Annotated in this window: 51 protein-coding genes and 1 tRNA gene; 21 read left to right on the top strand and 31 right to left on the bottom strand. The window is 72.1% G+C overall.

Annotated elements, in window-relative coordinates; genetic code table 11:
- Positions 1–332 precede the first annotated feature (332 nt).
- From QJS33_RS20215 to acs, 7 genes are all read right to left on the bottom strand, one after another.
- Positions 333–770: a VOC family protein gene (locus QJS33_RS20215; protein ID WP_306369592.1), complete on the bottom strand. Its 438-nt coding sequence runs from the start codon at positions 768–770 to the stop codon at positions 333–335.
- 59 nt (positions 771–829) lie between these two features.
- The gene (locus QJS33_RS20210) at positions 830–1,306 is read right to left on the bottom strand and encodes a histidine phosphatase family protein (RefSeq protein WP_306369591.1); all 477 of its coding nucleotides are present in this window, start codon (positions 1,304–1,306) and stop codon (positions 830–832) included.
- A gap of 167 nt (positions 1,307–1,473) precedes the next feature.
- Positions 1,474–3,900 (bottom strand): sodium-translocating pyrophosphatase, encoded by a 2,427-nt coding sequence (locus QJS33_RS20205; RefSeq protein ID WP_306369590.1) that lies wholly within the window; start codon positions 3,898–3,900, stop codon positions 1,474–1,476.
- 398 nt (positions 3,901–4,298) lie between these two features.
- A complete protein-coding gene (locus tag QJS33_RS20200) occupies positions 4,299–4,793 on the bottom strand; it encodes a DUF309 domain-containing protein (RefSeq protein WP_306369589.1) in 495 nt (164 codons plus the stop codon).
- Positions 4,794–4,801: 8 nt separating this feature from the next.
- Positions 4,802–5,707, bottom strand: coding sequence for an alpha/beta fold hydrolase (locus tag QJS33_RS20195; RefSeq protein ID WP_306369588.1), 906 nt, complete (start codon positions 5,705–5,707; stop codon positions 4,802–4,804).
- Between the two features lie 10 nt (positions 5,708–5,717).
- Positions 5,718–6,203, bottom strand: a complete 486-nt coding sequence (locus tag QJS33_RS20190) for a phage holin family protein (RefSeq protein WP_306369587.1) — start codon at positions 6,201–6,203, stop codon at positions 5,718–5,720.
- Positions 6,204–6,407: 204 nt separating this feature from the next.
- Positions 6,408–8,378: an acetate--CoA ligase gene (gene acs, locus QJS33_RS20185; RefSeq protein WP_306369586.1), complete on the bottom strand. Its 1,971-nt coding sequence runs from the start codon at positions 8,376–8,378 to the stop codon at positions 6,408–6,410.
- A gap of 213 nt (positions 8,379–8,591) precedes the next feature.
- On the opposite strand from acs, the gene QJS33_RS20180 reads away from it, so the two are divergent.
- The 5 genes from QJS33_RS20180 (at position 8,592) to QJS33_RS20160 (ending at position 14,693) form a co-directional block, all read left to right on the top strand.
- Entirely contained in the window at positions 8,592–9,416 is an 825-nt protein-coding gene (locus QJS33_RS20180) for an oxidoreductase (protein WP_306369585.1), read from the top strand.
- 964 nt (positions 9,417–10,380) lie between these two features.
- Entirely contained in the window at positions 10,381–11,448 is a 1,068-nt protein-coding gene (gene ssd / locus QJS33_RS20175) for a septum site-determining protein Ssd (RefSeq protein WP_306369584.1), read from the top strand.
- Between the two features lie 107 nt (positions 11,449–11,555).
- Complete coding sequence (locus QJS33_RS20170; RefSeq protein ID WP_306369595.1) at positions 11,556–12,692, top strand: TadA family conjugal transfer-associated ATPase; 1,137 nt, start codon at positions 11,556–11,558, stop codon at positions 12,690–12,692.
- A gap of 227 nt (positions 12,693–12,919) precedes the next feature.
- Positions 12,920–13,603, top strand: coding sequence for a type II secretion system F family protein (locus QJS33_RS20165; protein ID WP_306369583.1), 684 nt, complete (start codon positions 12,920–12,922; stop codon positions 13,601–13,603).
- A 382-nt stretch (positions 13,604–13,985) separates the two neighbouring features.
- The gene (locus QJS33_RS20160; RefSeq protein WP_372339688.1) at positions 13,986–14,693 is read left to right on the top strand and encodes a type II secretion system F family protein; all 708 of its coding nucleotides are present in this window, start codon (positions 13,986–13,988) and stop codon (positions 14,691–14,693) included.
- Positions 14,694–14,805: 112 nt separating this feature from the next.
- Here the strand turns inward: QJS33_RS20160 and QJS33_RS20155 are convergent, their stop codons facing one another.
- From QJS33_RS20155 to QJS33_RS20135, 5 genes are all read right to left on the bottom strand, one after another.
- Entirely contained in the window at positions 14,806–15,243 is a 438-nt protein-coding gene (locus tag QJS33_RS20155; protein WP_306369581.1) for a hypothetical protein, read from the bottom strand.
- A 233-nt stretch (positions 15,244–15,476) separates the two neighbouring features.
- The gene (locus QJS33_RS20150) at positions 15,477–15,788 is read right to left on the bottom strand and encodes a hypothetical protein (protein WP_306369580.1); all 312 of its coding nucleotides are present in this window, start codon (positions 15,786–15,788) and stop codon (positions 15,477–15,479) included.
- A gap of 383 nt (positions 15,789–16,171) precedes the next feature.
- A complete protein-coding gene (locus QJS33_RS20145) occupies positions 16,172–16,759 on the bottom strand; it encodes an Rv3654c family TadE-like protein (protein ID WP_306369579.1) in 588 nt (195 codons plus the stop codon).
- Positions 16,756–17,118 carry a TadE family type IV pilus minor pilin gene (locus QJS33_RS20140; protein WP_306369578.1) on the bottom strand — a complete coding sequence of 121 codons (363 nt, stop codon included), beginning with the start codon at positions 17,116–17,118 and terminating at the stop codon, positions 16,756–16,758. Before QJS33_RS20140 ends, QJS33_RS20145 begins: the two co-directional genes overlap by 4 nt.
- Complete coding sequence (locus QJS33_RS20135; protein WP_306369577.1) at positions 17,096–17,320, bottom strand: DUF4244 domain-containing protein; 225 nt, start codon at positions 17,318–17,320, stop codon at positions 17,096–17,098. Before QJS33_RS20135 ends, QJS33_RS20140 begins: the two co-directional genes overlap by 23 nt.
- A gap of 295 nt (positions 17,321–17,615) precedes the next feature.
- Here QJS33_RS20135 and QJS33_RS20130 point away from each other — a divergent pair, with 295 nt between their 5' ends.
- Positions 17,616–18,137 carry a hypothetical protein gene (locus tag QJS33_RS20130; protein WP_306369576.1) on the top strand — a complete coding sequence of 174 codons (522 nt, stop codon included), beginning with the start codon at positions 17,616–17,618 and terminating at the stop codon, positions 18,135–18,137.
- Between the two features lie 88 nt (positions 18,138–18,225).
- Here the strand turns inward: QJS33_RS20130 and QJS33_RS20125 are convergent, their stop codons facing one another.
- Positions 18,226–20,493 (bottom strand): DEAD/DEAH box helicase, encoded by a 2,268-nt coding sequence (locus QJS33_RS20125; protein WP_306369575.1) that lies wholly within the window; start codon positions 20,491–20,493, stop codon positions 18,226–18,228.
- 170 nt (positions 20,494–20,663) lie between these two features.
- Between QJS33_RS20125 and QJS33_RS20120 the strand changes: the two genes are divergently transcribed.
- Together QJS33_RS20120 and QJS33_RS20115 are read left to right on the top strand one after the other, a co-directional pair.
- Complete coding sequence (locus QJS33_RS20120; protein WP_073381848.1) at positions 20,664–21,011, top strand: STAS domain-containing protein; 348 nt, start codon at positions 20,664–20,666, stop codon at positions 21,009–21,011.
- Positions 21,012–21,024: 13 nt separating this feature from the next.
- The gene (locus QJS33_RS20115; RefSeq protein ID WP_306369574.1) at positions 21,025–21,567 is read left to right on the top strand and encodes an ATP-binding protein; all 543 of its coding nucleotides are present in this window, start codon (positions 21,025–21,027) and stop codon (positions 21,565–21,567) included.
- A gap of 79 nt (positions 21,568–21,646) precedes the next feature.
- Here the strand turns inward: QJS33_RS20115 and QJS33_RS20110 are convergent, their stop codons facing one another.
- The 3 genes from QJS33_RS20110 to nth form a co-directional block, all read right to left on the bottom strand.
- The gene (locus QJS33_RS20110; RefSeq protein ID WP_306369573.1) at positions 21,647–22,825 is read right to left on the bottom strand and encodes a MarP family serine protease; all 1,179 of its coding nucleotides are present in this window, start codon (positions 22,823–22,825) and stop codon (positions 21,647–21,649) included.
- Positions 22,826–22,879: 54 nt separating this feature from the next.
- A complete protein-coding gene (locus QJS33_RS20105; protein WP_306369572.1) occupies positions 22,880–23,533 on the bottom strand; it encodes a CoA pyrophosphatase in 654 nt (217 codons plus the stop codon).
- 233 nt (positions 23,534–23,766) lie between these two features.
- Positions 23,767–24,510, bottom strand: a complete 744-nt coding sequence (gene nth / locus QJS33_RS20100; RefSeq protein ID WP_306369571.1) for an endonuclease III — start codon at positions 24,508–24,510, stop codon at positions 23,767–23,769.
- A gap of 291 nt (positions 24,511–24,801) precedes the next feature.
- Here nth and QJS33_RS20095 point away from each other — a divergent pair, with 291 nt between their 5' ends.
- From QJS33_RS20095 to QJS33_RS20080, 4 genes are all read left to right on the top strand, one after another.
- A complete protein-coding gene (locus QJS33_RS20095; protein ID WP_218619586.1) occupies positions 24,802–25,476 on the top strand; it encodes a Crp/Fnr family transcriptional regulator in 675 nt (224 codons plus the stop codon).
- Positions 25,477–25,641: 165 nt separating this feature from the next.
- Positions 25,642–26,061, top strand: coding sequence for a hypothetical protein (locus QJS33_RS20090; RefSeq protein WP_306369570.1), 420 nt, complete (start codon positions 25,642–25,644; stop codon positions 26,059–26,061).
- Positions 26,062–26,063: 2 nt separating this feature from the next.
- On the top strand, positions 26,064–26,324 hold the full coding sequence (locus QJS33_RS20085) for a helix-turn-helix transcriptional regulator (protein ID WP_306369569.1): 261 nt from the start codon (positions 26,064–26,066) through the stop codon (positions 26,322–26,324).
- Positions 26,321–27,292 carry an NAD(P)-dependent alcohol dehydrogenase gene (locus tag QJS33_RS20080; RefSeq protein WP_306369568.1) on the top strand — a complete coding sequence of 324 codons (972 nt, stop codon included), beginning with the start codon at positions 26,321–26,323 and terminating at the stop codon, positions 27,290–27,292. The genes QJS33_RS20085 and QJS33_RS20080 overlap by 4 nt, the downstream gene beginning before the upstream one ends.
- Positions 27,293–27,320: 28 nt before the next feature.
- Here QJS33_RS20080 and QJS33_RS20075 read toward each other — a convergent pair whose 3' ends face one another.
- Genes QJS33_RS20075 through QJS33_RS20060 form a run of 4 tightly spaced genes read right to left on the bottom strand, consistent with a single transcriptional unit; the run spans position 27,321 to position 29,589 of the window.
- Positions 27,321–28,127, bottom strand: coding sequence for an MBL fold metallo-hydrolase (locus QJS33_RS20075; RefSeq protein WP_306369567.1), 807 nt, complete (start codon positions 28,125–28,127; stop codon positions 27,321–27,323).
- 6 nt (positions 28,128–28,133) lie between these two features.
- On the bottom strand, positions 28,134–28,937 hold the full coding sequence (locus QJS33_RS20070; RefSeq protein ID WP_306369566.1) for an NUDIX domain-containing protein: 804 nt from the start codon (positions 28,935–28,937) through the stop codon (positions 28,134–28,136).
- Between the two features lie 14 nt (positions 28,938–28,951).
- On the bottom strand, positions 28,952–29,413 hold the full coding sequence (locus QJS33_RS20065; protein ID WP_306369565.1) for a RidA family protein: 462 nt from the start codon (positions 29,411–29,413) through the stop codon (positions 28,952–28,954).
- Between the two features lie 2 nt (positions 29,414–29,415).
- Positions 29,416–29,589, bottom strand: a complete 174-nt coding sequence (locus tag QJS33_RS20060) for a DUF4177 domain-containing protein (RefSeq protein ID WP_013156298.1) — start codon at positions 29,587–29,589, stop codon at positions 29,416–29,418.
- Positions 29,590–29,703: 114 nt separating this feature from the next.
- Between QJS33_RS20060 and QJS33_RS20055 the strand changes: the two genes are divergently transcribed.
- Together QJS33_RS20055 and QJS33_RS20050 are read left to right on the top strand one after the other, a co-directional pair.
- Entirely contained in the window at positions 29,704–30,741 is a 1,038-nt protein-coding gene (locus tag QJS33_RS20055; RefSeq protein ID WP_306369564.1) for an ArsA-related P-loop ATPase, read from the top strand.
- A complete protein-coding gene (locus QJS33_RS20050) occupies positions 30,738–31,868 on the top strand; it encodes an ArsA family ATPase (protein WP_306369563.1) in 1,131 nt (376 codons plus the stop codon). The genes QJS33_RS20055 and QJS33_RS20050 overlap by 4 nt, the downstream gene beginning before the upstream one ends.
- A gap of 29 nt (positions 31,869–31,897) precedes the next feature.
- Here QJS33_RS20050 and QJS33_RS20045 read toward each other — a convergent pair whose 3' ends face one another.
- The gene (locus QJS33_RS20045) at positions 31,898–32,245 is read right to left on the bottom strand and encodes a WhiB family transcriptional regulator (protein ID WP_306369562.1); all 348 of its coding nucleotides are present in this window, start codon (positions 32,243–32,245) and stop codon (positions 31,898–31,900) included.
- Between the two features lie 429 nt (positions 32,246–32,674).
- Here QJS33_RS20045 and QJS33_RS20040 point away from each other — a divergent pair, with 429 nt between their 5' ends.
- Positions 32,675–35,053 (top strand): penicillin-binding protein, encoded by a 2,379-nt coding sequence (locus QJS33_RS20040; RefSeq protein WP_306369561.1) that lies wholly within the window; start codon positions 32,675–32,677, stop codon positions 35,051–35,053.
- Positions 35,054–35,136: 83 nt separating this feature from the next.
- On the opposite strand, the gene QJS33_RS20035 is transcribed toward QJS33_RS20040, so the two are convergent.
- Positions 35,137–35,592, bottom strand: coding sequence for a GatB/YqeY domain-containing protein (locus tag QJS33_RS20035; protein WP_306369560.1), 456 nt, complete (start codon positions 35,590–35,592; stop codon positions 35,137–35,139).
- A 161-nt stretch (positions 35,593–35,753) separates the two neighbouring features.
- Here QJS33_RS20035 and QJS33_RS20030 point away from each other — a divergent pair, with 161 nt between their 5' ends.
- Both QJS33_RS20030 and QJS33_RS20025 read left to right on the top strand, forming a co-directional pair.
- Positions 35,754–36,683, top strand: a complete 930-nt coding sequence (locus QJS33_RS20030; RefSeq protein ID WP_306369559.1) for a metallophosphoesterase — start codon at positions 35,754–35,756, stop codon at positions 36,681–36,683.
- 74 nt (positions 36,684–36,757) lie between these two features.
- Positions 36,758–36,831: transfer RNA gene (locus QJS33_RS20025), tRNA-Pro, on the top strand.
- Between the two features lie 184 nt (positions 36,832–37,015).
- Here QJS33_RS20025 and QJS33_RS20020 read toward each other — a convergent pair.
- Positions 37,016–37,222: a hypothetical protein gene (locus QJS33_RS20020; protein WP_306369558.1), complete on the bottom strand. Its 207-nt coding sequence runs from the start codon at positions 37,220–37,222 to the stop codon at positions 37,016–37,018.
- Positions 37,223–37,316: 94 nt separating this feature from the next.
- Entirely contained in the window at positions 37,317–38,531 is a 1,215-nt protein-coding gene (locus QJS33_RS20015) for an amidohydrolase (protein ID WP_306369557.1), read from the bottom strand.
- A gap of 223 nt (positions 38,532–38,754) precedes the next feature.
- On the opposite strand from QJS33_RS20015, the gene QJS33_RS20010 reads away from it, so the two are divergent.
- Positions 38,755–39,234, top strand: a complete 480-nt coding sequence (locus QJS33_RS20010; RefSeq protein ID WP_306369556.1) for a hypothetical protein — start codon at positions 38,755–38,757, stop codon at positions 39,232–39,234.
- Between the two features lie 7 nt (positions 39,235–39,241).
- On the opposite strand, the gene QJS33_RS20005 is transcribed toward QJS33_RS20010, so the two are convergent.
- The 5 genes from QJS33_RS20005 to QJS33_RS19985 form a co-directional block, all read right to left on the bottom strand.
- Positions 39,242–39,589, bottom strand: a complete 348-nt coding sequence (locus tag QJS33_RS20005) for a ribosomal protein L7/L12 (RefSeq protein ID WP_306369555.1) — start codon at positions 39,587–39,589, stop codon at positions 39,242–39,244.
- 55 nt (positions 39,590–39,644) lie between these two features.
- On the bottom strand, positions 39,645–40,376 hold the full coding sequence (locus tag QJS33_RS20000) for an ABC transporter permease (protein WP_306369554.1): 732 nt from the start codon (positions 40,374–40,376) through the stop codon (positions 39,645–39,647).
- Positions 40,376–41,146, bottom strand: coding sequence for an ABC transporter ATP-binding protein (locus QJS33_RS19995; protein ID WP_306369553.1), 771 nt, complete (start codon positions 41,144–41,146; stop codon positions 40,376–40,378). The genes QJS33_RS20000 and QJS33_RS19995 overlap by 1 nt, the downstream gene beginning before the upstream one ends.
- Positions 41,147–41,267: 121 nt before the next feature.
- Positions 41,268–41,813 (bottom strand): lytic polysaccharide monooxygenase auxiliary activity family 9 protein, encoded by a 546-nt coding sequence (locus tag QJS33_RS19990; RefSeq protein ID WP_306369594.1) that lies wholly within the window; start codon positions 41,811–41,813, stop codon positions 41,268–41,270.
- Between the two features lie 450 nt (positions 41,814–42,263).
- Entirely contained in the window at positions 42,264–42,779 is a 516-nt protein-coding gene (locus QJS33_RS19985; RefSeq protein WP_306369552.1) for a hypothetical protein, read from the bottom strand.
- Positions 42,780–42,842: 63 nt separating this feature from the next.
- Between QJS33_RS19985 and QJS33_RS19980 the strand changes: the two genes are divergently transcribed.
- Positions 42,843–43,691, top strand: a complete 849-nt coding sequence (locus QJS33_RS19980) for an oxygenase MpaB family protein (RefSeq protein WP_306369551.1) — start codon at positions 42,843–42,845, stop codon at positions 43,689–43,691.
- Here the strand turns inward: QJS33_RS19980 and QJS33_RS19975 are convergent.
- Together QJS33_RS19975 and QJS33_RS19970 are read right to left on the bottom strand one after the other, a co-directional pair.
- Positions 43,624–46,560, bottom strand: coding sequence for a BTAD domain-containing putative transcriptional regulator (locus QJS33_RS19975; RefSeq protein ID WP_306369593.1), 2,937 nt, complete (start codon positions 46,558–46,560; stop codon positions 43,624–43,626). The genes QJS33_RS19980 and QJS33_RS19975 overlap by 68 nt on opposite strands.
- A 175-nt stretch (positions 46,561–46,735) precedes the next feature.
- Entirely contained in the window at positions 46,736–46,903 is a 168-nt protein-coding gene (locus QJS33_RS19970; protein ID WP_306369550.1) for a hypothetical protein, read from the bottom strand.
- Between the two features lie 556 nt (positions 46,904–47,459).
- Between QJS33_RS19970 and QJS33_RS19965 the strand changes: the two genes are divergently transcribed.
- Both QJS33_RS19965 and QJS33_RS19960 read left to right on the top strand, forming a co-directional pair.
- Positions 47,460–48,074 carry a hypothetical protein gene (locus tag QJS33_RS19965; RefSeq protein ID WP_306369549.1) on the top strand — a complete coding sequence of 205 codons (615 nt, stop codon included), beginning with the start codon at positions 47,460–47,462 and terminating at the stop codon, positions 48,072–48,074.
- 2 nt (positions 48,075–48,076) lie between these two features.
- Entirely contained in the window at positions 48,077–48,715 is a 639-nt protein-coding gene (locus QJS33_RS19960) for a hypothetical protein (RefSeq protein ID WP_306369548.1), read from the top strand.
- Positions 48,716–49,072 lie beyond the last annotated feature (357 nt).

Raw genomic sequence — 49,072 nt, 5'->3', positions numbered from 1 at the left:
CTCAGCAAAGGCTCGCTTCCGCTGTTTCCTTTGGAAGCACTCTCCGAGTTTACATGTCCGCAGCACTGCTCCGAACCGCTGAATTTCAGAGAGAAGAAGATCGGCCGGCCCGCCCGCTTTCGCGTTCGGTTCGCTCGGCTCCGCCTCCTCCCGGACCTTGGGCCCGTCGGAGGCGACTCGGAGAACATTACCCCCCGACTCGGAGCGACGCAAACGTTCGCTCGCGTGTCCTGGGTCACAGTTGCCGGTCGTGCCCCTACGGACCGGGAGTCGCCGGTGGCGACGCAGCGGCTCCCCCGGTGCGGACCCGGGGGAGCCCCGCCCGGCCGGGATCAGGTGAGGCAGAATTCGTTGCCCTCGACGTCCTGCATCACGATGCACGCGTCATTGCCGTCGTACAGCGTCTCCACGTGTGCCGCGCCGAGCTGGACCAGGCGTGCGCACTCGGCCTCAAGCGCGGCGAGGCGCTCTTCGCCCGCGAGCTCGTAGGCGACCCGCACGTCGATGTGCACCCGGTTCTTGGCGGTCTTCCCCTCGGGAACGCGCTGGAAGTACAGACGCGGGCCCTCCCCCGTGGGGTCGACGCAGGCGCACCATGCGTCCTGCTCTTCGGGGGGCAGCGAGTTCTTGTAGTCCTCCCAGGTGGCGAACTCGTCCGACTCGCCCGGCAGCGGCGGTAGGACGTACCCCAGCACGTCGCACCAGAAGCGTGCGACGCGCTCGGGTTCCGCGCAGTCGAAGGTGACCTGGATCTTCTTGATCGATGGCATGGTCGCACACTCTAAACCGGCCGACCGGGCTCCACCCGCGGACCCGTTTGCGGGAGGGCTCAGCCGAGGATCCGCCCGGACCCCGTGCCCGGGGCCGTGTAGAGCCATTCGACCTCCACGTTCACCGCGGAGACCGTGGCCGGTGAGTACGACACCAGGGCCTCGTTGCCCACGAACGTCGCCGCCAGTTGGGCGATGGTCGGGTTGTGGCCCACCACCAGAAGGGTGCGCACCCCGGGGTCGACATAGGTGATCAGCTCGACCAGGGAGTCGACGCCGGCGGTGTAGGCCGACTCCGAGTAGTCGATCTCCGGCGCGGTGCCGAGGACCTCCAGGACGCCTTCGAGGGTCTGGCGGGTGCGCTTGGCGGCGGAGCAGATGACGTGGTCCGGGGTGTGGCCCGCCTCGGCGAGGAGGCGGCCGACCCTGCGGGCCTGGTCGTGGCCGCGGTCGGTGAGGGCGCGGTCGTAGTCGATGACCCCGTAGCCGGTCTCGGCCTTGGCGTGGCGGAGCAGGAGCAGCGTGCGGTCGGTCATGACGCGATCACCGTCGCGACGATGGAGAGCAGGACCATGAACCCCACCATCACCCCCACGATGACGAACAGACCTTTCATTCCCGACATGAGCCCCCCTGAGTACGTTCTTCGCTCCAGACTAGGAGGGGCCGCCGGGTGCTCCCGGCGGCCCCTGTCGTCGTGCGCCTAGTTGGTGCGGGCCTCTTCCTTGTTGTCGTGTCCGGGGGCCTCGTCGGTGATGTCGGTCCCGCCCTCGACTCCCGGGGAGTCGGCGGAGGGGACCTCATCGTCGTCGTCGCTCTCGGGGGCGCTGCGTCCGAGCTCGGCCGGCTCGGCCTCGGTGCCGGCGCCGCGCTGCTTGGACCACAGGACCGCGCCGACGAGGATGGCGACGGCCACGGCGGTGACACCGATCCGCAGAGCGGTGTTGTCCTGGAAGATGACGACGCTGGGCGCGACGATCAGCGCGACCAGGTTCATCACCTTCAGGAGCGGGTTGATGGCCGGACCCGCGGTGTCCTTGAACGGGTCGCCGACGGTGTCGCCGATGACGGTGGCCGCGTGGGCCTCCGAGCCCTTGCCGCCGTGGTGGCCGTCCTCGACGAGCTTCTTCGCGTTGTCCCAGGCGCCGCCGGAGTTGGCGAGGAACACGGCCATGAGGACGCCCGCGGCGATGGCGCCGCCCAGGAACGCGCCCAGCGGGGCGTAACCGAAGGCGAAGCCGACCGCGATCGGGGCCAGGACGGCGAGCAGGCCCGGGGTGATGAGTTCGCGCAGCGAGTCCCGGGTGCAGATGTCGACGACGCGGGCGTACTCGGGCTTCTCGGTGCCGTCCATGATCCCCGGCCGGGTGCGGAACTGCTCGCGCACCTCCAGGACGACGCGGCCGGCGGCGCGGCCGACCGCCATGATGGCCAGGCCGGAGAAGAAGAACACCACGCTGGCGCCGATGATGACGCCGACGAGGACGTCCGGGCTGTCCAGGGACAGCGAGAAGACCTCTTCGCCGCCGAGCTGTTCCTGGACGGAGGTGCGGAACGCGCCGAACAGGGCGGTGGCGGCCAGGACCGCGGTGGCGATCGCGATGCCCTTGGTGATGGCCTTGGTGGTGTTGCCGACGGCGTCCAGGCTCGTGAGGATCTCGGCGCCCTTGCCCTCGACGTCGCCGGACATCTCGGCGATGCCCTGGGCGTTGTCGGAGACGGGGCCGAAGGTGTCCATCGCGACGATGATGCCGACGGTGGTGAGCAGGCCGGTCCCGGCGAGGGCGACGGCGAACAGGCTGAGGGTGATGGACCCGCCGCCCAGGAGGAACGCCGCGTACACCGCGCCGGCGATGAGCAGGGCGGAGTAGACCGCCGACTCCAGGCCGACGGAGATGCCGGACAGGATGACGGTGGCCGCGCCCGTCTCGGAGCTCTCGCCGATCTCTCGGACGGGCCGTCGGTCGGTCTCGGTGAAGTAGCCGGTGAGGAGCTGGATGGCGGCCGCCAGGACGAGGCCGATGAGGACCGCCGCGATGGCGATGAAGCGCGGGTTGGGGTCGGTACCCGCCGCGGCGATCTCGTCGAGGACGCTCTGGCCGGCACCGGGCAGCCCGGCGAAGCTGTCGGGCAGGTACCAGAAGGAGGCGGCGACGACGAGCAGGGCGGAGATCCCGGCGGAGATGAAGAAGCCGCGGTTGATCGCCGACATCGCCGACTTGTCGCCGCCCCTGGGGGCGACGATGAAGATGCCGATGATGGCGGTGAGGACACCGATCATCGGGACCAGCAGGGGGAAGACGAGGCCTTCGACACCGAACGCGACGCGGCCCAGGATGAGGGAGGCGACGAGCACGACGGCGTAGGACTCGAACAGGTCGGCGGCCATGCCCGCGCAGTCGCCCACGTTGTCGCCGACGTTGTCGGCGATGGTGGCGGCGTTGCGGGGGTCGTCCTCGGGGATGCCCTGCTCGACCTTGCCGACGAGGTCGGCGCCGACGTCGGCGGCCTTGGTGAAGATGCCGCCGCCGACACGCATGAACATGGCGAGGAGAGCGGCGCCGAAGCCGAAGCCCTCCAGGACGATCGGGGCGTCGCCCCGGTACACCAGGACGACGACGGCCGCGCCGAGCAGGCCCAGGCCGACGGTGATCATGCCGGCGACGCCACCGGTGCGGAAGGCGATCCGCATGGCGGTGTGGCTGTCGGCGGTGGTGCCTCCGCGGGCGGCCGCCGCGACGCGAACGTTGCCCCGGACCGCGAGCCACATGCCGATGAAGCCGGTGGCGGCGGAGAGGAGGGCGCCGAGGGCGAAGAAGGCGGACCGGCCGATGGAGATGGCCCACGAGTCGGCGGGGAGCAGGAGCAGCAGCAGGGGGATGACGACGACGAAGACCGCGAGGGTGCGGAATTGTCGCCGGAGATACGCGCCCGCTCCTTCCTGGACCGCGACCGCGATGTTGCGCATTCGCTCGGTGCCCTGCCCGGCGGCGAGGACTTCACGTACCAGCATCCCCGCGACGGCGAGCGCGAGGAGCGCGACCGCCATGACGACGATGACGAGTGTGAAGTCGATGCCTTGCAGTTCTAGGGCCGTGCCGCTTTGTGCGGCGAGGTTGAGCCCAGACAATCCGTCCTCCTTGAGACGGGCACGACCTTTTCTCCCCCGCGCACGCGAAGCGCGGGGAATCCCGCGCAGGGCCGTGCCCGTACCGCCGTCCGGAAGGAGCCTTGAACTGGCCCGACGGCACGTGGTCCGGGGTCGAAGCGGTGCCACCTTCGGTTTGGTGCCCACTGCCCGTGCCACGCGCTCACGGGCGGTGATCCGGAAATCCTACGCAGCCCGAAGAAGAAAGAAGAGAGCGGATTAGGGATTTTTTCGAGAATGATCAAAGATGTGATCCACCGGTGATCTCGAAAAACGGATAAATGCCTTTATCGGCGATACTCTTCTTGCATAATGACTTAATTCGGTGTTAACGTTAAAGTTCTCAAAAGGGCCGGAACCAGGAATCCGCCCCAGGAGCCTCAGCGCAACCGCATCCGGGACGGGTCCACCCCGTCGCCCGGCCCGGCGCGGCCCGCGTCCAGGTCGTCGGCCAGGGAGCGGGCGAAGGCCGCCACCGCGGCGGTGTCCACACCGTGCGGCGCGTCCGGGCCGTAGGGCTCCACCCGGTCGGCGCCGCGGCGCAGCAGGCGGGCCGCGCCCGTGAGATTGCCGCGCTGGGCGTGGGTGACGCCCACGGCCGCCTGCGCCAGCCCGCGCCACAGTTCGCGCTCGGACTCGGGGGAGGACTTCCACACGGCCTCAAGGACTTCGTGGGCGGTGAAAGCGTACCCCTGGTCGAGCAGGGTCTGGGCCGTTTCCAGCCCTTCCTCCGGCGAGAATTCGGCGTCGTCGGGCACCCGCTCCACCTCACCGACGCTGCCGTGCGGCATCGGCCGGCCGTAGCGGTCGCGGGGGCGCTGGTTCTGCGCGCGCCCGTCCGGGGCGCGGTCGCGGTCCGCGTTCACCGTGTCCACCTTCTTCCTCAATCGTCGCCGGGGAGGTCGTCGAGCCACCGGACGAGCTCACCCGAGACGGTGTCCGGGCGCTCCTCCTGTGGGAAGTGACCGACACCGGGGATCCCCCTCCAACGGTAGGCCCCCGTCACCGAACGCTCCGAGGCGCGGGCCGCCTCCGGCGGACAGACCGGGTCGAGGTAGCCGTGGACCTGGAGCACCGGGACGCGCACCGGCGTGCGCATACGCGCGTGGTAGCGCAGGCCGTCCGGGCGCAGCCGGGAGCGGGCGATCCACCGGTGGTACTCCAGGGAGCAGTGGGACACCTTGGGGATGGAGAAGGCGATCCGGTACATCTCCTCGGCCTCGGTGTCGGGCCAGTCCGGACCGGACCACTCCCGCAGCAGGTCGCCGACCCGGGCGCAGCCGTCGGCGAGGAGGTGGTGCTCGGGCAGGACCGGCAGTTGGGCGTGGAGCATGTGGCGGGCGCCCGGCCCCATGGAGAGCAGCAGGCGGGCCGCCCGGCCCGGGTGCGGGGACGCGACCGCGGCCAGGGCGCGGACGATGCCCGGGTGGTAGGCGGTCATGGTCCAGCCGACCATGCCGCCGACACCGTGGCCGACCACGGCCGCCCGGCGCGCGCCCAGGGCCCGGACCAGGCCGGCGGCGTCCTGGGCGAGGGTCACCAGGTCGTATCCGCGCGGTGTCTTGTCGCTGCCGCCGTACCCGCGCAGGTCCACGGCGACCGCCCGGTAGCCCGCGTCCGCGACCGCGGTGAGCTGGTGCCGCCACGCCCACCAGAACTGGGGGAACCCGTGCAGGAACAGCACCAGCGGCCCCTCCCCCAGCTCGGCGGCGTGGAAGCGGGCGCCCGCGGCCCCGACGTTGCGGTGGACCCAGGGGCCCTCGACGTAGGCGGCCGAATCGTCCAGCACGGTGGGACGGCTAGTCGCCGGCGGTGGCCGGGGTCCCGGCCCCGTTCGCGGCCGCGACCTCCGACCCCGGCGGAACGATCTCGCGGCGCAGGATGGCGCCCAGGCGGGAGCCGGTCAGCCGGGTGCGCTCCAGGCCCCGCATCCGGCGGAAGCTGATCAGGCCGAAGAGGGCGAACACGATCGCGACGAGCAGGTAGAAGCCGGTCACGATGGCGAAGGAGGCCCACCCCGGCAGACCCGCCACCTCGTACAGGACGAAGGCGATGGTCACCGAGAGGAGGATGACGAAGATGTGCATGAGGACGGCGAACACCGCGAACCCGGCGATGCCCTTGCCGACCTTCGCCGCTTCGAGCTTGGCCTCGGCCTTGGCGAGCTCCAGTTCAAGGCGCACCAGACGGGAGAAGTTCCCGGTGACGTCCGAGACGAGTGCACCGACGGAGCGGTCGGTGTCTCCGGCGGCACCCGGCCCGCCGGTTCCCGGCTTGTCCACCATCGCGGGGTTTCCCTTCTGTCGGTCCGAACACGCGGATGATCCTCCGCATCCTCGCACATGGGCCGCCACCGGTGTCCCTCACGGCACGCACAACGCCGGGCTCTGCTTTCGTCACACGGGTGAGCATCCGCGTTCGGGTGCGGAAACGACGGGGCGCCCGGGGCCGGTGACCGGCCCCGGGCGCCCCGGGCGTGGGTGCGTGTGTCAGTCGTCCTGCTTGGCGGAGGGCAACTGCTTGGCGATGACGTCCATGATCGAGGAGTCGGTGAGCGTGGAGGTGTCACCGACCTCGCGGTTCTCCGCGATGTCGCGCAACAGACGGCGCATGATCTTGCCCGAGCGGGTCTTGGGCAGTTCCGGCACCGCCAGCAGGCGGGCGGGTTTGGCGATCGGGCCGAGGGAGGCGCCGACGTGGTCGCGCAGTGCCTTGACCGTCTCCTCGGAGACCTCCTCCGCGCCGCTGCGCAGGATCACGAAGCCGACGATGGCCTGGCCGGTGACCTTGTCGGTGGCGCCGACCACGGCGGCCTCGGCCACGCTCGGGTGCGAGACCAGGGCGGACTCGACCTCGGTGGTGGAGATGTTGTGGCCGGAGACGAGCATGACGTCGTCGACGCGGCCGAGCAGCCACAGGTCGCCGTCCTCGTCCTTCTTGGCGCCGTCGCCGGGGAAGTACAGGCCCTCGAAGCGCGACCAGTAGGTGTCCCGGTAGCGCTCCGGGTCGCCCCAGATGCCGCGGAGCATGGACGGCCAGGGCTCGCGGATCACGATGAAGCCGCCCTCGCCGTCGGGGACGGAGTCGCCGTTCTCGTCCACGACGTCGGCGACGATGCCCGGCAGGGCGCGCATGGCCGCGCCCGGCTTGCCGGAGGTGACGCCCGGCAGCGGGCTCACCATGATGGCGCCGGTCTCGGTCTGCCACCAGGTGTCCACGACCGGGGTCCTGTCACCGCCGATGTGCTTGCGGTACCAGACGTAGGCCTCGGGGTTGATGGGCTCGCCCACCGAGCCGATCACGCGCAGGCTCGACAGGTCGAACCCGGCGGGGATGTCGTCGCCCCACTTCATGAAGGTGCGGATCGCCGTCGGGGCCATGTAGGCGATGGTGACCTTGTACTTCTCGATGATCTCCCAGAACCGGCCGCGGTGCGGGGTGTCCGGGGTGCCCTCGTAGAGGACGGTCGTCGCGGCGTTGGAGAGCGGGCCGTAGACGATGTAGGAGTGGCCGGTGACCCAGCCGATGTCGGCGGCGCACCAGTAGACGTCGGTCTCGGGCTTGAGGTCGAAGACCGCCCAGTGGGTGTACGACGCCTGGGTGAGGTAGCCGCCGGTGGTGTGCAGGATGCCCTTGGGCTTGGCCGTGGTGCCGCTGGTGTACATGATGTACAGCGGGTTCTCGGCGTCGTGGGACTCGGGGGTGTGCTCGGTGCTCTGGGAGTCGACGAGGTCGTGCCACCACACGTCGCGGTCGGTCCACTCGACGTCCTGGCCGGTGCGGCGGACGACGAGGACCTTCTCGACGGCCGGGCGGTCGGCCACCGCGGCGTCCACGGCGGGCTTGAGCGCGCTGGCCTTGCCGCGCCGGTAGCCGCCGTCCGCGGTGATGACGAGCTTGGCCTGGCTGTCGTCCAGGCGCTGGCCCAGGGCGTCGACGGAGAAGCCGCCGAAGACCACCATGTGGACGGCGCCGACGCGGGCGCAGGCCAGCATCGCGACGATCGTCTCGGGGATCATCGGCATGTAGATGGCGACCCGGTCGCCCCGGGTGACACCGAGTTCGGTGAGGGCGTTGGCGGCCTGGGAGACCAGGTCCTTCAGCTCGGCGTAGGTGATGGTGCGGGTGTCGCCCGGCTCGCCCTCCCAGTAGTAGGCGACGCGATCGCCCAGGCCGTTGGCCACGTGGCGGTCCACGCAGTTGACGGAGGCGTTGAGCCTGCCGTTGACGAACCACTTGGCGAAGGGCGGCTGCCAGTCCAGGACGGTGTCCCAGGGCTGGTCCCACTGGAGCCGGTGGGCCTGTTCCTCCCAGAAACCGAGTCGGTCCCCGGCGGCCTTGTCATAGGCGTCGGCCTTGACGTTGGCGTTCGCGGCCAGGTCGGCCGGCGGGGGGAAGCTGCGCGTCTCATGGAGAAGGTTGGACAGTGTCTCCTGGCTCGGGGGAGTGCTGTCGGCCACTGTGATTCTCCTTACGTAGGCTGGTTCACACCAAATTAATCATGTGGTCTGGACCTGTGGAACAGGCAGGGTCGGTTCCAGCGCCGGGGGCGACGCGGCGCGCGGCGAACGGCCGGTGAGCGGTCGCCGCCGGGCGACGAACGGTCGTCCGCGCGGGTGCGGAGGGACCGACGGCCGACGGAGGGTACGCGGTGGCCGGTGTTACCGGCGCGTATGTTGGGTCCCGTGAGCGAAACGACTTCTGCCGCCCAGACCGACCCGCTGGCCAGGATCGCCGCGCTGCCCGGCGTGGCCGAGGCCGTGGAGGAGACCCGGACCCTGGTGGACCGGCTGCTGGGACACCGGATCCTGCGCCGGCGCAGCAGCGACGTGTCCATGGAGTCCTCGCTGCGCGGGGCGTGCGCGTCCGCCGCGCTGGAGGGCGCCGAGGTCTCGATGGACGAGATCCGCGCCGGGCACGTGTACGACACCCGGATCAAGGGTGCGCTGCGGGTGGGCGGCGAGCTGGGGCCCCTGGTGGAGACCTGGCCCAGGGCACCGCGGCAGGTGCTGGCCCGGTTGCACACGCTCGCCGCCGCGGACGCGGTGTCCGCCGACGCCCTGGGGCGGCCGCGCATGGCCGGTGAGCGGGTCGAGGACCCGCTGGAACTGGGCGAGGCGCCGGCCCCCGAGGCCGCGCTCGCCCGGTTGGAGGGCCTGTACGCGCTGCTGGGGGCGCGCACCTCGGTGCCCGCGCTGGTGACGTCGGCGCTGGTGCACGGTGAGCTGATGGCGATCCGTCCGTTCGGGTGGGGAGACGGGATCGTGGCGCGGGCCGCCGAACGGCTGACCTTGATCGAGCGGGGCCTGGACCCCAAGTCGCTGGTGCCGTCCGAGCTGGGCCACCGGACGCTGTCGGAGGAGTACGCACCCGCGCTGCGCGGGTACATGTCCGGGAGCGCCGAGGGTGTGGCCGAGTGGGTCGTGTACTGCTGCCGGGCGGTGCGGGCCGGGGCGCAGGACTCGCTGGCGACCTGCGAGGCGCTCAAGCGCGGCTGAGTACCGGGGGGCCGTGGGCCGGGGCGCCGGGACCGTGCGTGCGGGGGCCGGAGGGCCCGAAGTCACCCGGAGCAGGTCGGAGCGGGCCGTGAACGGAAACCGCGCTCGTACTCGTCCATTTACCGACGGGCAGAGGCACGAACGATATCGGTTCGGTCACGCTTGTCCGTTACCGAATGTTTCGGGATTGCTTCGCCCACTTGCCGAACACGACGAACGGTGCCCCGCGGAGAATCCGCGGGGCACCGTCTCCGACCGGCTCCATCGGGTTAACAGGCATCCATTCGTCTGTCCTGACCAGGCGCTTCACGAAGCGTCTCGGTCGAGGCGGGCCCTACGAGGCCTGCTGGTGCGTGGGTTCCCGGTTCACCTGTCGGGGTGGGTCTCAGCCACCGATCACTTTCTTTCTACGCCGGTCCCCGGGCTGCGAAAAGGAGGTTGGTCCAACTTTTCATCCTGGATTCCCGAACCGATACGCAGCGTCACGTGGTAGCGTCGGTTCCGTCGTTCCGACGGGAACCGGTTCACACCGCTTCGGCAAAAGCCGTCGTACCCGCGCATTTCGTGTGCGGCCCGGTGGGACCGGATCCGGGCGGAACACATGTCCCGACGCGCTTTTCGGTGGTCCGGGGGATCCCCTCCCCTCGTCGACCCTTCCGAAGGGCGGGCCCGGCCCTCCCCCCAGGGCCGAGAGGGCGATCCACCCGCGTGCCCCCCTAGCGCGGGACGTCGCACGAGGCCCGTTCGCCGAGCCTGCCGGGTGGGATGTGCATTCGCCCCCGTGTGCACATCCCGCCCGCAGGTCTTCGGAGCCGGCGCCCCGACCTCGGTCGGCGCCCCGCCGGGCGGTGCGGCCCCACGGCCCCGCTCCGGACGGGTTATCCACAGGTTGACGATCCGGCTTTCGCCGGCCGACCGCATCGGCGATGGTCAAAGGGTGCCCCTCCCCCTGTCCGGAGGCCCCATGGACGCCGTGCCCCTCATCGCCACCGCCGACACCGCGCTGCTCGACGACCTGCTGCGGTTGTCGGCCGCCGCCTCGGTCCGGGTGAACACCGCCGACACCGTCGACCGCGCGCTGCTGTCCTGGCCGCGTTCGCCGCTGGTGGTGCTGGGCGCCGACCTGTACCCGGCGCTGCGTTCCGGGGAACGGCCACCGCACGCCCGGTTCGTCGTGGTGGCCCGCGGCCCCCACGGTCCCGGTCCCGGGCGCGACGGGCCCGAGAGGGCGGGCGGCCCCATACTGCTGCCCCGGGACGAGATCCTGCTGACCGGACTGATCTCCGCGAGCGGGCAGCCCGGCAGGCGGGCGCCGACCGTGGCCGTGATGGGCGGGCGCGGCGGGGCCGGAGCGAGCCTGCTCGCCGTCGCCCTGGCACTGGCCGGGGCGCGGGGCGGGCACGGTACCGCACTGCTGGACGCCGACCCGCTGGGCTGTGGTCCCGACATCCTGCTCGGATGCGAGCGCGACCCGGTGGACGGCAGGCTCGGCTGGGACGACCTGACGGACCGGCGCGGCCGGTTGCGCTGGTCGGACGTGGCGGCGCGGCTGCCCGGGCCCGCCGGGATCTCGGTGCTCACCTGGATGCACGGGCCGGACGCGCGTCGTGGCCCGTTGCCCGCGGCCGCCGCCCGGTCGATGCTGGAGTCGGCACGGCAGGGGTGCGATCTGGTCGTCATCGACCTTCCGCGGTCGTTCGGCGCGGCGGTCACGGCGTTCCTCAACCGCTCGGACCTGGTGCTGCTGGTCGTGCCCGCGCAGGTGGCCGCCGTGGTGGCGGCGTCGGCGATGGTGCCGCGGCTGCGCGCGGAGTCCCGGGAGGTGCGCGCCGTGGTGCGCGGGGCTTCGGGCGGGCTGACCGCCGACGTGGTGGCCCGGGGACTGGGGCTGGCGTTGGGGGCGGACCTCCCGTCGGAGCCGGGGCTGGAGCGGGCGCTGACCGCCGGGCGGCGGCCCGCGGACCACCCGCGTTCGCCACTGGCCGGGTTCGCCGACCGGCTCGTCGCCGAACTCACGGGGGTGCCGCGGTGAGCGCGCTGACGGAGCGGGCGCTGCGGCGGCCGTCGGTGACCGGCTCCACTCTTCTCCGGGACGGGCCGCCGCCGCGGCGCGCCGGCGGCTCCGTCGGGCCCGACCTCGTGGAGGCGGTGCGCAACCGGCTGGTGGCCTCGGGGGTGGTGGTCAGCCCCGGCAACGTGGCGGCGGCGCTGCGGGCGGAGGGCGGCGTGCTGGGCGATGCCGAGGTGCTGTCGCTGACCCGGCGGTTGGCCGCGGACCTGGCGGGCGCCGGGCCGCTGGAAGAGCTGATGACCTCCCAAGTCACGGACATCTTGGTCAACGGGCCGGACGAGGTGTGGGTGGACGACGGCGGCGGGTTGCGCCGGGTGGAGGTGCGGTTCGAGTCGGCGGAGGCGGTACGGCGACTGGCCCAGCGGCTCGCCGCGCAGGCCGGGCGGCGGCTGGACGCCGCGGTGCCCTACGTGGACGCACGCCTTCCCGGTGGGGCCCGACTGCACGCGGTACTGCCGCCGGTCTGCCCCACCGGGGCGTGCCTGTCGCTGCGGATGCCGCCCCGCCGGGTGTTCACCCTGGACCGGCTGGTGGCCTGCGGGACGCTCACCCGGCGCGGGGCGGCGCTGCTGCGGGCGGTGGTGGACTCGCGGGCGGCCTTCCTGGTGAGCGGTGGCACGGGGACGGGGAAGACGACCCTGTTGTCGACGCTGCTGTCCCTGGTGGACCCGGGTGAGCGGATCGTACTGGCCGAGGACTCCCCCGAGCTGCGCCCCGACCATCCGCACGTGGTGCGCCTACAGACCCGCCCGGCCAACATCGAGGGCAGCGGCGAGGTCGCCCTGGAGGTACTGGTCCGCCAGGCCCTCCGGATGCGCCCGGACCGGGTGGTGGTGGGCGAGGCGCGGGGGCCGGAGATCGTGTCGCTGCTGGCCGCGCTCAACACCGGCCACGAGGGCGGTGCGGGGACGCTCCACGCCAACGGCGCGGGGGACGTCCCGGCCCGGGTGGAGGCGCTGGGCTGCGCGGCCGGGATCGGCCGGGAGGCGGTGCACAGTCAGTTGGCGGCCACCGGGGTGCTGGTGGTGCATCTGGTGCGGGAGGCCGGGGTCCGGCGGCTGGCGGAGGTCCGGGTGCTGGACCACGACCGCCAGGGGCTGGTGCACACGGTGCCCGCGGTGTCGTTCACCGCGGGCGGTGCCCAGCGCGAGCACCCGGGGATCGACGCGCTCACCGCCCGGATCGGCGACGGCTGGCGCCGATGAACACGGGGACGGGAGGTACCGGGACGGGGCCACAACAGCGATGCCCGAAGCCGAGGCGCACCGCCGGCGGACCAACCCGCGGCGGCCACCCCACACCACGCCGACACCCGAGAACGGTACGGCGACCAGCGGGGTGCGGGTCTGCGGAGGTCGGCGGGAGCGCGGGCGTGCGGGCGTGCGGGACCGGGACGAGCGGGACAGGGACGAGCGGGGTTCGGGGGTGTGACGTGGTCGGGGTGTGGGTGTGCGCGGTGGGGCTGGTGCTGTTGGGGGCACTGGTCGACGCCGGGACGGGGCGGATCGGGTGGCGGGTGCCGCGCGGGCCGCAACCGCTGAAGGCGCTGGAACGTGTGCGGGCGATGCGGCGGAAGGCCGCTCTGGGGCGGGAGAAACGGCGCGGGGTGATCACCTTGTGCCGGGTGTTGGCCACCGAGCTGCGGGCCGGGAGACCGCCCGAGGACGCGCTGGGGTCGGCGCTCGTCGAGGCCGGGCCCGAGGTGGCCCGGGCAGTGGGCGGCGGGTTCGGCACCCGGGCGCCGGTCCGGGCGGCCGAGGCGGATCCGGACCTGCGTGCCCTCGCCTACCTGGCCGTGTGCTGGGAGGTGGCCTCGGACACCGGTGCCGGGCTGGCCGAAGTCGTGGACGCGCTCGCCGCCGAGCTCACCGCGCAGGAGGAGGTCCGGGCCGAGATCGCGGCGCGCACCGGCGGTCCGAAGACCACGGCGATCGTGCTGGGTGTGCTCCCGGTGGTGGGGCTGCTGCTGTCGGCGGGGCTGGGGGGCTCTCCACTGGTGTTCCTGCTCACGACCCCGCTGGGGCTGCTCTGCCTGGTGCTCGGGGTGCTGTTGAACCTCGCCGGGCTGTGGTGGATCTCGCGGTTGGTGCGCGCCGCCGTGGACCGGGGTGACTAGAACGTGCTCGGCGGGTCGTTCCGGGCCCGCCCGTCCGGTGACGGAAGGCCCTCGGGCAACGCCTTCGGAGCGGTTCCTCCACCGGGCCGCGAGGCGGGCCCCGCCGCGCGCCACCGCCGGGCCCGCGGGGCACCGCACAGGAGGGGCCCTTTCACCGCACCGGCTGTGCTCGGGCGGCCGGCCGGGCGCCCCCCGCCGTGCGCGACGGCCGGGCCCGCGAGGCCGTGCCCGCGGCAGGGGCTGCTTGCCGGTCGTCCTGCGAGAGATCGCCTCGCGGGCGCTCCCGACCACCGGCGCGAGTGCCGGGCCGACCGAGGGCATCCACCGGGCCCGCCCTCGGGAGCCGTGGTTCACGGGCGCCGGGGAAACGCAGAGGAGAGGGATCGTGTTCGCCGTCATCGCCGTGGTGTGCGGGGTCAGCGGGGTGTGGATCGCGATGGGGGGCGGCCCGGGGGCACGACTGCGGCCACCCCCGGCGGCGAAGCCGCGTTTCCCCGGTCGATTGCCGGTACTGCCGATGGCCACGGCGGGTGCGGCGGCGGTGGCCGGGGTCCTGTTCGGACCGCTCGGCGCGGTCGTCGCCGCGGTCTGCGGGGTCGGGTGGTGGATGCGTGCCCGGGGGGGCACTGGGGGCGATCGGATCGGGCTCACCGGCGACATCCCCGTGGTGATCGGTCTCATCGCCGCCGGGATGCGGGCCGGGGCGCCGTTGGTGTCCTGCCTCACGGCCGTGGCACGGGCCGCCCCCGGCAGGCTCGGAGCCGAGTCGGCGGCGGTGGCCGACCGGCTGCGCCTGGGCGCCGATCCGGCCTCCGCCTGGTCGGAGTCGGCCGGTGTGCTGCCGGAGCCACTGGTGGCGGCCGGACGCGATCTGGCCCGCGCCGCCGACACCGGAGCGCCCGTGGCCGACCTGCTCGACCGGCATGTGGCGGACCTGCACCGGGAGCTGCGGTCACAGGCGGCGGAGCGGGTCGAACGCCTGGGTGTGCTCGTGGTGATGCCGCTGGCGCTGTGCTTTCTGCCGTCGTTCCTTCTGGTGGGGGTGGTCCCGATGGTGGTGGACCTGCTGTCACGCGCGCTGGGCGGGTGACCCCGGCAGAGCCACCGGTGAAGGGGGCCGTGTCCGCCGCAGGTACCAGGGACCGGGGACCGGGGCGTGGGACGGCGCAAGGGGCGGGACCGGGCTCCCGGGAGAAGGAGGGTCAGGCCTCGTCTTCGCTCAGGCCGTCGATGATGTCGTCCAGGACCAGGGAGCGGTCCCGTAGGGACATCAGCCGCAGCTCGTTGAGGGCGGACAGGGTGTTCACCCGCGTGCCGCGCGGCCCCTCGACCGTGCACAGGTGCATGCAGTGCTGGGTGGGCGCGCGCCAGAAGTCGCGCTCGTCCACCGGGGCCAGGCGGTACACCGTGGCCGGGTAGCGGGGCGTTCGGCCCGGCGCCCGCCACTGCTGAACCCGGGCGAGCACGAACCCGCTGATCAGGGAATCGAACACGCCCTCCTGGTCGAGGTCTGCCAGGGCCTCCCGATCGCCCTCGGCCCGGCATTGGGCGCACCCCGCCAACTCCGCCCGCAACAGCCACCGCGCCCGGGCATGACCCACCTCGGTGTTCTTGAGTTTGCTCGGGTGTCGGTGTCCCATATATCGGAGGGTACGGCCGTAGCGGCCTTGGCGTGGCCTACCTGCGGCTACCGGGACACGGGCGGGCGGCCGGAGACCGGACGGGAGAGTGCGCCCGGCCGGGTGCCGGAGACCGGCGGCCGGGCACACGGCCCCGGACCTCGGACGGCGCCCGCGCACCCGCCGGAAGGCATGCCGGGACGGATGCTGCGCCCCGGGCACGGGCCCTCCGGTGTGAGCGGCTGCGGAGCGCATCACCAGTGGGCGTCGCGGTCCCCTCCCACTCGACGGCGTCCCAGGTAGGGCTCCGGGAAGCGGGGCCAGCCCACGGTGAGGCGCAGGGCGAGCACCGCCACCCCGAGCAGCACCAGGAGCACGGTAGAGGTGTTGCCGACGACCCGGGCGACGGTCTCGGCCGGGGCCGGGGTGGTGGAGACGTGGTGCACCACCTGGACGGCACTGGGTTCGGCGGCCGGCCGACCGCTCCACTGTGCCTCACTCGGCTCGACGGCCGGGGTCGGGTCCCGGCGCGGTTCCGGGTCGCCGCTCGGGATCACCGTCGGCACGGAGGTCGGCTCCGCCGCCGGGACCTCCCCGCCGGAGGCCGCCCGAACGGATCCCCCCTCGCCGGAGGGCGGACGACCCGATGGTGAGTTCGCCGGAGCCGCGCCCACCCCCACCACCGCTGCCTCCTTCGGGGCCGTCGGGCGTCCGGGGTCCGTTGGCGGGTCCGTCCGAAGTGTCACGAGCACCGAGGGCTCCGTCCATGGGCGGGCACAGAGCTCGGCCGACGCCGGAAGGTGGGTGCCATGTTCCGTGGATGGGCGGGCACAGAACGCGTCGGGCACCGGGAGGTGGGTGCCATGTTCCGTGAGCGGTGGGCAGAGGGGTGAGGGGACGGGGGCAGGGGCGGCGCTGAGGAGCAGGGCGCACATCAGGGCGGGCACGGTCATGGTGCTTCCTCCGGAAGGGCTCCGTGGACCGGTCCGGCGCGTGAGCGCGCGCCGACGGACAGGTCGAGAACGGAGGGGACGGCGACCACCACCTCGGCGGTGTGGCCGGTGATCTCGCAGGTGTCGAGGGAGGCCCCGTTGGCCTCGGCGGTGAGGCGGGCCCGCTCGCAGGCGGTGCCCTCCCCGTGGACGGCGACGGATGCCGCCGCGAGGGCGGCGAGGTCCGCCGCCGTACCGGCGCGGTCCCGGTCGAACCGGGCGGTCGCCGCCAGGACGGCCGCCGCGGCGACCGCCCACAGCAGGACCGCCATGGCGACCCAGTGGACGGCGGCCGCACCGGTGTCCGGGGCCGGGACGGTATCGGGAGCAGGGTCGGCGGAGTCGGTGTCGGGGACAGGACCGCGTCCGACTCCGGGACGGGGCCCCGCCTTGGTTCGAGGGCCGGGAGCGGGTCGGGCGGCCACTCCAGGACAGAAACCGGAACGGAGGCCGGAACGAGGATCGGAACCGGATCCAGGGCGGGCCCCTGCCGCGGGGCCGGGTCCGGGGCGGCCGGGGGCCCGGGAGACCGGGCCGGGGGTCATGGTGGGGTCCAGGATTCGAGGAGGACCGCGGCGGAGCCGCTCACCTCCACCGTGTGGAGGTGGACACGGCCGAAGCGGACACGGGCGGTGACGGTGACGCGCGCCGTCCCACCGTCCCTGCCCAGGTCGATCCGGGCGCCGTCCGGGGCGGTGGCGCGGGCCAGTTCCCGGGCCTGTGCCTCGCTCTCGCCCCGGGCCAGGGACCGGGCGGCCACGCGTGCGGCGTCGGCGCAGGCGAGCCGGGCGTCGGCGGCGGTGACCGCGCCGACTGCCAGTGCCAGGACGAGGAGGAGGGCGGGCAGGGTGAGTGCGAACTCGACGGTGACGGCACCGCGATCAGAAGCCGTTGCCGAGCGCATCGATGACGATCCCGGTGAAGGCGTCGTTGACGGCCTGGCTCTTGGCGATCGCGTACATGATCCCGGCGAAGGCCGCGGCCGTCAGAATGCAGAGCGCGTACTCGGTCGTGGTGATGCCGCGATCGGTGTTCGCGACCCGGGGACGCGGTGTGAGAACGAGCGGACGGCGGGTGAGGGTGGCAAGGCATGCCGGAGAGAACACGGAACCTCCCTGGTAGGAGGGGCGACAGGGGTGTCGCCCTGATTTCCAGGGTGCGCGGCTCGGGGGTGCGACAAAAGGGCTTTCCCCAGCCTGTGGATAACTTTCTCCCGACCCGGGTGGTGTCCCGCCGAGCGGTGTGACTTCGTTCGATCCCCGCGTACCGAAGGCGACAACGCTCCGGTCGGCGACTCGCCCTTGTGCGAACAGCCGGTGTTCTCACACCGCTCGACGGGACACGACCCGGCCCGCGGAACACCCCCGACCCCTGCCGCTTCCCCTGCGCGATGCTGGCGCCATGAACACCGCCGAGGAACCCACCACCGCTGCCGTCGACGCCGAGGCCCTGTCGGCCCTGTCCGCCGGACACCACGCCCGCTCCGTCCGGTCTCTGGCCGCCCGCTCCGTTGCCGGTCACCTGGTGAAGCCCTACCTGCTCCGGGCCCCCGGCCGGAACGCGACCGAGGCGGACGGGGAGGCCGCCCTGCGCATCGCCGCCGGCCACCTGGCGACGGCCCGGCTGCGTGGCTCTCTGGGACTCGCCGTTCTGCTCTTCCACGCGGGCGGTGACGGCGACCACGTCCTCGTGCACACCCGGATCGAGGGGCACATGTCCGATCTGGCCGTCTTCGCCGGTCCCGCCGGGGACCCCGCCGCGCTGCGGCCCGGCAGGACCGGCCTGGCCCCATGCGTGTGGGAGGCCGCCGTTCTGGCCCACGAGCGGGATGCCTTCACCCGGAACGTGCTGGACGGCGGGGGCACGATCGATGAGCGGCTCTCGGCCTGGAGCGCGGACGTGCTGGAGGGGGAGGTCCGATGAACGCCCCCTTCCCGGAAACCCCGGCCCCGCCGGAGGACACACCCCGCCCGGCCGTGCGCTCCCGCCCGTTCCCGGGCCCCTGAGCGCCTCAGCCGGCGGCGCCCAGCACCTCGTCCAACATCCGCAGGGCACCCGACTTGCTCAGCGGCTCGTTGCCGTTGCCGCACTTGGGCGACTGAATGCACGACGGGCACCCCTCCTCGCAGGTGCAGTCGGCGATGGCCGCGCGGGTCGCGGTGAGCCACTCCCGGGCCGCCGCGAACCCGCGTTCGGCGAACCCGGCACCGCCCTCGTGGCCGTCGTAGACGAACACCTCCACCCGGCCGGTGGCCGTGGACACCCCGCCGATGTCCCAGCGGTCGCAGGTGGCCAGCAGCGGCAGCATCCCGATCGCGGCGTGCTCGGCGGCGTGGGCGGCGCCGAGCAGCCCGACCTCCTCCTTGCGCAGGCGCTCCTCGGCCTCGGCCGGCAGCGTCCACCACACGGCGCGGGTGCGCAGCGTGCGTTCGGGCAGGTCGAGGGACTGCTCGCCGAGGACCGCGCCGGTGCGCACGTCCCGCTTGAGGTAGCCGACCACCTGCCGGACCACCTCCACCTCGCCGAAGCGCAGCACCACCCCGCTGTCCCACTCCTCCTCGCGGATGACCGACCGGACGGTGATGTCGGTGGTGTCGCGCGCCCACGTGCTGTACGGCGGCTCGGCGGGCCGCACGAGGGCCACCCCCTCGTCGAAATCCAGGTCCTGGACCAGGTAGGTGTCGCCCTGGTGGAGGTACACCGCTCCGGGGTGGACGGTGCCGTGGGCGGCCGCCTCGTCGATCTCGCCGAGCAGCCCGCCGGTCGACACGTCGACGATCTGCACGGGCGACCCCCCGGAACCCCGAATATCGGCTAGGTCACTTGCCCTTTCATTGCTCGTCCAGAACCACCCCCTCGGTCGCCTCCTGAGGAATTTCCGGTGAACGAGTTCGTCGAGCCGCTCCCGGGTGGTGGGGCCGAAGAGGGCGAAGTCGTCCTCCGTGACCGGGAACTCCTGGGCGGCCGCGCACAGGTGCGGACCGAGGATGTGCGGGTTTTCCGGATCCAGGACGGCGGTCTCTACGGACTGTCCGAAAATCGCCTCCGGGTGATGCACCAGGTAGGTGTCCAGGGGGTCGTCCCGGGCCACGAACACGGCCAGTGCCGCGTCGTCCCCGCGCCCGGCGCGCCCCGCCTGCTGCCACAGGGAGGCCCGGGTGCCGGGCCACCCGGCGATGATCACCGCGTCCAGGCCGGTGATGTCCACCCCCAGCTCCAGGGCGTTGGTACTGGCCAGCCCGAGGATCTCCCCGGTGCGCAGCGCCTCCTCCAGCCGCCTCCGCTCGGTGGGCAGGAATCCGCCGCGGTAGGCGGCCACCCGGCGGGCCAGGTCGGGTTCCAACAGGCGCTGGGCGGTGAGCGCCACCAGCTCGGCACCCTGCCGTGAACGCACGAAGACGAGCGTGCGCACACCCTCTCTGACCAGCTCGGCGAGCAGCTCGGCGGCGTGGGAGGGCGCGGTCCGGCGCACGGGGGCACCGTGCTCTCCGGTCAGATCGGTGAACTCGGGCTCCACCAGCGCCACCGACATCCCCGGGCGCGGCGACCCGTCCTCGGTGACGGCGGTGACCGGGAGCCCGGTGAGCCGGCCGGCGCTCTCCCCGGGGCTTCCGGAGGTCGCCGAGGCGAGCACGAACACCGGCTCCGACCGGTGCCGGGCGCACACCCGCCGGAGCCTGCGCAGGATCTGGGCGACGTGCGAACCGAACACCCCGCGGTACAGGTGCGCCTCGTCCACGATCACGTAACGCAACCGCCGCAGGAAGCGCCGCCAGGCCTCGTGCCGGGGCAGCATCCCGTGGTGGAGCATGTCCGGATTGGTGAGCACGTAATTGCCGTGCTCCCGCACCCAGGTGCGTTCCTCCGGCGGAGTGTCGCCGTCGTAGACGGCCGCCCGCAGGCCGGGCAGCCGGAGTTCCTCAAGAGCGCGGAGCTGGTCCCGGGACAGTGCTTTGGTCGGTGAGAGATAGAGAACGGTTCCACCCGCGTCAACCGCCTCCACCGCGGGCATAAGGAAGCCAAGTGACTTTCCCGAGGCGGTACCCGTGGCTATGATCACATCACGGCCCGAGCGTGCGAGGTCGGCGGCGGCCACCTGGTGGGACCACGGCCCCGTGATCCCCCGATCGGCCAGCCGTTCGACCAGGAGGGCCGGGATCCACTCCGGCCACCGTCCGCTCACCCCGTCGTGTCGGGCCACGTGTTCGACGTGGGTCACCTGCGGGTACCGGGTATCGTCACGCCACACACCGGGAAGCACGGATTCCGGTCGCGTCATCCGAGACCCCTCCTCACTGGGCGGACATTGGTTTCAGTGTGTCATCTGAGGGAACGGTCGCGCGGTGTCACGGTTTTTCCGTGCATCACGGGAGGACCGGCACGCCACCCGTGGTTGAATGCGTGCTGGTGGGGTAACGCCCGGCATAGATCATCGGCGCTGGAGGACTAGTGGACTTGAAGCTTGATCATTACACCGAGGGCGACACCGAGATCGTCGTCGTTGAGGGTGAGATCGACGTCTATACCGCACCCCGGCTCCGCGAGTTGCTGATCGATCTGGTCAACAAGGGCAACTTCCACCTCGTGGTCAACATGGAGAAGGTGGAGTTCCTGGACTCGACGGGTCTGGGCGTGCTCGTGGGCGGCCTCAAGCGCGTGCGCGCGCACGACGGCACCCTGGACCTGGTGTGCACCCAGGAGCGCATCCTCAAGATCTTCCGGATCACCGGCCTGACCAAGGTCTTCGGTATCCACAACACCGTTCAGGAAGCCATCGACAAGCGTTCCGCGAAGTAGTACAGAGCGAGCGATGGCGACCATCACGCTCACGATCAGTGCGCTTCCGGCCCACGTGCGCACGGCCCGGCTCATGGCCGCGACCGTGGCCCGGCGGGCGGGCATTCCCGCCTCCACCATCGACGAGATCCGGTTGGCGGTCGGTGAGGCGTGCTCCCGGGCGGTGGCGGCGCACAAGCTGCACTGCCCGACGCAGCCGATCCTGCTCCAGCTGATCGACGACGGCGGGCCTGATCCGGCGTCGGACCCCCGTGCCGACACCGCGAGCCGTATTCTGCGCGCCAACGGGAGCGCGACCCGACGCTTCGAGGTGGTCGTCTCCGACCGGGCCCCGGCCACAGAGGTCCCGGAACCGGCCGACCACACCGAGCCCCTTCTCGACGGACTCTTCCTCGACGGTGAGGACACCCCTCCCGGCGGGATCTCGGGGTTCTCCCCCGGGCTGGGTCTGGCGGTCATCACCGGTCTGGCCGACGAGGTGAAGATCGACCCCGGTGAGCACGGCACCATCGTGCGCATGAGCTGGCCGATCACTCCGGACCCGAGCTCCAACTAGGGTTCCGGACACGGTCGCGACGAGGGCGCCCCCCATGGCGGGGGGCGCCCTCGGTCGTTCGGGGCCGCCCCCGGGGCCGTCAGTCGCAGGTCTGGGACGACACCTCGGCGGTGGCGGTGAGTCCCCTCTCCGCGTTGGCGGCGACCTCGTCGTAGGTGAGCACGTACCCCGTCTCGGGCTCGTTGGTGGCGGCGGCGAACACCACCCCGTAGACCGTGCCGTCGGGGGCCAGCAGCGGACCGCCGGAGTTGCCGGGCCGCACCACGGCGCGCACCTGGTAGATCTCCCGGCTCACCTGCTGGGAGTGGTAGAAGTCGGGCCCCTGCGCGGTCTGGCGGGCGCGCACCCGGGCCGGGACCGCGGTGAACCCGCTGTTGCGCGGGAACCCGGCGACGACGGCGTCGCCACCCTGGGGGGCGTCGTCGGTGAACGCCAGCGGGGCCAGGTCCAGCTCCGGCACGTGCAGCACGGCCAGGTCCTGCTGGGCGTCGAACAGCACCAGGGAGGCCTCCAGCTGGTATCCCTCCCGGGTGACCACCCTCAGGTCGTCGGTGACGCCGGCGACCACGTGGGCGTTGGTCATGACCCGGCCGTCGGAGTACACGAACCCGGTGCCCTCGACCCGCCGCTGGCAGGACGGGGCGGTGCCCAGCACCTTGACGACGCTGCGGCTGGCGTCGATCAGCTCGGGCGTGGTGAGCACGTCGGGGTCGGGCGGCTCGACCTCGGCCAGTTCCCCGGTGCCCAGGCCGCTGAAGACCTGGGGGAAGGCGCTCTGGTCGACCACCCGGCGGAACGTCGAGAAGCCGCTGTGCGCCGACTCCGGCATGAGCGTGTCGACGGACTGGAGGATGCGGGACCCGCGCACCTGGTCGGCGACCAACGGCAGCGCCGAGTTGGCGACCGTGCTGCCGATGAACCACGCCACCAGCAGCACCGACAACCCGCTGACGACGGCGCCGCCCATGGCGTCGACGACCCGGGCCGAGTCCCAGGTCACCTTGTTGCGCACCATCGTGCCCAGGTAGGAGAGCAGGAACTGGCCCAGGGCCGCGGACAGGAACACGACGGCGATGGCCACCAGGGCCTGCCGGCCGGGGTCGTCCACCCAGCGCTGGATGTACTCCGGGCAGGTCAGCGCGGCGAGCACACCGCCGCCGATGAATCCCGCGAAGCTGAAGACACCGACGATGAAACCCTGTCGGTACCCGGTCACCGCAAAAAGCAGCAACAGGACGATCAGGATCACGTCGAGCACATTGCCCTCCAAAGGTGAACGCTACCCACGGGAGCGAGGTCAGCGGGTCCGGTCTCAGCCGACGGGGCGCAGTCCGTTCGGCGTCGCCTCGAACACATCGGTGAGACCCTCCCGGTGCCAGGGAAGTTCCCAGCCGCCCAGAACGAGCAGGCGGTCGACGATGGCACCGGTGAACCCCCACACGAGCATGCCGTCCACCCGGAAGCCGGGACCCCAGCGGGTGCCGTCCCCGTAGCGCACCATGACGCGGTTGCCGGGTTCGGCGAGGTCGGCGACGGGGACCCGGGAGACGGCGGCGACCTCGCCCAGGTCGGTGGGGCGCACCTCGCAGGGGTCGCGCCACCAGCCCAGGACCGGGGCGACCCGGAAGTCGCTGTAGCTGAGGTAGAGCTCGGGGAGGCGGCCGACGACGTCCACCCCGTCGGGCACCAGACCGGTCTCCTCGGCGGCCTCGCGCAGGGCGGCGGCCTCGGGGGAGGGGTCGGTGGGCTCGATCCGGCCGCCGGGGAACGCGGGCTGCCCGGCGTGCCTGCGCAGCCCGGCGTTGCGCTGGATGAGCAGCATGTCGGGGCCCCGGGGGCCCTCACCGAAGAGGATGAGGACCGCGGACTCGCGGCCGCCGTCGCGCGGCGGCCGCATCTGCGGGGGCACGGTCATGCCGGACGCCGCGTCGGCGAGCGAGGAGAACCAGGACGGCATCGGGTTCATGGTCGGCACCTGCCTTCGGAGAGGGGGCGGGTCGGCGGGGCGCCGCGGGCCGTCGGCACCGCTCCGGCCCGTCCCTCCCCTGGGTCGTCACGTGATGGGACCCCGACAGGGTGACTCTGGCGGTGTCAACGCTCACACCATCAGAGTACAAAGCACGACACCCGTTCCTGACAGGTGCGCACGTCCCGGGGGGAGGGCGCGCGGCGGGCCCCTCCGGTCCCGGGCCCCGCCGATCAGGCGAAGGAGCGCATGCGCAGCAGCTTGGCGGCGACCTCCGGGTCGGTGGGTCCCTCTCCGAAGGAGGGGCACCACCGGGCCACCACGCACGCCCCGCAGGCGGGCCTGCGGGCGTGGCAGACGCGGCGGCCGTGCCAGACGACGCGGTGGGAGAGCATCGTCCAGTCCTTGCGCGGGAACAGCTCCCCGACGGCGTGCTCGACCTTGACCGGGTCCTCCTCGTCGGTCCACCCGAACCTCCGGACGAGGCGTCCGAAGTGGGTGTCCACCGTGATTCCGGGCACACCGAAGGCGTTACCGAGCAGTACGTTTGCGGTTTTCCGGCCTACACCGGGTAGTTTTACGAGGTCGGCGAGGTTCCCCGGGACCTCGCCTCCGTGGTGTTCGCACAAGGCCTGTCCCAGGCCCATGAGGCTGTTCGCCTTGGCGCGGAAGAAGCCGAGAGGTCGGATGATCCCCTCAAGCTCGTCCCGGTCGGCCGAAGCGTAGGCCTCGGCGTCGGGGTAGCGCGCGAACAGGGTCGGGGTGACCTGGTTGACCCGCTTGTCCGTGCACTGCGCGGACAGGATCGTGGCGACCAGCAGCTCCAGCGGGGTCGTGAAGTTCAGCTCCGCATGGGCGTCCGGGTAGAGCTCGGAGAGCTCCCGGTACATCCTGCGGGCTCGGCGGACCAGCGCGAGGCGGCTCTCACCGGTGGGGGTGCGCTCGGGAACGCTCGCGTTCGGTGTGTCACGGGGCATCGTCACAGGGTAGGGGGCCGCGGGGAGGGTCCGCTCGGAACCGCCGAGAGGGCACCCGCCCTCCGGGGTCGGGCCGGACGTCGGGATTATGTAACCAATGTCCCGCTGGCACGGCGCGGACATCCCTGCTACAAGCCGATCACGACTAAGATCGCAGGGGCTGACGCCGGCCAATCGTGGGCGCGTGATCTCCCGGCGGACAAGCCGCGGTAACGACCCGGTTTCACACCCGGGTGCGATATACGTCACACTGTTGGCGGTCAGGTTTTAGGAGGACGTGTGGTGGACGACATCAACGAAGTGCTGCGCAAGGCCCCCCTGTTCGAGACCCTGGACGAGGAGGACACCGCCGCACTGCGCTCCTCGGTCAACGAGGTGCGTCTCGGACGGGGGCAGACCCTGTTCAACGAGGGGGACGAGGGCGACCGCCTGTACGTCATCCTCAACGGGAAGGTGAAGCTGACCCGGACGGCCGTGGACGGCCGCGAGAACCTGCTCGGGGTGCTCGGCCCCGGCGAGATGTTCGGTGAGCTGTCGCTGTTCGACCCGCGTCCGCGCACCGCGAGCGCCGTCGCGGTGACCGACTCCGTCCTGGCCGGGCTGGGCCACGACGACCTGCGCCCGTTCCTCTCCAGCCGTCCCCAGGTCTCGCTCCAGCTGCTCAAGTCCCTGGCCGAGCGCCTGCGCCGGACCAACGACGTGATGGCCGACCTGGTCTTCACCGACGTCCCCGGCCGGGTGGCCAAGGCCCTGCTCGAACTCGCCGAGAAGTTCGGCAAGGAGGGCGACGACGGCCTGCACGTCCACCACGACCTCACCCAGGAGGAGCTGGCCCAGCTGGTCGGCGCCTCCCGCGAGACGGTCAACAAGGCCCTGGCCGAGTTCGCCCTGCGCGGCTGGCTGCGGATCGAGGCCAAGGCCGTGGTCCTGCTGGACGTCGAGCGCATGCGCCGCCGCGCCCGCTGACACCACGACCACCACGCTGTGCGGCCGCTCGCCCTTCGGGGCGGGCGGCCGCAGCGCTGTCCGGGGTCCCGCGGACCATCCGATGTCAAAGATCCTTGACATCCCCACGGCGCCCTCCTAGGGTCATTGATGTAAAGAATCTTTGACATTCCGGGGAAGGCCGACATGTCGTTCGAAGAAAGACGGGTCTGGATCCACCTCCTGGTCGCGGTCCTCGTGCCAGCCGCCTACCTCGTGGTCCTCCTCAGCGGGGCCGGCGGCGCGGACGTCTCCGACCTCCCCTACCAGCGCCCCCTGCTGACGGCCGTCGGTGCCTCGCTGCTGGCCACGATCGCCCTCAACATGGTCGCCGCCGCGCTGTGGCCCGAGAACGCCCACCGCAAGGACCAGCGGGACCGGGAGATCGAGCGGCGCGGCGAATACGTCGGCTTCGTCGTCATGTCCGTGCTCACGGTCGCCCCCTTCGGGCTGGCGCTGCTGGAACAACCCCATTTCTGGATCGCCAACACGCTCTACCTCGCCTACGTCCTGGCCGCCATCGCCTCGTCGTCGGTCAAGCTCACCGCCTACCGCAGGGGTTTTTGACCATGCCCAGGACGACCAGGGTCACCAACCGCATCCGGGACCTGCGGGCCGCACGGGGCCGGATGACCCAGGCCGAGCTGGCCGACCGGATCGGCGTGACCCGGCAGACCGTCATCGCCATCGAGAAGGGGCACTACTCGCCCACCTTGGAGATGGCCTTCCAGATCTCCCAGGCGCTCGGCGCGCCGTTGGAGGAGGTCTTCCAGTACCCCGGCCCCGGAACGCCCGGTACACCGGACGATGCCCGAGGAGGCACACGATGAAAGCGATGACCGGACCCCGGTACGGATCCCCCGACGTCCTGGAACTCCGGGAGTTCCCGACACCCGAGCCCGGAGAAGGCGACGTCCTGGTGAGGATCCGCGCGACGACGGTGACCGCCGCGGACTGTGCCTTCCGCTCGGGCCGCCCGCTCACCGCCAGACTGTACGCGGGGCCCTTCCGGCCGCGCTTCCGCGTCCTGGGCGGTTCCTTCTCCGGCGAGGTGGCCGCGGTGGGCCGGGAGGTCACCCGGTTCGCCGAGGGGGACCGCGTGTTCGGCCTCAACACGAACGGTTTCGGCACCCACGCCGAATACGTTCGCGTTCCGCAGGACGGGATCCTGACCGGGATCACCTCCGGTCTGACCCACGAGCAGGCCGCGAGCCTCACCGAGGCGACCACGGCACTGACCTTCCTCCGGGACGTCCACCCGGCCCGGGCCGGGCAGCGGGTCCTGGTCAACGGCGCCACCGGCTCCGTGGGGGGCTACGGCGTCCAACTGGCCGTGCACCTGGGCGCCGAGGTCACCGGGGTGTGCCGTGCGGCCAACGCCGAACTGGCGCGCTCCCTGGGTGCCCGGCGCACCGTCGACTACACCGCGGCGGACCCCACCGACCCCGGCTCCCTCGACGGCCTCCGGCAGGACGTGTTCTTCGACGCCGCCGGCAAGAGCTCCTTCTCCCGCGCCCGGCGGGTGCTCACCGCCGACGGCGCCTACCTGACCACCGAGGCGACCCCGTCCGCGCTCTTCCACGCCCTTCGGACGGCCAAGGGCCGCGGGCGCATCTGCCGCTTCTCGGCCACCGGGCTGCGGCAGAGCACCGACAACCTCGTACACCTGGACGGCCTGGCCGGTTCCGGAGCCGTACGGGCGTTCATCGACAGCACCTTCCCCCTGGAGCGCCTGGCCGACGCCCACCGGCGCGTGGAGAGCGGGCACAAGGCCGGAAGCGTGGTCGTCACCCTCTGAGTCCCCGGGCGGACCGGGACCGCGGCTCTCAGGCCTCGACGCCGTCGGGGAGGCCGCCGTTGCGGGACAGGTAGCGCAGCTGGGCGCGGACCGACGACATCGCCGCGAAACGGATCTGCTCGGTGATGTCCGGGTAGACCCGGTCGACGATCTCCTCCACCCGCACGGCGCCCGAGTTCACGGCGTCCAGCACCTGGGCGAGCCGGGACTCGCGGTGGTCGATGTAGGAGTCCAGTACCGCGGCCGGGGTGGTGAGGATCGGTCCGTGGCCGGGCAGCAGGGTGCGCACCTGGTGCTCGCGGACCAGGTCGCGCAACCGGTACAGCGACTCCATGTAGGGGCCCAGGCCGTCGTCGCCGTCGATGACGGTGGTGCCGTGCCCCAGGACCGTGTCACCGGTGAGGATCGCCCCGTCCGCCTCCAGGTACAGGCAGACGGAGTCGTCGGTGTGCCCGGGGGTGGCCAGCACCCGCAGGCGCAGCCCGTCGGCCTCCAGCAGCTCGCCGTCGGCCAGCCCGCGACCGCCCACCCGCATCTCGGGGTCGACCGCGTGCACCGGGGCGCCGGTCAGCTCCGAGAAGTAGCGGGCGCCCTCGGAGTGGTCCGGGTGCCGGTGGGTGAGGACCGCCATGAGCACCTGGGCGCCCTGCTCCTGCACCGTGCGCGCGACCCGCTCCAGGTGCCGCTCGTCGTGCGGACCCGGGTCGACCACGACGACCCCGCGGGAGCCGGGCTCGCGCAGGATCCAGGTGTTGGTCCCCTCCAGGGTCATCGGACCGGGGTTGGGGCACAGGACACAGCCGGCGCGCAACGTGCCGGAACCGTCGATCCTCATCGCACCTCACTCACTGGGAAGGGGGTAGTCGATCCCGCCGGGGACGAAAACACGGAGCCGGCCGTCGACCGCGCGCACTTCGGGCTCAATGGGGACGATATCCCGTTTCACGTGCCTCACCCCGTCCAGGGTGCCGCACTCGGCCACCTGTCCGCAGGTGACCAGGGTCGGCGGGAGCATCGGCATCCGCCCCTGCTCCCACTCCCCCCGCACCAGCGCCGGGTCGATCCACCGGGTCAGGTCGGCCTCGCCGCCGACGTCCCGGGAGACCTGCCCGGGCGGCAGTTCCGCGGCGAAGAACCACGTGTCGAAGCGACGCTTCTCCGCCGCCGGGGTGATCCACCGCGACCAGGCGCGCAGCCACTCCGAGCGCAGCACCAGGCCGCGGCGGGACAGCACCTCGGTGAAGGAGCGGGAGCGGTCGATCAGCCCCAGCCGGTCCCGCTCCCACTCCGGCGACGTCGTGTCCAGGACGAGGTCGTCGCTCCCGGGCTCCCCGGCCAGGAGCACCCCGGTCTCCTCGAAGGTCTCGCGGACCGCGGCGCAGACCAGGGCCCTGGCACGCGGGACGTCGACGCCGAGCACGTCCGCCCACTCCCGCGGGGACGGTCCGGTCCAGGGCAGGTCTCCGGCCTCGTCGCGCACGTCCACCCCGCCGCCGGGGAAGACATAGGCGCCGGGGGCGAACCCCATGGAGCGGACCCTGCGCATGAGCAGGACCTCCATGCCCGCGCCCGCCGGGCGCAGCAGCACCACCGTGGCGGCCGGGCGGGGCACCACCGCCCCGCTCTGACCTGAACCGCTCGGCATCGGCTCCCCCTCGCTCAGACGACCTCGACGATCATGTCAACCTCGACCGGCGAGTCCAGCGGCAGGGCCGCGACACCGACCGCCGCCCGGGCGTGCACGCCCGCGTCGCCGAACACCGCGGCGAGCAGGTCGCTGGCCCCGTTGATCACCCCGGGGTGTCCGGTGAAGTCGGGGGCGCTGGCCACGAACCCGCCCACCTTGACGATGCGCACGACGTTGGACAGCTCGCCGACCTCGGCGCGCACGGCCGCGATCGCGTTGAGGGCGCACAGCGCCGCCAGCTCCTTGGCGGTCTCCGGGGAGACCTCGGCGCCGACCTTGCCGGTGGTGGGCAGCTCGCCCGCCACGAACGGCAGCTGGCCGGACACGTACACGTGGGAACCGCTGCGGACCGCCGGAACGTAGGAGGCGACCGGGGCCGCCACCTCCGGCAGGGTCAGTCCCAGCTCGGCGATCCGGGCTTCGGGGGTGGCCATCTCTAGAGTTCCCGCTTCATGTAGGCGACGTACTGCTGGTTGCGCGGGTCGGTGCCCTCGGGCAGCGGCGCGGGGACGACGGAGACCAGCTCCCAGCCGTCGGCGCCCCAGTTGTCGAGGATCTGCTTGGTGGCGTGCGACAGCAGCGCCACCGTCTGGTACTCCCACTTGCTCAAGGTGACTACCCCCTGTGCGGTGCGCCCGGCGGGTCCGGGCACGTCGACGCCGCCACACTACTCACCCGGGCGGCCCACCGCGTGCGACGAGGACACCCGCATAGACTCCGTGGAGTGAGCGAGCGAGAGGACCGAGGTCGGTACCCCGACCCCGCCCGGGCGTGCGAGGGCGCCCGGCTGCACATCGTCACCGGCAAGGGGGGCACCGGCAAGACGACGGTGGCGGCGGCACTGGCCCGGGCTTTGGCGGCCGGCGGCGGACGGGTGCTGCTGGTGGAGGTCGAGGGGCGGCAGGGCGTCTCCACCCTGTTCGGGATACCGCCGCTGCCGTACGAGGAACGCGAGATCGACGCGGTGCCCGGCGGCGGCCGGGTGTTCGCGCTGGCCGCGGACGCCGAGGCGGCGCTCATGGAGTACCTGGAGCTGTTCTACGGCATGCGCCGGGCCGGGCAGGCCCTCACCCGGCTGGGCGCCGTCGACTTCGCCACCACCATCGCGCCGGGCCTGCGGGACGTGCTGCTCACCGGCAAGGCCACCGAGGCGGTACGCCGCCGGGAGGGCGGACGGCGCCGCGCGGAGGGACCCTTCCACTACGACGCGGTGGTCATGGACGCACCGCCCACCGGACGCATCGGCCGGTTCCTCAACGTGAACTCCGAGGTGGCCGGGCTGGCCCGGGTGGGCCCGATCCGCAACCACGCCGACAAGGTGATGGAGGTGATCCGCTCCGACCGGACGCGGGTGCACTTCGTGTCGCTGCTGGAGGAGATGCCTGTCCAGGAGACCCGGGACGGCATCGCCGAGGTCACCGCGCTCGGCCTGGACGTGGGCATGGTCGTGGTGAACATGATGCGCCCGCCGGTACTCCCGCAGGACTCCCTGGCCGCCGCGGCCGCCGGGAAGGTCGACCTGGAGGAGCTGACCGCCGGGCTCAAGGCCGCCCGGCTGGACGACCCCGGGGAGCTGGCGGAGTCACTGGCCGGAGAGGTGGGCGCGCACGCCCGGCGGGTGGGATTGGAGCGGCGGATGCGCGAGGAGCTGGCGGGAGCCGGGGCGCCGCTGCTGGAACTGCCCCTGCTGGAGGGCGGGGTGGACCGGGCGGCACTGGACGGCCTGGCCCGCCGCATGGCCGAACAGGGGGTGCGCCGGTGAGCGTCGGGCGCCTGGACGTGGACACGCTGCTGGACGATCCCGCCACCCGGATCGTGGTGTGCTGCGGGGCGGGCGGGGTCGGCAAGACCACGACCGCCGCCGCCCTGGGACTGCGGGCCGCCGAACGCGGCAGGCACGCCGTGGTGATCACCGTGGACCCGGCCCGGCGGCTGGCCCAGTCGATGGGGCTGGAATCACTCGACAACGCCCCGAGCCCGGTGCCGCTGCCGGAGGGGACCCCGGGGAGCATGCACGCGATGATGCTCGACATGAAGCGGACCTTCGACGAGGTCGTCGAGGAGCACGCCGACCCGGAACGGGCCCGCCAGATCCTGGCCAACCCCTTCTACCGGACCCTCTCCACGAGCTTCTCCGGCACGCAGGAGTACATGGCGATGGAGAAGCTGGGGCAGTTGCGCCAGTCCGGGGAGTGGGACCTCATCGTGGTGGACACCCCGCCCAGCCGGTCCGCGCTGGACTTCCTGGACGCGCCCAAGCGGCTCGGGAGGTTCCTGGACGGGCGACTGGTGAAGTTCCTGAGCGCGCCCGCGCCCAGCGGGGCGTTCAGGCTGCTGGGCGCCGGTATGGGGCTGGTCACCTCGGTGCTGGGCAAGGTCCTGGGGGCGCAGCTGCTGAACGACCTGCGGGCGTTCGTGGCGGCGTTCGACACGGTGTTCGGCGGGTTCCAGGAGCGCGCGGAGCGCACCTACCGGCTGTTGCAGGCGCCGGGGACGGCGTTCGTGGTGGTAGCGGTGCCGGACACGGACGCGCTGCGCGAGGCGTCGTACTTCATGCGGCGGCTGGCCACCGACGCGATGCCGCTGGCGGGGCTGGTGGTCAACCGGACGCATCCGTTGCCGGCGGGGGCGGGCGCGCGGCTGGACGCGGCGACGGCGACGGCGGCCGCCGAGTCCCTGGAGGCGGCGGGGACGCACCCGGGGGCGTCGGCGGCACTGCGGCTGCACGCCGACCTGGTGCGCACCCATCGGCGGGAACGGGAGTTGCGGGAGCGGACGGCGGCCGCCCACCCGGGGGTCCCGGTGGCGGAGGTGCCCGCACTGCCCGAGGACGTGCACGACCTGGACGGGCTGCGCGGGATCGGGGAGTCCCTGGCCCGCGGGGCGTAACGGCCGGGGCAGCCGGTGACGGTCGGGGGTCAGGGTCCGTCGGCGGGGGCGGTGGCGGCCACCGCGGCGTCGGCGAAGCGGACCAGGTCGCGGACGAGATCCTCCTCACCCTCGCGGCAGGCCACCTCCTCCAGGACCGGGGCCCAGTCGGTGACCTGCGGGTGTCTGCGCAGCAGCGCCCGGCGCTCGCGCTCGGTCATCCCTCCCCACACTCCGAACTCCACCCGGCTGTCCAGCGCGTCCACCAGGCATTCGGTGCGCACGGGACAGTCCCGGCAGATGAGCTTGGCGCGGTTCTGGGCCGCGCCTTGAACGAACAGTGCGTCGGGGTCGACCCGGCGGCAGCGGGCCAGGGTCGTCCACTGGTGAATCCACATGTGCGCTGCACCCCCGTGGGTGGGCCGTGACCGCGGGGAGCCCGGGTATCCGTGTGCTCCGAGCGGGTGCCGGGAAAGGGTAGGCTCCGGCTGACGAGTGGGACGGACGAAGGCCCGCCCCGCTGTGCAGAAAGTTACGGACTTCGGGGCCGTCGCGACAGAACCCACTCGACCCACATTCCGTCTCACCGAATATGGTCCGCTCGGGCCATTGCGCGGCCGGCACCGGCCCCCGAACGCGATGGCCCGGGCCCCCTGTGCGACCGAACCGAAGGGCACAGGGGCTGCGATAACACGTGAAAAGATGGTCTGGTGGCAGGGCCCGCGCGGTGCCGTGGGCGTTTCGGTACGTCCCAGCACCATCCGTTCCACAGCGCACCTCTTCGCGCTCATGTGGTCACTTAGTCTGATGGGGTGGGTCAGGGGACATTGCTTCAGAGAATCAGCCAACTTGTCGTCGTCAGTGCGATCGCGGGCCTTCTGGTGGCCGCGCTGACACTGCCCGCCGTCGGCGGTATGGGCATCACGGCCCGCAACATCGCGGCCGGGTTCCTCGACATGCCGAGCAACCTGGAGACGCCGCCTCCTCCGCAGCGCTCCACCATCTATGACGCCGACGGCGGCGTCATCGCCGAGATCTTCGATCAGAACCGCGAACTCGTCCCCCTTGAGGACATCTCCCCGGTCATGATCGACGCCATCCTCGCCATCGAGGACGCCCGCTTCTACGAGCACGGCGGCCTGGACGTCGCGGGCACGCTGCGCGCCGCCGTGCGCACCCTGGGCGGCAACACCCAGGGCGCCTCCTCGATCACCCAGCAGTACGTCAAGAACGTCCAGATCGAGGCCGCCACCTCCCAGGAGGAGCTGGACGCCGCCCGCGAGGAGACGATCGCCCGCAAGATCCGGGAGCTGCGGTACGCCGTGGCACTGGAGAAGCGGATGACCAAGGACGAGATCCTTGAGGGCTACCTCAACATCGCCTACTTCAGCGACGGCGCCTACGGCGTCGAGTCGGCGGCCCAGCACTACTTCGACATCCCCGCCAGCGAGCTGGAGCTGCACCAGGCGGCGACCATCGCCGGCCTGGTCCGCTACCCCTACCTCTACAACCCCCGGTTCTTCCCCGAGCAGACCGTCGAGCGCCGCAACGTCGTCCTCGACCGCATGGTCGCCTCCGGGGCCATCACCGAGGCCGAGGCCGAGGAGGCCAAGGAGGAGCCGCTGGAGGTGGACCTGGACACCCCGCCCAACGGGTGCGTCCCCAGCGGCCAGCCGTTCTTCTGCGACTACGTGGTCCAGGAGATCGAGAAGGACGAGCGGTTCGGCCCCAACGAGACCGAGCGGGCGCGCTGGCTGCGCACCGCGGGCCTGGAGATCCACACCACGCTGCGGCCGCAGGTCCAGGAGGCCTCGCAGACCGCCGTCGACGAGTGGGTGCCGCGCGAGAACGAGTCCCGCAAGGTGTCCGCCCAGGTGATCATCGAGCCGGGAAGCGGTCGGATCCTCGGTATGGCGCAGGGCCGCAACTACGGCCCCGACGAGAGCAAGCTCGGCGAGACCTCCATCAACTTCGCCACCGACTCCGACCGGGGCGGCAGCACCGGCTTCCAGGCCGGGTCGACGTTCAAGGCCATCACCCTGGCGGCGGCACTGGAGGAGGGGCTGCCGTTCAGCACGGCGTTCAACTCGCCGACCAGTGTGTCCGTGTCCGGGCAGCGCAACTGCAACGGCGGGTACCTGGCGACGTGGGAGCCCAGCAACGCCGGTGACACGGCCTCGGGCACCACGCACAACATGGTGTCGGGCACCAAGGCGTCGTCCAACACCTACTTCGCGCAGCTCCAGGCCAAGGTCGGCATCTGCGACGTCATGAAGATGGCCGAGAAGCTGGGCCTGAAGCGGGCCGACGGCACCCTGTTCACCGAGAACGAGAACTCGCTGGCCAACAGCAGCTTCACGCTGGGCAGCGAGGAGGTGTCCCCGCTGCGGGTCGCCAACGCCTACGCGACCTTCGCCTCGGGCGGTGTGTACTGCGAGCCGCAGGCCATCACCAAGATCGAGGACAAGCAGGCCGACTCCACGATCGAGATCGAGCCGGAGTGCGAGCGGGTCCTGGAGGAGGACGTCGCCGACGGCGTCGCCTACCTGCTGTCGCAGACGTTCAACGGCGGTACCGCCAGCGCCCTGGGCATCGGGCGTCCGGCGGGCGGCAAGACCGGGACCACGGACGGCTCCGCGGCGGCCTGGTTCGCCGGGTTCACGCCGCAGATGGCGTCCGCGGTGTTCGTCGCCGACCCGCGCGGCCCGCAGCAGTACCCGCTGCGCAACGTCACCATCGGCGACCGCTACTTCTCGGTGGTGTACGGGGCGACGATCTCGGGGCGGATCTGGCAGGAGAGCTTCCGGGCGGCCCACGAGGGCCTGGAGGTCGAGCAGCTGCCCTCGGCACCGGGCAGGTTCGGCTCCACCTCCGTTCCGAGGCCGCCCTCGGAACCCGACGACGACCCCAGCCCGGCGTCCGACGACGGCGGTGTGCCCGACGTGGTCGGGCTGACCGAGGCGGACGCGGTGACGGCCCTGGAGGAGGCCGGGTACACGGCGAACGTGTCCGGCACCCGCCTGAACTCGCCGGAGCCGGAGGGCGCGGTGGCCGCGGTCAACCCCGACCCGGGCACACGCCTGCCGGAGGGTGCCACGGTCAACGTGTTCCTGAGCCGGGGCGGCGGGACCGCGGGCGCGGACGAGGACGACGACGGGTGGTTCCGGGTCCGGCCGGCGCACACGCCGACCACCACCCGCGACTAGCGGGACGCCCTGCGAAGAGGCACCGAGGGGGCCGCGGCACACGCCGCGGCCCCCTCGGGCGTTCCGGGGTCCCCTCCCGGGGGTCAGCCGGCCAGCCGCCGCTTGACCTCGGCCGCCACCCGCGAGCCCTCGGCCCGCCCGGCGATCTTGGGGTTGACGACCTTCATGACCTTGCCCATGTCCCTGGGGGTCTGCGCGCCGGTCTCCTCGACGGCGGCGGCGACCAGGGCGGACAGCTCCTCGTCGGTGAGCTGCTCGGGAAGGTAGTCCGAGATGATCTCGCTCTCCGCCCGCTCGGCCTCGGCCTGCTCGGGGCGGCCGCCCTTGTCGAACGCCTCGGCGGCCTCGCGGCGCTTCTTGGCCTCGCGGGTCAGCAGCTTGACGACCTCGTCGTCGCCGAGGGCGCGCTGGGCGGAACCGGCGGCCTCCTCGGTGGAGATCGCGGCCAGGACCATGCGGAGGGTGCCGGTGCGCACCTTGTCACGCGCCTTGATGGCCGTGGTCAGGTCGTTCTTGAGGCGGTCTTTGAGTTCGGACATGGGCCGATCCTACGGCGGTACCCCATCGGCCGACCAACGTTTTGTGCGCGGACGGCGTGAGACCATCGTCGGGGGTGCCGGAACGTCGTTCTGCGACCTCTCCGTCCCGGACGAGACGGCCGCACCCCTCATCCGAGCCCGACGAGGAAGAAGAAGGCCGCATGGGCATCGACAAGGGACGACTCCTGCGCAACACCGGGCGGGCGGTCGCGGTCACGGGGGCCGTCGGGGTCGCCGGGCTGGCCTACGCCTCGGTCATCGAGCGCAACTGGTTCCGGCTGCACCGGTACGAGCTGCCCCTGCTGCCCCCGGGCAGCCCGCGCCTGCGCATCCTGCACCTGTCCGACGCGCACCTGACGCCGGGCCGGCGGATGCTCATCGACTGGATCCGCGGCCTGGAGCGGCACGAGCCCGACCTGGTGGTCAACACCGGGGACTCGCTGGCGCACCCGGAGGCGGTGGAGCCGTTCATCGACGCCCTGGGGCCGCTGCTGGACCGTCCGGGCGCGTTCGTGTACGGGTCCAACGACCTGTTCTCCCCCCAGTTGAAGAACCCGGCCCGCTACCTGTGGCGGACCAGCAAGACCGACTACAACAAGCGCCGGGTGCCGGACCTGCCCTGGCGCGAACTGGGCGCGGCGATGTCCGCCTCGGGCTGGCTGGACCTGAACAACCGCAAGGGGTCCCTCAAGGCGGGCGGCCTGGAGGTGGCGCTGGGCGGCGTGCACGACTCGCACATCAAGCTGGATCGCTACGACGAGATCGCCGGCCCGGCCGACCCGTCGGCGGACCTGCGGCTGGGCGTGCTGCACTCGCCCGAGCCCGCCAACCTGGACCGGTTCGCGGCCGACGGCTACCAGCTGATGCTCGCCGGGCACACCCACGGCGGCCAGCTGTGCCTGCCGTTCTACGGGACGCTGGTCACCAACTGCGGCATCGACCGGCGGCGGGCGTGGGGGCTGCACGAGTACGCGGGGGCCTGGCTGCACGTCTCCGGCGGACTGGGCACCTCGCCGTACGCGCCGGTGCGGTTCTGCTGTCGCCCGGAGGCGTCACTGCTGGACCTCGTGGCGGGCCCGGGAGCGGCCTGAGGAGGCCTGGACCACAGTCCCGTAATCGATTACCCGAGCACTCCCGACGTCCGCTAGACTTGGCCTCGTTGCTTCGGGGTGTAGCGCAGCTTGGCAGCGCGCTTCGTTCGGGACGAAGAGGTCGTGGGTTCAAATCCCGCCACCCCGACAGAGCGAGAGGCCGGTCCTTCGGGACCGGCCTCTCGGCGTTTGCGGACTGTCTCGACCCACCGCTCGACCTCGTCCGGGAGGTGGAGGGCCAGCGCTGGAAGCGGGGGGCGGGCCCGAAGTGATCCGCCGATCGTCCCGGCGCCGCCCCGTGATCCCCGAGGCCCGGTAGGGGCTCCGGGGTCTCAGGCGATCTCGGGGGTGTCCCCCATCGCCTCGAACAGCTGGTTGCGCTGGAAGGTGCCGAGCCGCTCATCGTCGCTGACGGCCTCCGCCGCCAAGTCGCGGCCGTCCCACGCCGGTGTCAGGCCGTTCACGACCACCTCGATGCCCTCGTGGCCCGGTTCTGTGGGGGTGGGTCGATCACCGGCGGTGCCGGTCGGGTCTGCCATGACGGTTCCCTTCCGTGTTCTGGGCGGAGGGGTGGAGCACGCTCGATTCACGGTAACACCGGCGTGCAGGGCCGGGGCCGGCCGGTTTTCCGGGTCAGGGGTTGGGGGTGAGGTAGGTGAGGATGGCGGCGACGGCCGCGCGGGTGCCCGTGGTGAGGGTGGGTTCGATGAGCGGGGCGAAGAACGGGGAGTGGTTGACCGGGGGTTCGCCCGTGTCGGGGGCGAAGCCGCCGAACATCCAGTAGACCGCGGGCACGCCGATGGAGTCGGCTAGGTGGCCGAAGTCCTCGCTGCCCATGACCGGCTCGCCGACGGACACGTTGTCCGCGCCGAGTTCGGCGCGCAGCGCCGACTCGACGCGGGCGGCGGCGTCGGGGTCGTTGTAGCAGCGCGGGAAGGTGTAGATCTCCTCGACCAGCGGTTCGGGGGCGTTGGAGGCGGCGGCCTCGGCGGCGATGACGCGGCGGACCGCGGCGAGCACCTGCTCGCGCACGTCCTGCTCGAAGGTGCGGATGTTGAGGGTGAACACCGCGCGGTCGGGGATGATGTTCTCCTTCAGGCCCGCGTGGAAGGTGCCGCAGGTGATGACCGCCGGGGAGCGCGGGTCCAGCTCGCGGGAGACGATGGTCTGGAGCCGGGCGATCACGTGTGCGCCGAGCACGATCGGGTCGATGGCGGACTGCGGTTGCGAACCGTGGGACTGGCGGCCGTAGAGGGTCACGCGCAGCGCGTCGGCCATGGCCATGGCGGTGCCGTGGGAGAGGGTCACGCTTCCGGCGCGGGCGGGCATCACGTGCTGGCCCAGGACCACTTCGGGGCGCGGGGCGCGGTCCCACAGGCCGTCGTCGACCATGGCGCGGGCGCCCGCGGCGGTCTCCTCACCCGGTTGGAACACGAGGACCAGGGTCCCGGACCAGTCGCCGGTGCGGCCGAGCAGTTCGCGGGCGGCGGTGAGCAGGGACGTGACGTGGGTGTCGTGCCCGCAGCCGTGCATGACGGGCACCTCGGTGCCGTCCTCCAGGGTGCCGGTGGCGGTGCTGGCGTAGTCCAGTCCGGTGTCCTCGGCGATGGGCAGCCCGTCGGTGTCGGCGCGGAACGCGACGACGGGGCCGGGTCCGTTTCGGATGACGCCCACTACGCCGGTGCCGCCGCAGCGGAAGTTCTCGATGCCGAGGTCGTCGAGTTCGGCGGCGATGAAGTCGGCGGTGGCGTGCTCCTGCATGGACAGTTCGGGGTGGGTGTGCAGGTGCCGGTAGATCCGGTGCATGCGCTCGGGGTCGGTGACGGCGGAGGTGGTCTCGACGGTCATTGAGCGGCCTTCCTCGGCGGTCGGAGCGGGGTCCCGTGCACGATAGCGGTCGCGGGGGGAGGGGGCCGGGACCATCGTCGTCGCCACCGTGCGAAGGGCGGTGGCGAGTACCCCCATGGGCGGGGTACGGGCACCACTGCGGGACCGGCGTCCGGTCACCCCTGACCCGGGCCGCGCGGTGGCCCAGACTCGTTCCATCGACGACGGAGCGATTCGGGGAGCCATGGTGGAGACGACGACGCGGACGGATGACCGGGCCTCAGGGCGGGAAGCGCCTCCTCCGACGCTGCGGACGGCCTGCCTCCTGTGGCTGGTCGCGATCGGCGCCGGGGTGGTGGAATCGGTCATCGGGGCGGCGGGGGTCATCGCCGGGGAGGGGTTCGGGCCCGGGTTGGTCGCGAACATCGCACTGCGCACGGTGGTCTACGGGGGTGCGACACTGCTGGTGCTCCGGCTGTACCAGGGCCGTGGATGGGCCCGGATCGCACTCGCCGCCCTGCTCGGCTGCATCGGTCTGGCCACCCTGGTGGTGCCGCTGGTCGGCTGGTTCGCCGCGGACGGTGATGTCGGGGCGGCGCTGGCCGCGGCGGGCGGGGCCGACCTGGCCTATTACACGGTGCGGGGGGTGCACATCGCCGCGGTGCTGGGGGCGATGGTCGCGATGTTCCTGCCGTCGAGCGGCGCACACCTGCGCCGCCGGTGACCCGGGGTCAGCGGTCGAGGCTGTCGATGAAGCGTGCGGACTCGGTTTCGGTCATGCCGGTCTCGCGGGAGACCAGGACGATGGCCTCGGCGACCCGGTCCCGCCCGAGGAGTTCGCGGACCCGGTCGGCGAGGCTGTGGCCCGGGGCCGGTTCGACGGGGACGGACCGGCCCTCTTCGAGTGCGTCGACCGCGTCCTTGGCCTCGGCCAGGCCCATGCCGGTGCGCTCGCGCACGAGCTTGATGGCCTCGATCTTGCGCCGGGCGCGGACGAGGGCGAGGGCCTCGTCGACGGTGACCTGGTCCAGCGGTCGGGCCGGCGCCGGGGGCTTGCGGAGTCCGTCGAAGAAACCCATGGTCGTGCGGCCCTTTCCGGGAGCGTTCCGTTCCGTCGCAGTGTAGTCCCGGGCCCTAGGGTGTCCGGCGGCGCAGGGTGGCCGCGCCCAGGAGCAGTGCCAGCACGGCGGACCCCAGCACGATCCCGGTGTCCACGAGCAGGTCGCCGGTGACCTCGGTCCGTTCCACGGCCTCGGTGATGGCGTCCACCGCGTAGGACAGGGGCATCACCACGGAGATCCAGTACAGGGCGTCGGCCATGTCCTCGCGCGGGGCGAACAGCCCGCACAGCAGGACCTGCGGCATGACGAACGCCGGCATGAACTGCACCACCTGGAACTCGCTGCGGGCGAACGCGCTGGCGAACAGCCCCAGGGCGATCCCCAGCAGAGCGTCGACCAGGGCGATCACGCCGAGGGTCCACAGCGACCCCTCGGTCTCCATGCCCAGTCCCAGCGCCACCGCGATCACCACGGCCACCTGGACGACGGCGACCAGGCCGAACGCCAGTGCGTACCCGAGGAGCAGGTCGAACCGGCCCACCGGCAGGGTCATGAGCCGTTCCAGGGTGCCGCTGCGGCGTTCGCGCAGGGTCGCGATCGAGGTGATGAGGAACAGCACGACGAACGGGAAGATCGCCACCAGTTGCGGGGCCAGCCGGGCGAAGAACACCTCGTCGTCGAAGACGAAGCGCAGCAGCACCAGCAGCAGTGACGGGACGACGAGGAGCAGGGCGACCGTGCGCGGGTCGTGGCGGAGCTGGCGCAGGATGCGCAGTGCGGTGGCGCCGGTGAGGGCGGGGTGCATCAGTCCTCACCCCCGGTGGGGGCCTCGGACGCCGGGCGTTCGTGGCGGCCGTGCCCGAGGTCGGGTTCGCGGACGATGCGCAGGAAGGCCTGTTCCAGGTCCTGTACACCGGTGCGCGTCCGCAGCCGTGCGGGTGTCTCCTCGGTGACCAGGCGGCCCTCGCGCAGCAGCACGAGCCGGTCGCAGCGCCCGGCCTCCTCCATCACGTGGCTGGAGACCAGCAGGGTGGTGCCGCGGTCGCGGAGCCGGTGGAAGAGCGACCACAGTTCCTCGCGCAGCACCGGGTCCAGCCCCACCGTCGGCTCGTCCAGGACCAGCAGCCGCGGGCTCCCCAGCAGGGCGACCGCCAGGCTGGCCCGGGCGTGCTGGCCGCCGGACAGTTCGCCCGCCGGGCGGCGGGCCAGGTCGGTGAGGCCGACCTCCGCCATGACCCGGTCCGGGTCGGTGCGGGGCGCCCGCAGTACGGAGGCGAAGTAGGTGAGGTTCTCCCGGACGGTGAGGTCGGCGTAGACCGAGGGGGTCTGCGCCGCGTAGCCGATCAGGGTGCGCAGCGGGGCCGCTCCGGCCGGGTGGCCGAGCACCGTGACGGTGCCCGCGGTGATGCGCTGCACGCCGGTGATCGCGCGCATGAGCGTGGTCTTGCCGCTGCCGCTGGGCCCGAGCAGGCCGACCACCTCGCCCGCGGGGACGCTCAGGTCGAGTCCGGTGAGCACGTCCTGTCCGCCGCGCCGGACGGTCAGCCCGGTCGCCGTTACCGCATCGGTGTCCATGGTCGGACGGTAGGCCGCTTTCACGGCCGGATCAATGCGCCGGGCCCGGGTCGGCGCTCCCGCCGTGCGCACCGCGGCCCCCGGCCCGGGTGTGGAGCCGGGCCGGGGGTGCGGCAGGTGGTCAGCTGCGGACGTTGACGTCGATGCAGGCGTAGAAGGCGTTGGCCGTGTCGTAGACGTTCCACACCGCGAGGATCTTCTGCGGGCCGTTGTAGCCGGACAGGTCGAGGGTGTGGGAGAAGGTCGAGGGCGGCTGCGCACCGCCGTCGTCGAAGACCGCGATCCGCTGGCCGCCGATGAAGTACTCCCAGGTGGAGGTGCGGTGGTTGGCCGTGATGGTCCAGGTGAAGGACTGGGTGCGGCCGACGTCGGTCCGCTGCCAGCCGTAGCCGTCGTCGTCCAGCTCGGCGAAGCGGGCGTTGCCGCCGGAGCAGCTGGTCAGGCCCTTGGGGCCCTCGACGCTCTGCGGCTCCCACTGGATGGAACCGCACTGGACGGTTCCGGCGGCGCACTGCGCCTGGCGGCTCGGTGGGTTGGAGGTGTAGCCGTGCGCGTTGGCCGTGCCCACGGGCATGAGGCCGAAGAGGAGGGTGGTGGCGGCGGCGAGCGCCGTCACGGCGCGCAGCGGGCGGTGTTTTCGGGGGGTGTCGGTCCTGCGGGTCTGCATGCGGGGCCCTTCTGTGGGGGTCATGGTCCCCGGTGGTGTGGGGGCGCATCGGGGGACGCGTAGCGGGATGACCCGGACCGTTTCCGGTCCAGGGCGGGGCTGGGTGCTCGGGGTTCGGATGGCTCCCGGGCACCGGACGGCGTCGTCCCGGAATCCCCTGTGCACGTGGGGTTCCCGCCCATTGCGGAAGACCGTAGGCAGGCTGTGACGAAGAGTGCAAGGGTCCTGGTGACACGGGTGAGGAGGGTGGGACCGGACCGCGTTCCGGACCACTGCGCACCCTCCGGCCGCTGGTACGGGTGGCGATCGGGCGGGCGCATGGAGTGAGAGCAGGGGGGATGGAGGCCGCGGTGCGCGAGCGGTCTGGACGGAGAGAGGTGTAGACCAATCCGGGCGGGCGGGGCCTGTCCACTGGACCTCACCGAAGGGATAGTTTTCCCTTACCCGACTTCAGTCCGCCTCGGAAATCCCGTACGGGGCGTCCTCGTGATCGGTCCGGAGCGGCACCCGGAAGCGTTCGGCCAGCGCCGCGCCGAACGCCCGGACCTCCCGCGGCTCGGCCCATCCGACCGGTCCGGGTGCACGGCAGCGCAGACACACGACGAGCGCCTCCTCCCCCGACGCGAAGCGGGCGTCCAGCCGGACCATCCACCCGAAGTCGTCGCCGTCCCAGGAGATGACCAGTTCACGGAGCACGCCCTGACGGCCGGCGATCCGCTCCACCAGGTCCGGCATCGTCGGCACGGGCTCGGGCGGGCAGGGGTCGACACCGAGTTCGGCGAACCGCTTCAGGACCATGTCCCGCGCGTCGTACAGGTGCAGGCCGCCCCAGGGGCGGAAGGCCTCCCGGACGGCGATGACCCCGGCGATGTATCCGCGTTCCCGGATGGCCGTGTCGATCCGGGAGCGCCCCGCGTCGTCCAACAGGCGCAGGAGCGCGGTGTCGTCGTCGCGGACTTCTCGCATGGGGGAGACGGTACGGCGTGTACCACTCCCGGAGGAAGCGGTTTATCTCCTACGATCCTGGACATGGGCCGATCGTCCGATGAATCGCCGCTCCGGCGGATCACCGCGGAGTCCTGCCTCCTGGGCGGGGCCGGGTACGCCGTGCTGCTCCAGATCGCCCACCCCAGCGTCGCACACGGGGTGTACCACCACAGCGACTTCGAGAACCGCCCCTTCGCCCGGCTCTTCGGCACGCTCGCCTACGTCTACGGAACGGTCTACGGCACCGACGAGGAGCGTGAACGCCTGCACGCCGTCGTCCGGGCGATGCACAAGAAGGTCAACGGCCCCGGCTACCGGGCCCTGGACGACGACCTCCTGCTGTGGGTCGCCGCCACGCTCTGCCACGGTTCCGCCCGCGTGTACACGCTGGTGTTCGGCGGGTTCCGCGACGACGAGGAGTACGCGCTCTTCCTGCGGGAGGCGTCGGTGTTCGGCACCGCCCTGGGGCTGCCCGCCGCGGCCTGGCCCGGCACCCCCGAGGCGTTCGACGCCTACTGGGAGGAGGCGGTCACCCGGCTGGAGGTGGGGGACGAGGCCCGCGACATCACCCGTCGTCTGTTCCGACCCCGCCAGCCGGTGCTGCGCCTGCTGATACCCCTCCAGGAACTGCTCACCGCCGGCCTGTTGCCGGAACGGCTGCGCGACGGGTTCGGCCTGCCCTGGTCGCCGGGCCGGCAGCGGCTGTTCGACTGGATCCTGGCCGTCACACGGATCGTCTACCCCCGGGTGCCCCGGCCGGTGCGGACGCTGCCCGCCACCGTGTGCCTGTGGTCGATGCGCCGGAGCGGCGACCCGGTCCGGCTCAGCCGCCGAAGCGGTCGGCCAGGGCCGCGCGGGCGCGTTCGGCGTCGGGCGACCCCACCTCGGTGAGGATCTCCGCCGCCGTGCGCAGGAACTCCTCGGCCCGAGCCGCGGCCACGGTGGGCGCGGGCAGGGTGCCCAGGGCCAGGCAGGCGCGGGCGACGGTGTAGCGCTCGTCGCGCTCCAGGGCGATGGCGTGCGCCTTCTCCAGGGCGATCGCGGCCTCCTCGTGGTGCCCGGCCTCGGCGTGGGTGATCCCCAGGTCGGTGAGGATCTCGGCGTCGCCGCTGCGGTCCCCGGACGCCTCGGCCAGGGAGAGGGCGGCCCGGTGGGCCTCGACGGCCTCCCCCCACGCCTGCATCGCGCGGTAGGCGATACCGAGGGAGTTGTGGATGTAGATCTGACCGGCGACCAGCCCGGTACGCGAGGCCGTCTCCATCGCCTCGCCGAGGTCCGCAAGCCCCGAATCCACCTCGCCGAGAGCCACCTTGGCCTCGCCCATCACCCGTTTGACCAGGACGGCGGCCTCTTCCCAATCCTCCTCGGGAGCCTTGGTCTCGGCCTGCTCGGCACAGTGGAGGGCTTCGTGGTACTGCCCGAGACTCTGCCTGACCACCGCGAGGTTGCCCCACTGGAGGGCTTCCAGACGCTGGTCTCCCAAGTTCTTGGCATGGTCGATGACCCCCTGGATGGCCTCGGCCGATTCGTACAGCCGACCGACCCTCTCGTAGACCATGCCCAGGTTGGCCAGGGCCCGGATGCTGCCCCGGCCGTCCCCCAGTTCGGAGAGCAGGTCCCGGGCCTCGACCAGCATGCCCAGCGACTCGTCGAACCTCCCGGAGATGTAGTGGGCTATGCCCAGGCCGATGAGGGTGACGGCCCGCCCGCGTTTGTTGCCCTGCCGGTCATTGGCCTGTAGGAGTCGCTGGTGGGAACCTATGAGCAGCTCCATCTGACCGTGCAGGGCGTAGAAGCGCCACACCGATTCGGCCATGCGCCAGGCGTGTTCGCCGTTCCCGCTCGCGGAGAAGTAGTCGATGGTGTCCGCCAGGTTGTCCCGGTGCAGGTGGAACCACTTCTCGGCGTCCTCCCGGCGCATGAGTTCGGTGCGGTAACCGGACTTCAGCTTCTCCTCTTCCTCCAGGACGCCGGGACCCAGGAGACCCGCGGCATGCTGGGAGGTCGCCAGGTAGTACTCGGCGAGCCGTGTCCTGGCCTCGGCCACGTGCTCGGCGCCGAACTCCCCTTGAGCGCGCTCCAGGGCGAAATCCCTGATGAGGTCGTGCATGCGGTACACGTCCCCCTGGGGCTCATCGAGCAGGCACACGCCGACGAACTCCTGGAGGACGTCGTCGGCGTCCTCGACCAGCGTGCCGAACAGCGCGGAGCCGCCCGCCAGATCGATGGTGTTGCCGATCATCAGGGACAGTGTGAGGAAGGCTTTGCGCTGGTCCTCGTCCAGGCTCCGGTAGGAGAGGTCGATGGCCGTTTCCACACTCTGGCCGTCGACCTGGAGTTCCCGGAATTTGCGGTTCTGCTCGTTGAGGCGGCGCACCACGTGCTCGAACGACCACCGGGGGCGGCTGAGCATACGGCCCGCGATGACCCGCAGGGCCAGCGGCAGTCCGCCGCAGATCCGTGCGATCTCGCGGGCCCGGTCTTCCTCGGCCTCCACCCTGTCCCGGCCCAGGACCCGGGACAGGAGTTCCAGGGAGGATTCCTCATCGAACATCCCCAGGGAGAGGAAGCGGGCGCCGCTCAGGCCCGAGAGCTCGTTCCTGCTGGTGATGAGCGTGAGGGAGCCCGGTGAGGAGGAGAGCAGCGGGCTGACCTGGGCGTAACTCGCCGCATTGTCCAGAACGAGGAGCACCTTGCGCCCCATGAGAGTGGCCCGCCACAGGGCGGCGCGCTCCTCCAGGCTTTCGGGGACCTCTTCCGGGTCCACGCCCACCGCGCGCAGGAGGGAGCCGAGAGCGGCCCGCGGCTCCAGGGGCTCCTTGCCCGCGGTGTACCCGTAGAGGTCGATGAAGAGCTGACCGTCGGGATAACGTTTGGCGGCTTCGTAACCGAAACGTACCGCCGTGGTGGTCTTGCCCTCGCCTCCGGCTCCCGTGATGACACAGACCTCGGCTCGGCCGGCATCGGTGAGCGACACCTCTTCCAACCGCCGCAGGGTGTCCCGGCGGCCGGTGAAGTCCGGCAGGTCCCGGGGCAGGTCGTTGCGGACCCGGTAACGAAACCCCGATTCCGTTGGTTCGGGTCGGGGTTTCTGGGCCTGGTCGGCGTCCTCCCGGAGGATGCGGGTGTGCAGCGACATGAGTTCGGGGCCGGGGTCCACACCCAGTTCGTCGGCCAGTCGCGCGCGGAAGTCCTCGTAGGCGGCCAGAGCCCGCGCCTTCTCGTTGTCCCGCCACAGCGCGGTGATGAGCAAATGGTGCAGACGCTCCCGAAAGGGCTCCTCGCCCGCCAACGGGGTGAGGCGCGAGACGACCTCGAAGTTCCGGCCCGCCTCCAGGGCGCACGAGGCCCAGGAGAGGACGGCGCTCCACTTCTCCTCGCGCAGGGGGGAGACGACCGTGTGTTCCAGGGACTCCGAGCCGATCCCGGAGAAGGGGACCCCGCGCCAGCAGGCGAGGGCCCGGTCGAGCAGCTCCAGCGCGACCTCGGGTTCGGCGTGGGCGGCCTCGTCACGCAGACGACGGAAGCGGTACAGGTCGACGGATTCCGGATCGACGTCGAGGACATAACCGCCGGCGGTGGTGGAAATGCGGTCGGGGATCAATCGGCGCAGGTGGGAGACCTGGACCTGGATGACCGAACGAGCGGTGCGCGGGGGCTCGTCACTCCAGAGGTAACCGATGAGCCGGTCCACGGTGACTTCCCGGCCGAGATTCACCAGGAGTGCGCCGAGTACACAGCGTTGCCGCGGTCCGCCGATCGAAACCGGGCGCCCGTCGGACCAGGCGGCGATGGGGCCGAGCACACCGAATTCCACAAGGAGCAACCCTAGCAAGAAGAATTGCGCCAAAGCGGAATCCGGTCATACCGAAAACTCCGAGTATCTCCCCCTCTGCTTCAGATACTCGGAGTGTCTTTTCGGCTACCTCGGGTCGCTACTTCTCCTCGGAGGACTTCTCCTCGGCGGGCGCGCCCTCGGCGGGTAGGACGTCGGCCGGAACCGACTTCTCCGGCTCCGGTTCCGGCTCCTGCACGGGGACCATCTTGGCCTCGGGCATCGCGTCGGCGATGATCGCCTCGAACCGGTCGTCGAGAGTCAGCATCTGGGGGACTCGCAATCCTCGTCTCACCGCACTCGCATAGAGCCGCAGGGTGGCTCTACGTCGTCTGCGCACCATCACGGACTTCACCGCCCTTCGGGGCGGACGGGCCACCCGTGGCGGGCTCCGCCTCAGGGAACGCCACGGGTGGCATGTGTCCAACGAACGACGATCCGGTCGGGAGGTTCGCGAGCCGTCCTCTCGCGGCGACCGGTCGTGCCGAACGCCTTCGACACTAGAGAGATCTTCTTCCAGGCCGCTTTCAGTCCACTTACAGCCCGCGGAGAGGGCCGGAGCCGAGGCTCGGGAGAAACGACACAGCGTGGAATGGACGTACACCCGGGGTGACGCATTCGCCTTTTCCGATACCCGTCCGGAGGCCGGGCAAACGGGAATCTGATCACCATTCGCCGCCCTGTTCTCCCCTCCTCCACGGGGCTCGGGCCTCCGTGGCGGGGGAACCCGGTGCCGACCCGTGCGGGAGCGGCTCCCGGTGACGGTGTGACCTCTTGTGGCCGTTCACGGTACGCCAGGGGCATTCGGGCCTAAACTGCGGCGCGTGGCCCATCACGCCCATCTGGACGAAACCCCCGGTCGCCCCCACCCCATCCTGCCCGGCGACCGTGTTCTGCGTGCCGCGGTGCTCTCCGTCGGAGCGGCCGTCGTGGCCGTCGCCGTGCTGGGCCTGTACCTGTTCGGCGGGCTCGAAACCGCCTCCCCCGACCCGGAACCGCCCGGCACCGGGCTGCGCAACATCCTGTACGAGATCACCCCGCACGAGGCGGCACCGGCCTCCGACGAGGTGAAGGGCGCCGTCGTCCAGGTCCTCGCGGACGTGGAGCTGCACGGCTCCGACCTGCCGGTGTCGATGTTCGACATCGGCTCGACCATGGATGTGCGGCTGTTCCCCGGAGACCACAGGGTGAAGCACCCCGACCTGGCCCTGACCCGCCACCCCCAGGGCGTCACCACGCGGCTGCAACCGCACATGCCCGAGGAGGCACTGATCAGCTGGCCCCTGCCCGACGGCGTCTCCCCCGACGAGGTGGACACGATCCGGATCACGGTGCACCAGACCGAGAAGCTCGTCACGACGGGCGGCGGCGGTTTCTTCTGGACCCCGGTCGCCGGTTCCAGCGTCGGCACGGTCGACCTGTCGATCGGGGAGGGCTGACCGTGCCCTCGCAGTCCCGCTCCGGTGTGGGGCGCCGCGTCCTGAACTTCGTGCTGTGCGTCGGCCTGATCTCCGCGGTCCTCTTCGTCCAGCGCTTCATCGTCGCCCAGGATGCTCTGGTGGAGCCCGTCGCGACCGCCGGGGCGCAGGGGTCGGTGGTGTCCAGCCGCGCGTTCGAGGCCGAGGTGACGCGGGTGGACGTCACCGCCGAGATCGAGGTGACCAGCAGCGTCATCGGCGACGCCGAGAAGGTCCCCGCCAACGGTGTGTGGGTGGTCGTGTGGGCACGGGTGACCGCCTTGGAGGACACGGTGCACGGGGTCTCGGCGGAGCTGCGGATGGCCGACGGCGTGGTGTACGACGAGCGGGGCTGGTTCTGGGCGTCGCTGGACCGGGGGACCTTCTCCCCCGCGATCCCGCAGCGGGGCGCGTTCGTGTTCGAGGTGCCCGCAGACCGCCTGGACGGGCCTGCGCTGGTGCTGACGCACCGGCCCGGGTTCGAGGACCGGCTGTCCTCGCAGGTGGAGATCGACCTGGGCGAGGTCGACTCCGAGCCGGGCCCCGAAGCGGTGATCCTGACCGGGCCCGAGATCGACATGGGTGGGAACGGGACGGGGGAGGCGGCGGATGCGTCCGAATGAGCCCGGGGACCCCGGGGACCCCCGCAGGCCCCGACCCGGCGACGCGCCGCGGGAGGGCGGGCCGCCGGCGTCGCCGTACCGTATTCCCGGACGGCCGTCCGGTCCGCCCCCGGCGGGGCGGGCCGACGGATACGGCGGATACCCCGGGGAGCGTCCCGGGCCGCCGCCGGAGCAGCGGATCCCGCGGCGCCCCGTGCGGCAGCGGCCGGGGCCGGTGGACCGGTCCGCGGGCTCCGAGGGGTTCGGCGGCCCGGTGCGACCGCCACAGGATCCGCGCGGTCCGGCGAACGACGGGGCGTATCCGCCGCAGGACCGCAGCGGGCGCCGCAGGGCCCCGGGCCCCCCGGACGGGCCGAA

It is taken from the genome of Nocardiopsis sp. CC223A, assembly GCF_030766825.1.
Classification (GTDB): Bacteria; Actinomycetota; Actinomycetes; order Streptosporangiales; family Streptosporangiaceae; genus Nocardiopsis.
This window is presented reverse-complemented; position numbering and strand designations above follow the sequence as displayed.

What these genes read in the sequence shown, in the direction of transcription:
- QJS33_RS20215 (WP_306369592.1), bottom strand. Translation starts at nt 770, where the DNA reads ATGCCATCGATCAAGAAGATCCAGGTCACCTTCGACTGCGCGGAACCC.
- QJS33_RS20210 (WP_306369591.1), bottom strand. Translation starts at nt 1,306, where the DNA reads ATGACCGACCGCACGCTGCTCCTGCTCCGCCACGCCAAGGCCGAGACC.
- QJS33_RS20190 (WP_306369587.1), bottom strand. Translation starts at nt 6,203, where the DNA reads ATGGTGGACAAGCCGGGAACCGGCGGGCCGGGTGCCGCCGGAGACACC.
- QJS33_RS20180 (WP_306369585.1), top strand. Translation starts at nt 8,592, where the DNA reads ATGTTGGGTCCCGTGAGCGAAACGACTTCTGCCGCCCAGACCGACCCG.
- ssd (WP_306369584.1), top strand. Translation starts at nt 10,381, where the DNA reads ATGGACGCCGTGCCCCTCATCGCCACCGCCGACACCGCGCTGCTCGAC.
- QJS33_RS20155 (WP_306369581.1), bottom strand. Translation starts at nt 15,243, where the DNA reads ATGGGACACCGACACCCGAGCAAACTCAAGAACACCGAGGTGGGTCAT.
- QJS33_RS20145 (WP_306369579.1), bottom strand. Translation starts at nt 16,759, where the DNA reads ATGACCCCCGGCCCGGTCTCCCGGGCCCCCGGCCGCCCCGGACCCGGC.
- QJS33_RS20140 (WP_306369578.1), bottom strand. Translation starts at nt 17,118, where the DNA reads ATGCGCTCGGCAACGGCTTCTGATCGCGGTGCCGTCACCGTCGAGTTC.
- QJS33_RS20130 (WP_306369576.1), top strand. Translation starts at nt 17,616, where the DNA reads ATGAACACCGCCGAGGAACCCACCACCGCTGCCGTCGACGCCGAGGCC.
- QJS33_RS20125 (WP_306369575.1), bottom strand. Translation starts at nt 20,493, where the DNA reads ATGACGCGACCGGAATCCGTGCTTCCCGGTGTGTGGCGTGACGATACC.
- QJS33_RS20115 (WP_306369574.1), top strand. Translation starts at nt 21,025, where the DNA reads ATGGCGACCATCACGCTCACGATCAGTGCGCTTCCGGCCCACGTGCGC.
- QJS33_RS20105 (WP_306369572.1), bottom strand. Translation starts at nt 23,533, where the DNA reads ATGAACCCGATGCCGTCCTGGTTCTCCTCGCTCGCCGACGCGGCGTCC.
- nth (WP_306369571.1), bottom strand. Translation starts at nt 24,510, where the DNA reads ATGCCCCGTGACACACCGAACGCGAGCGTTCCCGAGCGCACCCCCACC.
- QJS33_RS20090 (WP_306369570.1), top strand. Translation starts at nt 25,642, where the DNA reads ATGTCGTTCGAAGAAAGACGGGTCTGGATCCACCTCCTGGTCGCGGTC.
- QJS33_RS20085 (WP_306369569.1), top strand. Translation starts at nt 26,064, where the DNA reads ATGCCCAGGACGACCAGGGTCACCAACCGCATCCGGGACCTGCGGGCC.
- QJS33_RS20080 (WP_306369568.1), top strand. Translation starts at nt 26,321, where the DNA reads ATGAAAGCGATGACCGGACCCCGGTACGGATCCCCCGACGTCCTGGAA.
- QJS33_RS20075 (WP_306369567.1), bottom strand. Translation starts at nt 28,127, where the DNA reads ATGAGGATCGACGGTTCCGGCACGTTGCGCGCCGGCTGTGTCCTGTGC.
- QJS33_RS20070 (WP_306369566.1), bottom strand. Translation starts at nt 28,937, where the DNA reads ATGCCGAGCGGTTCAGGTCAGAGCGGGGCGGTGGTGCCCCGCCCGGCC.
- QJS33_RS20065 (WP_306369565.1), bottom strand. Translation starts at nt 29,413, where the DNA reads ATGGCCACCCCCGAAGCCCGGATCGCCGAGCTGGGACTGACCCTGCCG.
- QJS33_RS20045 (WP_306369562.1), bottom strand. Translation starts at nt 32,245, where the DNA reads ATGTGGATTCACCAGTGGACGACCCTGGCCCGCTGCCGCCGGGTCGAC.
- QJS33_RS20035 (WP_306369560.1), bottom strand. Translation starts at nt 35,592, where the DNA reads ATGTCCGAACTCAAAGACCGCCTCAAGAACGACCTGACCACGGCCATC.
- QJS33_RS20030 (WP_306369559.1), top strand. Translation starts at nt 35,754, where the DNA reads ATGGGCATCGACAAGGGACGACTCCTGCGCAACACCGGGCGGGCGGTC.
- QJS33_RS20020 (WP_306369558.1), bottom strand. Translation starts at nt 37,222, where the DNA reads ATGGCAGACCCGACCGGCACCGCCGGTGATCGACCCACCCCCACAGAA.
- QJS33_RS20015 (WP_306369557.1), bottom strand. Translation starts at nt 38,531, where the DNA reads ATGACCGTCGAGACCACCTCCGCCGTCACCGACCCCGAGCGCATGCAC.
- QJS33_RS20010 (WP_306369556.1), top strand. Translation starts at nt 38,755, where the DNA reads ATGGTGGAGACGACGACGCGGACGGATGACCGGGCCTCAGGGCGGGAA.
- QJS33_RS20005 (WP_306369555.1), bottom strand. Translation starts at nt 39,589, where the DNA reads ATGGGTTTCTTCGACGGACTCCGCAAGCCCCCGGCGCCGGCCCGACCG.
- QJS33_RS20000 (WP_306369554.1), bottom strand. Translation starts at nt 40,376, where the DNA reads ATGCACCCCGCCCTCACCGGCGCCACCGCACTGCGCATCCTGCGCCAG.
- QJS33_RS19995 (WP_306369553.1), bottom strand. Translation starts at nt 41,146, where the DNA reads ATGGACACCGATGCGGTAACGGCGACCGGGCTGACCGTCCGGCGCGGC.
- QJS33_RS19990 (WP_306369594.1), bottom strand. Translation starts at nt 41,813, where the DNA reads ATGCAGACCCGCAGGACCGACACCCCCCGAAAACACCGCCCGCTGCGC.
- QJS33_RS19985 (WP_306369552.1), bottom strand. Translation starts at nt 42,779, where the DNA reads ATGCGAGAAGTCCGCGACGACGACACCGCGCTCCTGCGCCTGTTGGAC.
- QJS33_RS19980 (WP_306369551.1), top strand. Translation starts at nt 42,843, where the DNA reads ATGGGCCGATCGTCCGATGAATCGCCGCTCCGGCGGATCACCGCGGAG.
- QJS33_RS19970 (WP_306369550.1), bottom strand. Translation starts at nt 46,903, where the DNA reads ATGCTGACTCTCGACGACCGGTTCGAGGCGATCATCGCCGACGCGATG.